Below are 57,671 nucleotides of genomic sequence, written 5' to 3'. Positions count from 1 at the left end.
TTTACGATTTGGCGATTTACAATTTACGATTTACAATATACGATTTTGCGATTTTGAAACGCAGATTTTCGCAGCTCACACTTTAAATGATTTAGAAGCTGTGCGGGATATAAAAAAAGAAGTCCTCTTTACCCTGCAATACCGGCAAATTTTCGTACCTTTGCACCGGAAACAGACTAACGCATAAACTTCAACACATATCGAATATGGCACTGGTAAACGAACATTTCCTGAAATTGCCGAACAACTACTTCTTCTCCGACCTGGAAAAGAAAGTCAACTTGTTCAAGGTGACCCATCCCAAAGCCGACCTTATCCGGCTGGGTACAGGAGATGTCACCCTGCCCCTTCCACAGGCGTGCACCGAGGCAATGCACCGCGCTGTCGACGAACTGGCACACGCCGCCACCTTCCGCGGCTACGGGCCCGAAGAAGGATACCCGTTCCTTATCGATGCCATCATCAAACACGATTATGCGCCACGCGGCGTGCATCTGGAACGCAGCGAAATCTTTGTGAACGACGGGAGCAAAAGCGACACAGGACACATCGGCGACATCCTTCGCCACGACAACAGCATCGGAGTGACCGACCCTATCTATCCTGCCTACATCGACTCGAACGTATCGTGCGGACGCGCAGGCGAGCTTTTGGCGGGAGGGAAATGGAGCAATGTAATTTATATGCCCTGCCTGCCAGAAAACAATTTCATCCCTCCCATCCCCGACCATCGTGTCGATATTATTTACTTATGCTACCCGAACAACCCTACCGGTACCGTGCTGGACAAATCCGAACTGAAAAAATGGGTGAACTACGCCCTCGAAAACGATACCCTCATCATCTTCGACGGTGCCTACGAAGCCTATATCCAACACGCCGGCATCCCTCACTCCATCTATGAGATAAAGGGAGCACGCAAAGTAGCTATCGAGATGCGCAGCTTTTCGAAAACAGCCGGTTTTACAGGTGTGAGATGTGGCTACACGGTTATCCCGAAAGAAGTGACCGGAGGCACACTGGCAGGGAAACGCATCCCCCTGGGCCCCCTGTGGAAACGGCACCAGGAAACGGTATTCAACGGCACCTCCTACATCACCCAGCGTGGAGCGGAAGCCATCTATACCCCCGAAGGAAAAGAACAGGTAAAAGCCCATATCCAATATTACATGAACAACGCCCGCATCATGAAGCATGCACTTACCAGCATCGGGCTGAAAAACACCGGAGGCGAAGACGCGCCCTACCTGTGGGTCAAAGCTCCCGACGGAATGTCATCGTGGAAGTTCTTCGAAAAACTACTGTACGAAGCGCAGGTGGTGACCACTCCGGGGGTAGGTTTCGGCCCAAGCGGGGAAGGCTACCTGAGACTGACCGCCTTCGGCGAAAAAGAACGCATCCAAGAGGCGATGCAACGCCTGTGCAGATGCCTGTAACCGGAATTTCATCAAACAGAACATAAACAAGAAACAACAGAGGTAATTATTATGTCAAAACTAAGATTCAGAGTAGTAGAAAAAGCTTTTCATAAAAAGCCGGTCGAAGTGGTCCCTCCATCGGAACGCCCCAGCGAATATTTCGGCAAATACGTGTTCAACCGTGAAAAGATGTTCAAGTACCTGCCCAGCAAGGTGTATGCCAAACTGACAGACGTCATCGACAACGGTGCGGCGCTCGACCGCAGCATCGCCGACGAGGTGGCGGCAGGAATGAAGAAATGGGCCATCGAGCTGGGTGTCACCCACTACACGCACTGGTTCCAGCCCCTGACCGAAGGTACGGCGGAAAAGCACGACGCCTTCGTGGAACACGACGGCAAAGGCGGCATGCTGGAAGAATTTTCGGGCAAACTACTGGTACAGCAGGAAGCCGACGGCTCATCGTTCCCCAACGGAGGCGTGCGTAACACGTTCGAAGCCCGCGGATATAGCGCCTGGGACCCCTCGTCGCCAGTTTTCGTGGTAGGCGACACCTTGTGCATCCCCACCGTCTTCATCGCCTATACGGGCGAGTCGCTCGACTACAAGGCACCGCTTCTGAAATCTATACAGGCGGTCAACAAATCGGCACTGGATGTCATGCACTACTTCGACCCTTCGGTGAGAAAAATCATCACCTACCTGGGCTGGGAGCAGGAATACTTCCTGGTAGACGAAGGACTGTATGCCGCACGCCCTGACTTGCTGCTGACCGGCCGCACCCTGATGGGCCACGAGGCTTCGAAGAACCAGCAGCTGGAAGACCACTATTTCGGTGCCATCCCGCCCCGCGTGGCCGCTTTCATGAAAGACCTCGAAATCCAGGCACTGGAACTGGGCATCCCCGTCAAGACCCGCCACAACGAGGTGGCTCCCAACCAGTTCGAGCTGGCTCCCATCTATGAGGAATGCAACCTCGCCGTAGACCATAACATGCTCATTATGTCGCTGATGCGCAAAGTGGCACGCAACCATGGTTTCCGCGTGCTGCTCCACGAAAAACCCTTCAAGGGCATTAACGGCTCTGGCAAGCACAACAACTGGTCGCTGGGTGCCGACAACGGCACATTGCTGATGGCTCCGGGCAAAACTCCCGAAGAAAACCTGCGCTTCATCACCTTCATCGTCAATACGCTGATGGCGGTATATCACCACAACGGCTTGCTGAAAGCCTCTATCATGAGCGCTACCAACGCGCATCGCCTGGGAGCACACGAAGCACCTCCGGCAATCATCTCCTCCTTCCTCGGCACACAACTGAGCAAGGTGCTCGACCACCTGGAAGAAAGTACCAACAGCGACCTGATAGCCCTGGGCGACAAACAGAGCATGCGCCTGGATATCCCGCAAATCCCCGAACTGCTCATCGACAATACCGACCGTAACCGCACCTCGCCGTTTGCCTTCACCGGCAACCGCTTCGAATTCCGTGCACCGGGCTCGGAAGCCAACTGTGCCAGCGCAATGATTGCCCTGAACACCGCCGTGGCAGAGCAGCTCATCCAATTCAAAAAAGACGTAGACAAACTGATAGAAGACGGCGAACCGAAAATCTCCGCCATCATCGAGGTGGTGCGCCGCTACATCAAGGAGTGCAAGCCCATCCGTTTTGACGGCAACGGCTACAGCGAAGAATGGAAAGCCGAAGCGGCACGCCGCGGACTGGATTGCGAAACCAGCTGCCCGCTCATCTTCGATAATTACCTGAAACCGGAAACCATCCGGATGTTCGAATCGACCGGCGTGATGAACCGTAAGGAGCTGGCGGCACGCAACGAAGTGAAATGGGAAATGTACACCAAGAAAATACAGATTGAGGCACGCGTGTTGGGCGATCTGGTGATGAACCACGTGGTGCCCGTCGCCATCGAATACCAGACCAAACTGATAGACAATGCCTATAAGATGAAGTCGCTCTTCGATGCCGACGAAGCCACCCGCCTCTCATCCGAAAACATCGCCATCATCAAACAGATAGCCGAACACACCGGATACATCAAGGAGCACGTGGACGCAATGGTGGAAGCCCGCAAAGTAGCAAACAAAATCACCGGCGAACGCGAAAAGGCTATCGCCTATCACGATACCATCGCCCCCATGCTGGAGCAGATACGCTACCACATCGACAAGCTGGAACTGATTGTGGACGACCAGATGTGGACGCTCCCGAAATACCGTGAACTGCTATTCGTAAGATAATCTCTTTAAGGTGACTAGGTACTAGGTGACGAGGTACTAGGTGACGAGGTACTAGATACCATTAGCAAAACTATTCAGAACCTTGTCACCTAGTCAACTTGTCACCTAGTACCTAGTCACCTAGTCAACTTGTCACCTAGTACCTAGTCGCCTAGTCACCTTGTCAACTATAAAACAGACCAAAATGGAATGGTTATACGATTTGTTTTTTGAGCAGACTGCCCTACAGGCGGTTATCATCATTTCCCTGATTATCTCCACAGGGCTTGCCTTGGGGAAAATACATGTTTGCGGCATCTCGTTAGGGGTGACATTCGTGTTTTTCATGGGTATCCTTGCCGGTCATTCAGGACTTGCCATCAATCCCCAGATGCTGAACTATGCCGAAAGTTTCGGACTGGTATTATTTGTTTATGCACTGGGGCTGCAGGTCGGACCGGGATTCTTCAGTTCCCTACGCCAGGGTGGATGCCAACTGAACCTGCTGGGACTGGGGGTCATCTTACTGGGCACGATAATGGCAATCGTGCTGACCTTGTTCACCCCCATCTCGATGTCGGACATGGTGGGAATCCTTTGCGGAGCCACCACAAACACACCGGCACTGGGAGCTGCACAACAAACATTGAAACAACTGGGCGAACCTACCAGCGGTGCCGCACTGAGCTGTGCCGTCACCTACCCGCTGGGAGTGGTAGGAGTGATTCTTGCCATCGTAGCGGTAAGGAAACTGTTCGTACGCCCTTCCGATATGGAAGAGCATCCGCACGACGACCCTAACCACACCTATATCGGTACCTATCAGGTACACAATCCTGCCATCTTCGGCAAAAGCATCCACGAACTGGTGCATATGGGTTATTCCAAGTTTGTCATCTCCCGCCTGTGGCGCGACGGACAGGTGTGCATTCCCACTTCCGACAAGGTGCTGCAAGAGAACGACCGCCTGCTGGTAGTGACCACCGAAAAAGACGTGGAAGCCCTGACCATCCTGTTCGGCGAACAAGAACAGAAGGACTGGAACAAGGAGGATATCGACTGGAATGCCATCGATAGCCAGCTTATCTCGAAACACATCGTTATTTCCCGTCCCGAAATAAACGGGAAAAAGCTGGGTTCGCTCCGCCTGCGCAACGTGTATGGCATCAATATCAGCCGTGTGCTGCGCAGCGGTGTACAACTGCTTGCCACCCCCGAACTGGTATTACAACTGGGCGACCGCCTGACCGTGGTGGGCGAAGCCGCAGCTATCAAGAATGTGGAAAAAGTATTGGGCAACACCGTAAAAACCCTGAAAGACCCCAATCTGGCTTCTATCTTCATCGGCATCGTGCTGGGACTGATAGTCGGCTCCATCCCTATCGCCATCCCGGGCATATCGACACCTGTCAAGCTGGGACTGGCAGGAGGACCAATCGTCGCCGGCATCCTCATCGGCTCGTATGGCCCACGCCTGCACATGCTGACCTACACCACCCGCAGCGCCAGCCTGATGCTACGTGGCATCGGACTTTCCCTGTATCTTGCCTGCCTTGGACTGGATGCCGGAGCACATTTTTTCGAAACCGTGATGCGTCCGGAGGGTGCTTTATGGGTTGGTATCGGATTTATTATTACCTTTGTACCCGTAGTGATTATGGCACTGGTGGCATTACGGTGTTTCCACCTCGACTTCGGAAACACCTGCGGCATGCTCTGTGGAAGTATGGCAAACCCAATGGCACTGAACTATGCCAATGACATCATCCCGAACGATAACCCTGCCGTGAGCTATGCCACGGTCTATCCGCTGGGGATGTTCACCCGTGTCATCATCGCCCAACTGATACTGATGTTGTTTTTATGAACATATATACAATTAATAATTAATAATTAACAATTAATAGTTAACAATTACGACCGCTTTACCCGTTCTCCTTTAATTGCCAATTATTAATTATTAATTGTTAATTGCTGATTATCATTTTTAACCTGAAGAAGATATGAAATCCTACAACCAAATCACAACGGAGATGATACAACAAGACCTCCGATACCTGGAACTGCTTTCGCACAACTTCCCGACCATAGCCTCTGCCAGCACCGAAATCATCAACCTGGAGGCCATTCTGAACCTTCCCAAAGGTACGGAACACTTCCTTGCCGACTTGCACGGGGAATACGAAGCGTTCCAACACGTATTGCGGAATGCTTCGGGTGCCATCAAACGAAAAGTGAACGAAATCTTCGGCAATACGTTGCGCGAAATGGAAAAAAAAGAATTGTGCACACTTATCTATTATCCCGAACAGAAACTGCAACTGGTAAAGGAAGTGGAAACCGAACTGGAAGACTGGTATGTCATCACCCTGAACCAGCTGGTAAAGGTATGCCAGAATGTATCATCGAAATACACCCGCTCGAAAGTGCGCAAGGCCTTGCCCGAAGAATTTTCCTACATCATACAAGAATTGTTGCACGAAAGCAGCATGGACCCCAACAAGCAGGCATACATCAACGTCATCATCAGTACCATCATCGACACACACCGTGCCGATGACTTCATCGTGGCATTGAGCAACCTTATCCAACGGCTGACCATCGACTCGCTTCACATCCTGGGCGATATCTTCGACCGCGGACCAGGTCCGCACATCATCATGGATACCCTGTGCGACTATCACAACTTCGACATCCAATGGGGAAACCACGACATCTTGTGGATGGGCGCCGCATCGGGAAACGATTGCAACATCGCCAATGTACTCCGGCTCGCCATGCGTTATGGCAACCTCTCGGTGCTGGAAGACGGCTATGGCATCAACCTGTTGCCTCTCGCCACATTCGCCATGGATACTTATGCCGATGACCCTTGCTCGTTCTTCGAACCAAAGATTGACGATACCCTTAATACAGACAGTGCAAAAACCATCCGCCTGATAGCACAAATGCACAAGGCTATCAGCATCATCCAGTTCAAACTGGAAGCTGAAATCATCCGCCGCCGCCCGGAATTCAGGATGGAAGACCGCATGTTGCTGCACCACATCGACTTCGAGAAACACACCATCACACTTAACGGCAAAGAATATCTGCTACGCGATAGTTTCTTCCCTACCGTAGACCCATCAGACCCCTACCGGCTGACCGACGAGGAACGTGATGTGGTAGACAAGTTGCACAAATCATTTACAAGCAGCGAAAAACTACGCAAGCACATGAAATGCCTCTTCCGCTACGGATGCATGTACAACGTATGCAACTCGAACCTGCTGTTCCACGCTTCCATGCCGCTCAATGCCGACGGTACCTTGAAAGAAATCGACATTTTAGGTGAAAGCTACAAAGGACAGGCTCTCTTAAAACGTGTGGGACAACTGATACGTACCGCCTATTTCGATGAAAGCGAAAGCGAAGAAAAGGCATTCGCCCTGGATTACATCTGGTACCTGTGGTGCGGAAAAGACTCACCCGCCTTCGACAAAGACAAAATGGCCACCTTCGAACGATACTTTATCGAAGACAAGGAAACGCACGTGGAAACAAAAGGATATTATTACCAGTTACGCGACCGCGAAGATATCTGCGACATGATCCTGGACGAGTTCGGTGTGGAAGGCGAACACCGGCATATCATCAACGGACATGTACCGGTAAAAGCCGGAAAAGGTGAAAAACCCATCAAGGCGAACGGAAAACTGATGGTAATAGACGGAGGATTCTCGAAAGCCTACCAGCCTGAAACAGGTATTGCAGGCTATACCCTGGTGTACCACTCGCGCGGATTCCAACTGGTACAGCACGAACCGTTCACCTCCACCCAGCGAGCCATCGAAGAAGGACTTGACATCAAATCGACCACTCAAATCGTAGAAATGAGTGCCAAGCGGATGATGGTGAAAGACACCGACAAAGGAAAAGAATTAAGTATTCAGATAGAAGACCTTAAAAAGCTGCTGGTGGGATACCGCACCGGTATCATCAAAGAAAAGGCAGACTGAAACAAACAAGGGGATGCCGGAATAAAATCAAACACTATTCCGGCATCCCCCTTAATTATTAATTATTAATTGTTAATTGTCAAACAAGCTTGTTCGTCACCGTATCAGGGAAAATCACTGAGGACTTGAAGTGTTTGGCTTCTTCAAAATCCATCAATGCATACGACATGATAATCACTGTATCGCCTACCTGGACTTTGCGGGCGGCTGCACCATTCAGACAAATGCACCCAGATCCGCGCTCACCTTTTATTATATAAGTCTCGAAACGCTCGCCGTTATTATTATCCACAATCTGCACCTTTTCGCCGGCTATCATATTGGCGGCATCCAGCAAATCCTCATCTACCGTAATACTGCCCATGTAATTCAGATTTGCCTCGGTAACACTTACACAGTGAATCTTCGACTTCAGTACTTGTATCATCATCACACGCTCACTCCTTATATTTAATGTTATCTATCAAACGTACATCCCCACAGAATACAGTAATACAACCTACAATGTAGCCGCTTTCGTCCCACGAACTTACAGGCTGCAAGGTATTCCCGTCTACAATTTCGAAATATTCCAGACGCAACCCTTCAGCATCTTCAATACCCTTTTCCACAAATGCTTTTGTTTCTGCCAGCGAATGCACCTTGGCATAATCTACACTGGCAAACAGGGTTTTCGATATCTGCAAAGCCTGCATACGCTGTTCTCCACTCAAACGGGCATTACGACTGCTCAATGCCAGCCCATCGGCCTCACGTACGATGGGACAACCCACAATCTGCAACGAAAAAGGATACTTACGTACCATTTCACGGATGATGGCAAGCTGCTGGAAATCTTTTTCACCAAAATAGGCACGCGTAGGCTCTACAATCAGGAAAAGCTTGCTCACAATCTGGCATACACCGTTAAAATGTCCCGGACGATATTTGCCCTCCATCACCGTATCCAGCGGAGCATAACTGAACGTACGTGTGTCCGGTTCGGGATAAATCTCTTCTACCGAAGGTGCGAATACGAACGTGACGCCACACGCTTCCAAAAGCCGGCAATCGGCATCCAGCGTACGCGGATACTTCGCCAAATCATTCTTATCATTAAACTGGGTGGGATTGACAAAATCGCTGACCACCACTACATCATTCTCGGCAACGGCGCGTTTCACCAATGAAGCGTGACCGGCATGCAAAGCTCCCATTGTGGGAACCAGACCAATGGTTTTCCCTTCGCCCCGAAGTACATCCAACTTCGCACGAAGCTCATGAATAGTTTGAATTAATTCCATTTTTCTGATAATTAAACCCAATGTTTTTCTAAAAACAGGTGCAAAGTAACCACATTTTTACCAAATAATAAAGCAGTTTTTACAAAAAAGCACCATCCACAGACAGATTAACAAACTATAAGGTAAATAACGTGCACAAATTAACAAAGTGGTCTGATTTTTTTGTACCTTTGCACAACCTTTATGAGCAATAGTAGAAACATGAGTGCAAAAAAAGTATTATTCATTACACAAGAAATTACTCCTTACGTACCCGAAAGTGAACTATCGTTAATCGGTCAGAATCTTCCCCAAGCTATTCAAGACAAAGGCTGGGAAATCCGGACATTCATGCCCAAATGGGGCAATGTCAACGAACGGCGTAACCAACTGCATGAAGTCATACGCCTGTCCGGCATGAACATTATCATCGATGATACAGACCATCCTTTAATCATCAAAGTAGCTTCTATACAAGCTGCACGCCGCCAGGTCTATTTCATCGACAATGACGACTATTTCCAACACCGGCTGATGACAACCGATGAAGAAGGAAAAGAATATGAAGACAATGGCGAACGAGCCATCTTCTATGCCCGGGGTGTATTGGAAACCGTAAAAAAATTACGCTGGTGTCCCGACATCATCCATTGTCACGGATGGATGAGTGCCGTGGTTCCGCTCTTCATCAAAAAAGCTTACTACGACGAGCCTTCCTTTAGAGATTCTAAAGTGGTATTCTCAGTGTACGGCAACGGATTCCAGTCAAACCTGAACCCGGACTTCACCAAACAAGTAATCTACAGAGAAATCACTCCCGATGATGTTAAGATGGTACAAAATCCTGTCGATTATGAAGAGTTATGCAAACTTGCTATCACTTATTCGGACGGCGTAGTGCAAAACAGCGAAAAGGTAAACCCTGCCATCATGGATTACGCACGCAGCTTGAATCTTCCTACCATAGATTACCAAGCCGATGAAAATACGTATGCAGACGCCTGCGATGCACTCTATAAAAAGGTGCTTGGCGACGCCGAATAAGACGAACTTATAACAATTAATCAGAAAACAATGAAACTTAAGTTCTGGGCGGCAATAGGACTACTGACAGCCGCTACACTCTACAGCTGTGATGATGAAACAACGGGAATCGGACAATTTGTCGCTGATGAAGACTTTATCCTTGCCAAATCCGATTCATATACAGTATCTACAGAATCGTATTTGCTGGACTCGGTCTATTCCCGTTCAAATACAGCCTATCTGGGCAAGTTTACCGATGAAGGATATGGCACATTTACGTCCGACTTCCTCGTACAGATAAACTGTCCCGAAAACTTCCAGCTTCCCGACCGCCTGCAAAGCATCGACGAAGCAACGCTGGGACTTTACTACACCAGCTATTTCGGTGATTCTCTGGCTACCTTACGTGTACAGGTCGACACCCTTACCACAGCCATTCAAGACAACGGACTGGACAAGGACCTCTATTATACCAACCTGGATCCCACACGTTTCTATAACCCGCAGAGTCTTCCGTTAGCTACGAAAGATTATACAGCATACGACAAAACCGTCAGTGACTCACTTTACAACACCAGCGACTATTACCCGCATGTGTCCATTGACTTGGGAAAAGCATTCTGTGACAATTTCAAAAGCAAATACGACTATAGCATAGAAGAAAACGGCGTTACCGTACATCCTTATTTCAAAGATGCAGAATCTTTTATCAACAACGTCTTGAAAGGATTTTATGTACACGTAACAAACGGTGAAGGTTCCGTCCTTTATATTTCAGATATTTACCTGCACCTGACGGTTTCTTATCTAGGCAGGAACTCGGCCGATACCGCCGACTCTTTATATACGGGCGTTGTGCCGATGACGGCAACAAAGGAAGTCTTCATGTCTACCCGTTTCCAAAACTCAGGACTGCAAAATCTGGTGAAAGACCCTACACGCACGTATCTGAAGACACCTGCCGGGCTATGCACCAAAGTAACACTTCCTCTGGAAACAATCTACGAAGATCACAAGAGCGATACATTGAATTCTATTTCACTCTCGTTCGAGAAAATGAGAGACCAGAGCAGCAGTCCATATAAAATGGGAACCCCGACCACCCTGCTGATGATAAGAGCAAAAGACATGAAAAGCTTCTTCGAAAACAACGAAGTGAATGACAATCGTACATCGTTCCTTTCCACATATAGCAGTACAAACAATGCTTACTCTTTCTCACAACTGAACCGGTTGATAGCGAATATCTTCAGCGAAATCAGACCGGAAATAGAAAAAGGTGAAACCGAATGGGAACAGTGGAAAGCCGATAACCCGGACTGGGACAAAGTATTACTGATACCAGTAAGTACGGAAACCGATGCCAATAGCAATGTCATTGGTGTAGACAATGACTTGAGCGTCAATTCGGCCATGCTGATAGGAGGAAAAGACCTCAACGAATCGACCGATGAAGACCAGAAAATTCAAATGAACATTATCTATACACAACCCCAACAAAAGTAATTTCCCGAAACACACAAAGACGCAAAAAACACGGAGATGCATACACAAACAAACAATAAATGACTCTCTGTGCTTTTTGCGTCTTTTGCTTTCGGCATAAAAACAACACGACTATGAAATTAGGAAAATGGATTGGCGGCATCATGGGATTCATCGCCATGGGAGGACCGCTCGGAGCTTTGGCTGGATACGTGCTGGGCTCCCTATTTGACAAGGCGACCGAGGCTCAAAACTCTTTTGACACGACAAACGGTGATACACAAACCAATACCGGACAACGGAACAGCTTCTTGTTCTCTATGCTTGTCATGGCCTCGTACATCATCCGCGCAGACGGAAGAATCATGCATAGCGAAATGGAATTCGTACGCCGCTTCCTGCGTACCAATTTCGGTGAAGAAGCTGTAAACGAAGGACAACAAATCCTACTTAACCTCTTCGAGGAGCAAAAACGGATGGACGCTACAAACCCGTATGCCTTCCGCAATACCATACACGAATGTGGCGCACAAATCGCCGCCAATCTCTCCTATGGAGAACGCCTGCAACTGCTGGACTTTCTGGTGAAGATTTCACAGAGCGACGGTAAAGTATGTGAAAAAGAAATTGAAGCCCTGAAAGAAGTGGCACAAGCCATGCAACTCTCAGAAAAGGAAGTAGAATCGATGTTAAACCTGGGAGGTGACTCGCTGGCAGATGCCTACAAGGTATTGGAAATCGACCCCTCGGCAACTGATGACGAAGTGCGTACCGCCTACCGCCGTCTTGCCTTGAAGCATCATCCCGACCGTGTAGCTACCCTTGGCGAAGACATTCGTAAAGCTGCCGAAGAAAAATTCCAGAACATCAATAATGCCAAGGAACGCATCTACAAGGCAAGAGGGATGAAATAACAATAATTAAGAAACAGTTTCTAATAAAGCCAACCAGAAGTTGGCCTATTAATTATTAACTATTACATGTGGCACGAACTCCGACAGGTTATCGGTTATCTCCATACGGTTTTCACGGATGCCGATACCTGCCGGCTCTCCACCCACAATCCACGAGCCGATTACCGGATAGCGCCCGCCATATACCGTAGGCCTTACATATCCCTGATAAACATAAGCACCCTGATTATAATCACCCTCTGTCTCGCGAAGCAAAGGACGCTCCTCCCAGTTCCGTATCTCAACCACGCTTACATTATGTCCCTCGCGCGAAAAGACCGGTTTCTTACAATACACCCCCTCCTGAGGACGTGAAAGAAAACAAGGTAATACATAAGGCGAATCGGGAAACAACTCGAATATTTTTGTCAGAATGGCTTTGTTCGACATCACCAGTTTCCATATCGGCTCCAGCCATGTCAACGAAGCCAGACACCCGTCCGGACTTTCATCTGCCATCCACTCCCATGGGTATAACTTGAAGCAATGCTCAATGCGTTCCCCACTCGAGTCATAAAAACAACCGTCCTGCAAATCCATATCATTGATATCAAGCACACGGGTAGAATAGCCAGCCTCCATAGCCGTACTTGCCAAGTATTGCAGTGTCCCCGAATCTTCATGATTGTCGAGCACACCGGCAAAATGCAAGTTGCTTCCTGATGCGAAAATATCTTTCCACGACTGTACCAGACCTTCGTGAATGCCATTGTATTGGTCGCAATCCGGAAAAACATCTTCTTTCCATTGCCACTGGATCACGGAAGCCTCCAGCAACGAAGTAGGTGTATCAGCGTTGAATTCCAATATACGTGGTGTCCCCTTTTCATCCAGCATAAAGTCGAAACGTCCATATAAGCTCAGTTCATCCGCATTCCACGACTCCCGGATACGTTGACAAATCTCCGGCGGAAGCTGCAAGAAACGCTCCATCCATTCCGGTTCTTTTTCAATGATGTATCCTGCTGCCTCACAATACATACGATAAGCTTCTGCCGTAGCTTCCTCCAGCCGGCCGATTTCGTCCGATGTAAATTGGTAATAAGCCTCCTCACGCCAATAATCGCCGTGGAAATCAAATCCCAATGCCTCTATCTTTTCACGATAATCTGTTCGGGGGGTAACATATTTCCTTTCCATATAGCCTCATCTTTATGCATGAACACCCGAAGAACGGTGTGACGAACCGAACACACGGCCACTCGATTTCGACTTGCTTCCAGCAGGAGAGCTTACTTTCACTCCCGAAGGTGCATTGACCCGCGTACCATTAGCGTCTGTCCACGAACCCGTGTTCGGATAATAATAATGTGTCGTAGTCAACCCGTTCATCGCCGAAGGCATTAATGCCCAGCGCATCAGCATCGCGTTGTATATCCAACTGTTGCCTTGGCTGTCACGATATTCTTCCTTGTCTTTCGGGTCTTCGGGCAATTCAGTCTTTTGGGTACATGCAGCAAGCGTCATCAGACACATTGCCGCCATCAGGTAATGCCGTTTGTTCATATAGCTGCTCTTATTTAATGTTATACGGTACAAATATAACACAAATTCAATTCTTCAGCAACAAATCTTCATATTTCACCAATGCCTGCTTGAAAAGTTGGACAGCATCTGCCATCGTGCCATAAAACTCACCACCGGAAGCATTCAGGTGTCCCCCTCCATTGAAAAACTCGGCCGCCACCTTATTACAAGGGAAATTCCCTACCGAACGGAGCGAAATCTTAATCATATCTTTTTCAGTATCCTCACGGAGGAAAGCCGAAAAACAAATATTCTTTATCTGTAACGGAATATTGACGAATCCTTCCGTATCCCCCTTCACATAATGAAATTTGCCCTGCTCGCCCTTGGTCAGTGTTATCAGGGCAGAACGGAACTGAGGAAACACCTGCATCTTGTCATACAGCACATAACCCATCAGCCGCAAGCGGTCTTCAGAATAAGTGTTGAACACCTTGCGGTAGATTTCATCCTTATCAATGCCTTTCGAAAGCAACTCGCTGATGATAAAATAGATTTCCTGATTATTTGAATTGTATGTGAAACCGCCCGTGTCGGTCATCATCCCCGTGTAGATACACTCGGCACATTCCTTGGTAATGTCTTCAAAACAGCCCATCCGGCAAATCAGGCGGAACACCAGTTCAGAAGTTGAAGAGATTTCGGGATGTGAAATGACAATTTGGCAAAAGGTCTCCGGATTCAAATGATGGTCTATCAGAATTTTCTTCCCTTGCGCTGCCGCCACCGGACTTGCTAATGCATCAATACGCGAAAGAGCATTGAAATCCAGACAACAAACCACATCCGCTTCGGCAACCAACTTGTCGGCAAATTCAGCATATTTATCATAACGGAGTACGTCCTTGGCTCCCGGCATCCATCTCAGAAAATCCGGAAATGCATTCGGCACAATGACCCGAACCTCCTTCCCTTGTGTCTCCAGAAAATGAAGCAATCCCAGTGAAGAACCGATAGCATCCCCATCGGGCGACACATGGGAAACAATCACTATTTTTTCAGCAGCCTCGAAACACTTGGCTACCTTATCGATATTGGCTTGAAGAATGATTTTAGATAACATACCTATATTATTTGAAATTGAGGGTACAAAGATAGGGATAAATTGAAAATATCAGGATTCCCCAAGTCAAAAATTCATTCGGTTATCTCAATCAGATTGCCTTCCGGCCCCTCAATACAACTCTCATAATAGCCGTCACCTGTAATACGCGGACCGCTTACCACCCGATAACCATTGTCATAAAGAAGTCCGGTCAACCGATCTACCTCCGATTGGCTACCCACAGCGAAAGACAAATGAATGTACCCGGTGCGGAACATATCTTTCGCCTCATCTTTCATATCGGGACGAGACATGATTTCCAGCCTTGCCCCATCACCAAACGACAAGATATACGTACGTAACCCTGTCCGCGGATTATGATACATCTCATTGGAAACCGCCCCGAAGAAGCGGACAAAAAACGCCTTCACTTCTTCCAATTCATTAACATACAAAGCAATATGGTCTATTTTCATCATACAAATTTATATAAAAAAATACTGTTTTATCAAGCTGAAAATCCCCTCAGAGTGTCTTATTTTTAGAAAAGGCTGGCTCTTCTTTATGAGTCAGCCTTTCCCAAAATAAAACATTATCAACGATGCAGAATCAACGCCGAACGTGCGCCCACACTCACCTTTCCTCCTTGCAACGTGCCCAATCCGGCATCTGGAGCAATCCGTCCGTCACGGCATACTACCTGCCAAACGCCTGCCGGCAATTCTACAGACGTAGCATGGTCGCGCGCATTCAGTATCACCGTTATATCCGTCCACGCATCTCCATTAGGCTGTCCTTTCAAGCGGAACGCAACCACATTATCTTCGGTTGCAGGTAAGAACTCCAGATATTTACGTACCGAATCGGCATCTCCCATACGGAAAGCCGGATGAGCACGCCGCATTGCGATAAGTCCGCTTACATAATCGAACAAGTCCCGGTTTTGTTTTTTAAGTTCCCAATGAATGGCATTGATTTCATCCGGACTATTGAATGAATTATGAACACCCTGCTTGTCGCGCATCACTTCATCGCCCGCAAAGATAAACGGCACGCCTTGAGAAGTCAATACAGCTGTCAATGCCAACTTATGCAAATCTTTACGCACATTTACCGAAGCCTGTGGCATAGTAGCCTTCAGCCTGTCTGCCAAGCACATATCATCGTGACAACTTACATAACTGATAAATTGTGTAGGCTGTAATGCCCAGAATTTAGGCACTTTATGAGCCCCTTCGCCATTGACTTGCGGATGCTCGATGCCGCCTGCAATACCGAAACGAATACCAGCCTCATGCCCTTTCAATCCGGCAAGGAAAGCACCTTGGGCATCATTGCCGAAAGGACCACGCAAGCTATCGCGAAACTCATCGCTAAATGCGGCGATGCGGGACAAGCGGTCAATATTGTTTTTCATCGCCAACGAATCCATCGGCAATTGAGGCGCACCTGCAGCCCAACCTTCTCCATATATATAAATAGTAGGGTCTATTTCGTCTACAGCTTTACGGATGGCACGCATGGTTTCCAAATCGTGAATGCCCATCAGGTCGAAGCGGAAACCATCGACATGATATTCGTTCACCCAGTATTTCACACTTTCCACCATATATTTACGCACCATGGCACGCTCAGACGCTGTCTCATTACCACACCCCGAAGCATTGGCAAAATTCCCTTCCGGTGTCTGACGATAAAAATAACCGGGAACGGTACGCTCGAAATTGCTCCCTTCGGTCACTGCCGTATGATTATACACCACATCCATCACCACACGGATACCTGCCTGATGCAGCGCCATCACCATTTGTTTAAATTCACGGATACGAACCTCCGGAGCATACGGGTCGGTCGAATAAGAACCATCTGGCACATTATAATTCTTCGGGTCATATCCCCAATTGTACTGAGGAGTACCCAGCTTCGTTTCGTCCACTGATGAATAATCAAACGAAGGCAAAATATGAACATGTGTTACACCCAGCTCTTTCAGATGGTCGATGCCTGTTTTCTGCCCGCGAGCCGTTTTTGTCCCATTCTCCGTCAGAGCCAAAAACTTGCCTCGGTGGTCGATTCCCGATAAAGAATCGATGGAAAAATCCCGGTGATGCATCTCATAAAGAACTATGTCGGCAAAGCTTTTCAGTTCGGGACGCACGTCTTTGTCCCAACCTTCAGGGTCAGTCGCATTCAGATCGATGACAGCGGCCCGGTTTCCATTCACGCCAACTGCCTTCGCCCATACTCCCGGCGTATCGCCCAACCATACCCCTTTTACCTTTACATCGAACGTATAAAACTGACCGTTCAAGTCTTCAGATACCTCGGCACGCCATAAACCATTTTCGGCTGCCTTCATCGCCACCGTACGCGTAGGCTGCCCTCCCTGACCTTCGGCATACAGCTTCAGGTTCACTTCTTCTGCTGTAGGCGCCCACAGTGCAAACCGAGTTTCCTGCGGTGAATAAACCATCTCTTCCCAGTCACCTTTCACGACCGGATAATCAGCAAACGATTCATAATCGTTTTTTACGGACTGGCAACCCATAGCCGCCAATACCGGCAACATCAGCAAGTGTCTTAACTTCATGGATTATTTTTATTAAGTTAGATAATGAATTTGTAGCTAAAGATACACCTTTTCATTACATGAGAAAAACCGATAGAAAAAATATAGAACTTTAACGTAGTTTTATCAAGTTGATTATTAGGCATTTCCATCATTCCGCATGAGGTATTTATAGAAGCATTCACTTTTATTTCATACCGGTTTTCTCCCGATACAAACAAAAGAAACCACTAAAACTTACCTTACTAAAACAGGAAAAGCAACTACAGCTTTTTTATATTTTTATTATCCAAAATCGCGTCTACAAATATCTGAGACCGCTATTTCCACTTAATTTAATTTATATTTTCATTATTCGAAGGGTGGTTTCCGTCCAGTCTCCCTATCTTTGTGAGATAATTCTTAAATCACTCTAATACCAAGATAACGTATGACAATTATTTTTCGAATTCAGTATCACACGAACTGGGGTGAAAACCTCCGCGTTCTTATAGACGAAAAGACCACTGTAGAACTGACCACTGTAGACGGTTATTGTTGGCAAGGACAAACCGATTACCTGCCCGATACACCCGTCCCACTCGTCACTTACCGTTATGAAGTATGGCAAGACAACTGCCGCATCCGACGTGAATGGGGTATCCTGCCACACATTTTATATATAACCGACACACAAGAACGTCATTATCTGGTGCAAGATACGTGGCGAGACCTGCCTGCCGCTTCTTATCGGTTCAGTTCTGCATTTTGTGGTGAAAATGTTTCACAACGCATCGAAACACTCCCGACACCCGGAAACGATACAGCCATCGTCATCCGTGCCTTATGCCCGTCGAATGGGAAAAGCACGCGCATATTAGGCATCACCGGTAACTGCAAGACATTAGGCAACTGGGGCGAAACAGCTCCCCTCCGCATGCACGAAGTAAAGCCTAATGAATGGCAAGTAGCAATAGATGCTACCATATTGCCCCCTGACTTCACATATAAGTATGTCACCCTCTCTCCTGAAGACGGTAGCATAACCGAATGGGAAGCACACGAAAACCGCAGTATCACACCTCCGTCGCTCCAGCCTGGTGAGACCTATGTCACTCCCGAAGAAGAAGTATTCTTCGCCAGCGAAAGCTACAAGATAGCCGGATGTGCCATTCCTGTATTCTCGCTCCGCTCTGAAGGCAGCTATGGCGTGGGCGACTTTGGTGACCTGAAAAGTTTCATCCGCTGGGCTGCACACACACACCAGCGTGCCGTACAGGTCCTCCCCATCAACGACACGACAATGACCGGTACATGGACCGACTCGTATCCATACAGTAGCATTTCCATCTATGCTTTCCATCCGATGTATGTCGATTTACGGCAACTTCCAGCCTTGAATGACCAGGCATCTGCCATCACATTCGAACAGAAGCGCAACGAACTGAACGCTTTGCCACAAGTAGACTACGAAGCTGTGAACCAGTGGAAACGAGCTTACCTAAAAGCTATTTTCCAACAGGAACAAGATACAGTACTTAACTCGAACGGATTCTGCGAATTCTATCGTGAGAACGCCGAATGGCTACGCCCGTATGCAGCATTCTGTTACCTGCGCGACAAGTTCCAGACACCTGACTTCCACCAATGGCAAGACTACAGCACTTACCATCCGGAAACAGCCGAACAACTGTGCACACCTGACAACGAAGCCTATCCCGAAACCATGTTCCACTGCTACGTGCAGTACCTGCTTCATGTCCAACTGCTGGATGCCTGCAACTACGGACGTAAACTAGGAGTCATCGTCAAAGGCGACATCCCCATCGGTATCAGCCGTACCAGCGTAGAAGCATGGGTAGAACCTTATTATTTCAACATGAACGGACAGGCCGGTGCACCGCCCGATGCGTTTTCTACCAAAGGACAAAACTGGGGCATGCCAACCTATAATTGGAAGGTAATGGAAAAAGACAATTACCAGTGGTGGCAACGCCGTTTCCGTAAAATGGCAAATTACTTCACCGCTTACCGCATCGACCATATCCTGGGGTTCTTCCGCATTTGGGAAATTCCTATCCACTCTGTTCATGGACTGCTGGGACAGTTCGTTCCATCGCTCCCGATGAGCGTGGAAGAGATAGAAAGTTACGGACTGCATTTCCAGAAAGATTTCATGACCCGTCCTTTCATCAACGACCACATGCTGGACGAAATGTTCGGAACACGCAGTCAGGAAGTGCGCGACACCTTTGTGCGCCATGAACACCACGACATCTACTCGATGCGCCCCGAATTTGACACCCAACGGAAAATAGAAGCATACTTTGCCGGACGCACAGACACCGAAAGTATCAACCTGAAAGAAGGACTGTATGCACTGGTAAGCAATGTTCTGTTCATCCCCGACCGCGACAACTCCACAATGTACCATCCACGCATTTCTGTGCAGAACGATTACATCTACCGCCAACTGACCGGACAGGAACAGGATGCTTTCAACCGATTGTATAATGATTATTATTACCGCCGCCACAATGAATTCTGGTATCACGAGGCAATGAAAAAGCTACCAATACTCACACAAGCCACTTCGATGCTGGTATGCGGCGAAGACTTGGGAATGGTGCCCGACTGCGTACCCTGGGTAATGGAACAACTGCAAATCCTTTCGCTCGAAATCCAACGCATGCCGAAAAACCCGCAAGATGAGTTCGGACACGTACACTCCTATCCGTTCCGCTCGGTATGTACCATTGGTACACATGACATGTCTACCTTCCGGGGTTGGTGGGAAGAAGACCGAAACGTAGCTGCCAGATTCTTCTATCACGAACTGGGACACTGGGGAAATTTGCCTGAACATGCTCCGGGATGGCTGTGCGAGGATGTTGTGCGCCGTCACCTATACAGCCCATCAATGCTCTGCATCCTGACATGGCAGGACTGGCTGGCAATGGATGAACAATTGCGCAACCCCGATGTAACCATCGAACGCATCAACGTACCCGCCAACCCGAAACACTACTGGCGTTGGCGTATGCATCTCACACTGGAAAATCTGATTAAACAAGATGCCTTCAATGACAAAGTACGCCGGATGATAGACGAAAGCGGAAGATAAAAATAATTACGCGACTGCACGGACGATTGTAGTTCGTCCGTGCAGTCGCGTGCTATTCGAAACAATAAGATTATAAAAACACTCATAAACCATGAAAGAAATACCTAACCTTAGTTTCTGGAAACTGTGGAACATCAGTTTCGGCTTTTTCGGCGTACAGATAGCCTACGCCCTGCAAAGCGCCAACATTAGCCGCATCTTCTCCACGCTGGGTGCCGACCCTCACAGCCTGAGTTACTTCTGGATACTACCTCCCCTAATGGGAATCATCGTACAGCCGCTCATCGGAGTGTTCAGCGACCGTACATGGTGCCGTTTCGGCAGGCGCATCCCTTATTTGTTCATCGGAGCCATCATCGCCGTATTGGTAATGTGTATGTTACCCAATGCCGGGAGCTTCGGTATGACCGTATCGGCAGCTATGGTTTTCGGTCTGTTCTCACTGATGTTGCTCGACACCTCCATCAACATCGCCATGCAACCGTTCAAAATGATGGTAGGTGACATGGTGAACGAGAAACAAAAGGGACTTGCCTATTCCATACAAAGTTTCCTCTGCAATGCCGGAAGCCTTGCAGGCTACCTCTTTCCCTTTATTTTCGCTACTCTTGGCATCAGCAATATCGCTCCCAAAGGTGTTATCCCCGACTCGGTCATCTACTCATTCTACGTAGGCGCCACCATCTTAATCCTATGTGTTATCTACACCACCGTGAAAGTGAAAGAATATCCACCGCAACTCTATGCCGAATACCATGGCATTGCCACTAGCGGAGAAGAAGAAAAAACAAATGTGTTCCGCCTGCTGGTCAAAGCACCGAAAGCTTTCTGGACGGTAGGGCTGGTACAGTTCTTCTGCTGGGCAGCATTCATGTTCATGTGGACATACACTAACGGAACGGTAGCCGCCAACGTATTCGACACACCTTCTGTCGAAATCGTGAAAGACGGAATAACCTCGCTGGTACTCGATACACAATCGAAACAATACCAAAATGCAGGCGACTGGGTGGGTATTTTATTTGCCGTACAGGCCATCGGTTCGGTTATATGGGCGGTAATCCTGCCTTCTTTCAAGAGCCGCAAGCTAGTTTATTCCTTGAGTCTGGTACTGGGAGGCATCGGCTTTGTGTCTACCTTCTTCATCCACGACCAATACCTGCTGTTTGTTGCATTCCTGCTGATAGGTTGCGCTTGGGCTGCCATGCTGGCTCTTCCGTTCACCATCCTGACCAACTCACTATCGGGCGGCCACATGGGAACATATTTGGGACTTTTCAATGGAACCATCTGCATCCCACAAATTGTAGCAGCCGCTACAGGAGGACAAATACTTCATTTATTCACCCGTGAAGGCAATGTTCCTCCCGAAGTAAATATGCTGGTACTGGCTGGCATATTGCTCTTTGCCGGTGCTTGCTGTGTGGGATTCATCAAAGAAAAGAAAGCGTGAACAAAAGATAGAATTCATAGCAAGACGCAGCCGGTTGCGGAAGCCCGCGGATATAGGTGCGTCGGCAAACGCATATAAGTCCATCCGCTGTAAGATTAATAATCTTCAGGCTGTAAGATTATTAATCTTACAAGCGGAAGATTATTAATCTTACACCAGACGAAGTTATCTTCACTTTATCAACACACCATACGAACCCTTTTCTGTCATATCCACACAAGCTATCCCTAATGATTCACATTCGTCCCTCAATCGTTTTTTATACGATTCATTCAATGCATTATCAAACACAACCTTCCTCAACTGGAAAAGAGCAGTCAAATCCTCCATATCTCCTTTAAATCCTTTACATATATAAATATAGTCAAGCGGAAGCCGTTCCGTTACTTCTTTGTCTTTCCAGCGTGCATCATTAGCCAGTGCTACCCGTAATGTTTTTATTTGACAGATACCATTCTTTGCAAATAATTGCACGACATTGTGCTCGCGCTTTGTATAGATGCCAGAACGAGAAAAATAAAGATAATCCTCTGTCGAAGCCAGACGGTCAACAAGAAATGTAACCATTAAAACATCCAAACAACACAAAACTGCAATCAGTTTCCGGGCAGACCTACGGGAAACATACAATAAAGCTGCCACTATACACAAAGCCAACAGCCACGCCTGCAACGGAGAAAAATAAACAGACGTAATTTGAGACCCAGACAACCCCTGTACCCACTCCATTATCCCATTCAATACTTGCACTGACAAAGACAATCCTTTCACCAGCCAAGATATCGCTCCGCATACCAAACAGATTAGCGTCAATGCTAAAATAACAACAGATAAAGGAGTCACAACCAGATTGGCAAGTAAAAAATAAGTAGGAAATGTACCGAAATAACACAAGATAAAAGGAAGTGTCCCCAGCTGGGCTGCAAACGATATTGCCAAAGATTGCCAAAGATAATTGAGTACCCACCAACGACTATGCAACAGCCTTTCCACCAACGGATAAATAACCAGCAAAGACAATACAGCCACAAAAGACAACTGAAAACTGACATCAAACAGATACATCGGTTGATAAAGCAACATCAAAAAAGCAGCCAACGAAACGGATGAGACACCTGCGAACCTACTTTCTGTAAATACGGCAGCCACCACACACAAAGTATACATGACCACCGCACGAATCACCGAAGGACTTAAACCTGAAAGAAAAGCAAAGCTCCATAAAAAAATTACAATCAAAATACTTAAGAGCCATTTTCCACCACGCACATATCGCAAAGGATAAAGTATCCACGACACAATGAAAGCCAATAGAACAATATGCATTCCAGACAATGCCAATATGTGACTGGTTCCTGCAGCCGTATACGAATCTTTCAGTTCTTGTGTCAACTCGCTCTTATCCCCTACCGTAAGTGCCGAAACCACAGCAAGAACTTCTCCTTCCAACCCCCACGACTGGAAAATACGAACAATCTGCTCACGATAAAGCAGAGCACGCTGCCGGAAAGAAAGACTTGTATGACTCTTCAGTTTCTGCCAGTCTCCGGCAAAGGCTACCGCAGTACCTGCGATACCTTGACGCTCCAGATACAATCCATAATCAAAACCGGAAAGTTCAACATCCGAAACCGGACGACTGATACGTGAACGAAAGACCAAACGATCACCGCATGACAATACACCTTGAATAGAATCCGGCATCCAGTATAACACAATTTTCCGGTCCACAGCCTGCCAGCACTGTGCCGAATCGACTTTCATACATTCTACTTGCACCACTGCCTGCATGGTTTTCGGCTTATGATGAGGAACATCCATGATTGTACCGATGTAAACAACCGGTTTTTTTACCCATGCATAACGAATCGCCTCCCGCTCTGATAAAAACAAGACTGCCCCTAATAAAGCGACATTCATATAAACCACTATCCCGAAAAGCATCCGCCACCGGTAAACTTTCAAAGGATAGCATGCCAAAGCAATTACAAAAGTACATCCCCATGCTATCTCCAGCTCTGACACACATGTGATTTCCGAAAAGAAAAATCCGGAAACAAAAATTCCGGTTGCCAAAGCAAGAGTCAACCGGAACAACGGGTAAGCAGTCAAACGGTCAAGCACATCAATGAGCCAATGATTTCAGTTGATGCACCATTTCTCCAAAATCGGGTGCCTTAAACACCGTACTTCCTGTCACCAACACATCTACTCCCGCTTCTACCAGCCGGGCACCTGTTTCCAAGTTTACTCCTCCATCCACTTCTATCAACACATCAGCCTGCTTTCGGTCAATCAATGAACGTAAGGCGCGTACTTTATTTATGGTATTTTCAATAAACTTCTGTCCACCAAATCCAGGATTTACACTCATCAGCAGTACCATGTCCACATCATTGATAATGTCTTCCAACATTGACACCGGGGTGGATGGATTCAGTGTCACACCAGCCTTCATACCGGCATCTTTTATCTGTTGTATTACCCGATGCAAGTGCACACAAGCCTCGTAATGCACATTCATCATCATTGTCCCCAACTCTTTCACTTCACGGAGAAACTTCTCGGGCTGCACAATCATCAGATGTACATCCAATGGCTTCTGTGAAAGTTTCGCCACATATTTCAATACGGGAAATCCAAAAGAAATGTTCGGTACAAACACACCATCCATGATATCAATATGCAACCAGTCGGCATCACTCTGATTTACCTTCTCAAGTTCTAGTTCCAGATTGCTGAAATCGGCAGCAAGCAGGGAAGGAGATATTTTCAAGTCTGTTTTCATACGTCTTAGTTATTAATGAATAACAAACATACGTAAATTTATTCAGATATCCTGCTGTTTTTAAGAAAAATTGTGCAAAACAAACTCACCCCCCATTTTAAGAAACTGTTCCTATGACACCTACTTCGTCAAGCTGAACCGCAAACCCACTTGAAGATTAAAATTAAGTGGATGTTCCTTCCGGATAGTTTCCACATCACTTCCATCATCAAAATAATATGCAATACCCGGCTCGGCATACAATCCTATCTGCGGTGTGATGTTCACTTGTACACCTGCAGCCGCCGTTACCGACCATTGCCATTCCTTAATATGCAACGAGTGATGTTCCGTCTCACGCGAAGTCATTCCGTTGACATAAACCACATCCTGACTGGCAGACACACATTTTTCCACCATTCCACCTGCCGAAGCATAAAGCGAAATCCACCGGCTGTCAAACAGTGAACGATGCAATTTCACCGGTACGCCGATATAATGCAACTTCTGCTCTTCTTCGAGATAGGTATCCGTCCCCGAACGAAGGTCGGACGAAAGGAGCGTATAAGTCAACCCTGTCTCAAGTGCCCATCGGGACGAGAAATTCCATTTAAACGATGCCCCCACTGTGACAGGCATCTTGTGATGTATCTCGGTCTTCGAAGTCTGGTCACGATTATTAAACAATAACTGATTATAAGCAGTACGTCCGGCATCTTCGGAAGCCATCACCATATCCGATACCGAAACTTGCGCAGCCTGTAAACTCAATCGACCTACCCCATTGAATGAGTTAGACGAACTGAAAGGCATATTTCCAGTATTGAGCCCTATTGACCAATGACGGTTTTCAGCATTTTCCTTTTTCCCTTCCCACACTTCACGGTTCCGCTGCATCTGTTCCTGATCAAATGCACGGTGATGCTTACGCACCTTTGATTCGGAAGCAGAGAGAAGATTTTCTCCTGTTTGTCGTGTACTCTCCTCACCTTCTGGCGTCGCAACCGTTTCCGAATCATCCACCTCCGACAAAGACTGCACCGGCGACTCACTTAGCGAATGTGTCATTCGGGCATCAGCCAGTAAAGGTGTTTCGACTGCCACCTTCGATAAAGGACGGGATACAGAAGGAAGCAAAGGTTTTTCATCAGGAGCAACTGGGAAGGTATTCTTTTCTGCCACCACAGCATCGGGCTGCTCAAGTTCTTCAGCCCAGAATCCTGCTAACCAAGCAGTAAGAACCGATACAGATACCACCAACGCCGCGGCAACAGCTACAGCAAAACGCCGCATCCGCCACATCGGCACAACCTTCGGCGAAGATGACATTTCTGCTTCCAATCTTTCCCACAACCCTTCAGGCAAAGGTTCGGAATAGTCCTCCATCTTTTTCTTAAAATGTGCAGCCCATCTGTCTTTGTCCATCATTGCAACTCCTTTTTTCTATAATTATTAATTTTTTTAATCAGCAAATTCTTTGCCCGATAGAACTGGGACGATGAAGTATGCTCCGTGATTCCCAGCATCGAAGCTATTTCCTTATGACTCTTATCCTCGAACACATAAAGATTAAACACTGTGCGGTAGCCTTCAGGTAATTCCTTGACCATCTGCATCAAAACCGAGGGAGGTATGCCATTGAAATCGTCTTCGTCAGCATCGGGCATATCGGGAATCTCATCCAGCAACACTTCCTGCTGTACTTGGGCATTCCGCTTACGCAGATAGCCAAATGCCTCATTGACCATCACCCGCGAAAGCCATGCCTTTAACGAGCCTTCGCCCTGATAGGTAAACTGTTGGCTTATAGATTCAAAAATGCGCAGGAAGCCATCGTGCAAGATATCCTCGGCAACCTCTTTGTCTCCTGTATAGCGAAGACAAATAGCCAGCAAAGCACCACCATAACGCTCGTAGAGCAAACGGCGTGCCTGCATATCTTTCTGCTTACATCGAAGCACCAGTTCTTCTTCTGATATGTCTGCTTTCTGTTGCATTTTTATTGAAAATGTAATGATTGTGCAAATACTGCATCGACTCTTCCAAAAATATGCGTTAAATTGTTTTAACAAAGGCAGATGCAGTAATTATGCCCCTCTCGCATTTATTCATAAAAATGACAAAGATACAGATTTTATGATGAAAGTAAAATACTTTTTAGTTGCCTTGACTATTGCGGGGCTTATGGGAACTCTTCCCTCTTGTACACTGACCAAGGACGATACCCTCGACAACCTGACCCAAAGCGATGCTGGCACATTCTCCACCTTGGGCACTGTAATGATGAACGGAGAACTCTTATCCATTGAATCGGACAGATACGGCACTCTGATGCCCGAAAACCCAGAAATGATCAGCCAAATAGACGCCGACTCTACCGGACAACGCGTACTGATAGGATTCGTCTACTTAAACTATGTCACTCCACGAAGCACCCACGAAAGTTACCCTGTGCGTATTGTCGACCTGCTTTATAAAGTGGAAACCCGAAGAGCCGAAATGCTAAAAGCAGACAGTGTAGACATGTTTGGAACTGACCCGCTGCAAATCACCAATGCATCGCTCAGCAAAAATCACCTCAATATCCAATATACTTACGAAGGAAGTGCACAAACTTACCATCGGTTCAATCTGATAGTGAAAGAAGGCAGCAGTCCCGATACCGAAGGCCTGCTCCCCGTAGAATTACGACACGATGCCGGAGGTGATTACGCCACCACCTCCACCGAATCGATGATTTCGTTCACACTGGAAAGCATCGACCAGTTCTACCCTTCCGGTTACAAAGGTTTCAGAATTTTCTATAACAGTGGGGCAAACAGCCGTGCCGAATGGAAAGCACTGAAAGAATAAATTCTTTCATCTGCTGGAAACTATAATTTTACCCTTACCTCACCGTTGCCGCGTCCGTATGGCGATAACCTCGCAGAAAATCGGAAACATCCATCCGTTTCTTGCCTGCCAGCTGCAACGACAGGAGATGAAGGTAACCATCTGTAGTAGCTACCTTGAGATAAGACTTTCTGTCGGTCACAATGGTACCAGGGACCAGCGAATGGCTGGCAAATTCCTTGGTTGTCTCATATATCTTCAATGTAACAGGCAATGCATCCGGTTCACACAGTTCTGTCCACGCAGCAGGATAAGGTGACAATCCACGGATAAAGTCGTATACCGCCTTCACGCCTTTCGTCCAGTCGATGCGACACGTTTCCTTGAATATCTTTGGTGCCGGATGAAGGACGGTTCCTTCTGCCAATTTTTCCTGTGGAACAGTCTTCACACTATTATTAAGGATAGCATCGACAGTCTTCAGCACCAGATTACCCCCTAGCCTCATCAGTCGGTCATAAACCATACCTACATTGTCCGTGTCGGCTATGGGAACACGGACCTGGTCGATAATTTCCCCCGTATCGATTTCGTGCTTTAGAAAGAAGGTAGTGATACCCGTTTCTGTCTCTCCATTGATGACCGCCCAATTGATAGGAGCCGCTCCCCGATATTGAGGCAATAAGGAAGCATGAAGATTAAATGTACCCAAACGGGGCATTTGCCATACCACTTCGGGCAACATCCGGAACGCTACCACGATTTGAAGGTCAGCATGCAAGGCACGAAGTTCTTCCAGAAAATGTTCGTCTTTCAGTTTTTCTGGCTGCAACACCTTTAATCCTTGTGAAACAGCATACTCTTTTACCGGACTGGGCTGGAGCACACTTCCGTGACGTCCCACCGGCTTGTCGGGCATCGTGATAACCCCTACTACATTGTATCCGCCCTCTACCAGACATTTCAGACTCTCCACTGCAAATTCGGGAGTACCCATATAGACGATACGTAAATCAGTCTTTTCCATATATCTTTTTCTTGTTTATGTTTCTCATTCTGCCGAGAGGTCTACCAACACCTGACGATAGGTATTCAGCATTTTCGACTTCGACACGAATCCCAAATAACGGTTAGCCTCATCTACTACCGGCAAGTTCCATGCACCCGTAGTATCAAATTTCTTCATCACCTCTTCCATCGAATCGGTTTTTACGATGCGTGCCTTAGGCTTTTCCATAAAGCCTTCCACCCAATACCGGTGATACAGCTCCTGGCGAAAGATAATGTTCCGTATGTCGTCCAGCTTCACGATGCCTATCAATTCATCGTTGACATCAACCACGGGAAACAGATTACGTTTCGACTGAGAGATAACTTTCACCATCTCGCCTAAATCCATGTCTGGGCGAACTTTCAGAAAATCGTTCTCCACAATACTCTCGATGTTCATCAATGTCAGCACTGCCTTGTCTTTATGATGAGTTATCAGTTCGCCCTTCTTCGCCAGACGCATCGAATAGATGCTATGAGGTTCGAACACAATAATAGTAAGGTAGGCACACACCGAAACAATCATCAGCGGCAAGAACAAGGCATAACCACCTGTCAGTTCTGCAATCAGGAAAACACCTGTCAGCGGAGCATGCATTACGCCCGACATCAGACCCGCCATTCCCATTAAAGCAAAGTTCTTTTCCGGGATATAAGTAGTGGCCAAATCACATTCATTGCATACGTACGAGAAAACGAAACCGGCAATACACCCTAGGAAAAGGCTCGGAGCAAAAATACCACCACAGCCTCCACCGCCGTTCGTAGCACTGGAAGCAAACACCTTAAACAGGATAATCAGTAACAGGTAAGGTATCAGCAAGTGCGTATCGCCATAAAAAAGCGAATTATTCATTACCGTGTCCCATTCGCTCTCCTTGGTACCGTTCAGCAGCAGTGTAATAGTATCGTAGCCTTCACCGTAAAGCGGCGGGAAAAGGAAAATCAGAACACTCAACATCGCTCCTCCTATCACAAACTTCACGTACGGGTTGGGATAACGGCGAAAGATATTCTCTATCCAGTTCATTGCACGGGTAAAATACCATGCCACCAATCCGCAGAAGATACCCAGCCCGATGGCATAAGGAATACGCTCCAGCGAAAAAGGATAATCCAGATGAAACTGGAACATCGCCTCCGTACCCGTCAACAGGTAAGACACCGAAGCAGCTGTCACGCTAGTGATAAGCAACGGAAGCAAGGATGCCATTGTCAAGTCAATCATCAGCACTTCCAGCGTAAACACCAGCCCCGCAATGGGTGCCTTGAAGATACCAGATACTGCCCCGGCTGCCCCGCATCCCACCAGGAGCATTAACGTCTTATGGTCCAGGCGAAACAGGCTTCCCAAGTTAGAACCGATGGCCGAACCAGTCAACACAATCGGTGCCTCGGCTCCCACTGAACCACCGAAGCCGATGGTTATTGCCGAAGCACACACTGACGACCACATATTATGCCGCTTGATGTGACTCTGCTTCCGCGAGATAGCATACAAGATTTTTGTCACCCCATGACTGATGTCATCACGCACTACCTTACGGATAAACAATCCTGTAATAAAAATACCGACCACCGGATATACCAAGTACAGCCAGTTGGCACCCATCGGGTCGAAACGGTCAGTCAGGAACTCTTTGATATATTCTACCAGAAACTTCAACACGTAAGCTGCCAGTGCCGTAAACACACCTACCAGCAAGCTCAGTATCAGAATGAACTGTTTGTCTTTAATGTGCTTCTCGCGCCACTTGATGAAACGCTGAAGCACATCCCATTTCTCTTCAGAAGTCCTCATTATTTTCAGTTATTTAATTCACCCGGAAGAAACACGGATACATGCAGATTTTCATGAATTATCATTCCATAAATAAAAATCGCTTCATCGTGTTAACCCCCGTTTCTTTCCTCGCATGGAGTTCATTTCATTCACGGATAATCTTCACTTCGCCCCCTTTACCCAACTTAATGATGCTGGATGGTTTGGGATGACCGGTTTCTTCCCGACGATAATCTACCACATAATCCACAGCCTGCTTGATTTCCTCACTTATTTCGCTGAATACTGCCGGTGACGGCTGCCCGCTGATATTTGCCGAAGTGGAAACGATAGCCTTGCGGAAACGAAAACAAAGTTCTTTCGAAAAAGCCTCATTGGTCACACGGATACCTACACTCCCGTCTTCGGCAAGCAGGTTAGGTGCCAAATTTCTCGCGCCATCGTAAATGATGGTCAAGGGTTTGGTGGTCATCTCTATCAGATCCCATGCTACAGGAGGAACCTCACGTACATAAAAGTCGACCTTTACCGGACTATCTACCAGCACAAGCATCGCCTTACTGTCTGCCCTCCGCTTGATTTCATACACCCGTTTCACTGCTTCCTCGTTGGTAGCATCACACCCGATGCCCCATACCGTATCAGTGGGATAGAGAATCACTCCTCCTTTATACATCACTTCACATGCTTTCCTGATTTCTTCTTTCATCATATCATACCTATTTATATAAGGAATACAGAAGCGTCGAGACACAAAAACACAAAAAAATCTTCAAGAAAACGCTTTGCGCCTCCGCGTCCTTGTGTTCCAAAAACCACAAGTCGCACAAAAGTACAAAACTTTCATTAAATTTGCACGAAGAAAGCCTTACTTTATGACAACCGAACGAAAAATCATCCATATTGACATGGATGCCTTCTATGCATCTATCGAGCAACGCGACCATCCCGAGTTGAAAGGAAAACCCGTTGCCGTAGGCCACGCCGACAAACGCGGCGTAGTGGCTGCTGCCAGCTACGAAGCCCGCAAGTACGGTGTACGTTCTGCTATGTCGTCGGTCAAAGCGCGTAAACTCTGCCCTCATCTTCATTTCATCGAAGGCAGAATGGACGTGTACAAAGAAGTATCAGCACAGATACACGAAATCTTCCACCGCTACACCGACCTCATCGAACCCATCTCGCTGGACGAAGCCTTTCTCGATGTGACCGAGAATAAGAAAGGCATGGAACTGGCGGTAGATATAGCCCGTGAAATCAAACGAAGCATCCGCGATGAACTGCACCTCATAGCTTCGGCAGGTATATCCTACAACAAATTCCTCGCCAAAGTAGCTTCCGACCTCCGCAAGCCTGACGGCTTATGCACCATCCATCCGGCACAGGCACAAGACTTTATCGATCACTTACCTATTGAGGCTTTTTGGGGTGTAGGCCCCGTCACGGCACAAAAAATGCATATTCTAGGTATCTATAACGGACGGACATTGCGCGAATGTTCGCTGGAAATGCTTGTGCGCCAATTCGGTAAAGCTGGACAGATATACTACGATTTCGCCCGCGGTATTGACAACCGGTCTGTAGAACCAACCCGTATCCGTAAATCCATCGGGTGCGAGCATACCCTGGAAAAAGACATATCTGTACGTTCTGCGGTCATCATCGAATTATACCACGTGGCCTGCGAACTGTGCGAACGCTTAGAACGGAAAAACTTCCAAGGCTCTACCCTGACCCTTAAGGTGAAATTCCATGATTTCACCCAAATCACCCGTAGCTTGAGTACAGACAAACCGCTCCGCACCCTGAAAGAAATCCTCCCTCTCGCCAAGCAATTACTGAATGGAGTAGATTACGAAACTCACCCTGTGCGCCTGCTGGGACTTTCCGTATCCAATCCCAAAGAAAATTCGTTTACCTCTCGCAACAGCGAGAAAAAAGAATGGATTCAACTCCGGCTAAACTTTGACGAATAAGTATTAACAGACAACTATAATGCAATGATACGGCTTTCCGAAGTAAATTCTAATGCAGAAAGATTGAAAGAAGTAAGCCAATAGGCACGGCAAAACAAAGAACTGACAGGCAAGCATGCCACTTCCTGATTCAGCCGATGAAAAAAAACAGAAAACGGCTCGCTACCTTTTCTTTCTATAAAAAAAGGAGACACGAAAATCATGCCAGGCAACCATTCTGTATGACTGATTTCCTCTGCCAACGGATATATCCGGACAACATTCCCAGCTTCATCCAATTCAAGCACCGGAAAAGACAGCCAATCCCCTGTATTCACTTGGTAAACACGGTGCGTAGCCACACGTCTCATTTTCTGTTCTCTATTTTCCTGACAGGTTGTATTTGACTACGGCCTACCACTCTTTCTTTCCGCTCCAGCCTTGATGTATCTCTGACTGCAACAGTATCCGGCACAGAAACGGCTTCTTTCTCTTTTACGTGATAACGGGTCAAATGGATATCATTTACCAATAACGATGTTCCCGTAGACTCTTCATCCATAAAATAAACAAAACCACTGATGCTTTGAATGGCAAAAGCCGAATCGGGACGCAGATACAAACGCTGCATCCCCGAATGTGTAACCATGCGGGTCAAGCCTTGCACACTGTCGTTATCGAAATAAAAATTAAGTGCCATAACAGCCTTGCCCGATTGTTTCGCCGAAGAAGGGATAAAGTGGAAATCAGCCTTCAGCTCCATAGCATCATAAGGCTTGAATGTCGTATCCGTCTTCAAATCAAAAACCACCTTGTTGGTCAACGGAGAAGCAGAGAGCCAATACAACGGACGGTCTTGCCATACATCTACCGTATCGCCCGACATCGAGACATCAATCTGATTGTCCCGCTTTGCCACTACTTCCTTCATCTGCTTTTCCTCTTTCTCCAACCGTTCCTGCAAGCTGCGGTAAATTGTTGCCAGTTCCTCTGCATGACGGGTATACCATACCATCGACGAGTCAAACTCGGCCTCGGTCACCTGATGCTTTTGGAAAACATAATCCAAATAAGCGTCTTTCTTGTACGATTCGGCATACGGTAACGAGGTGCTCATGGTAGAAGCCAGATGATAATCATACAGCAGGCTCTCCATGGCATCCGGCTGGATAATGTCATCGGGAATCTTCTTCCCGCAACTTGCCAGCAAGCCTAAAGCCAATACTACATACAATCCAGTCGTTGTTCTCATGATTGTTTTTCTTCCTTGGTATTCTCCATTTTCTGAAACTCTTGTCCCAATGTCCGACTATAAAACAAAAATGCTGCAATCACTCCACAACTGATTGAAGCGTCTGCAAAATTAAAAATGGGACTGAAGAAAATAAAGCGGTCACCGCCACAGAAAGGCATCCAGTCGGGCCAATAAGTATCAATAATAGGGAAATAGAACATATCCACCACCTTGCCATGCAGCCAAGAGCCATATCCTTCACCTACCGGCACCCAATGGGCCAGTGTATAAGAAGTACTCTCGCTGAAAATTTCACCATAGCACACACAATCAATGATGTTGCCTATGGCTCCAGCCAGCATACAAGCCAAACAAACGATATACCCTGTTTTCAACTTTTCTGCCCGATGCGTAGCCTTATACAAATACCACGTAATGAATATGACTGCCACAATACGGAACATCGTAAGAAGTAGCTTCGGAAGGATTTCCATTCCAAAAGCCATTCCTTTATTTTCCACAAAAACAAGATAAAACCAATCTGTAATATGAATGCTTTCGTGTAAGTACATTCCTGTCTTCACACAAATCTTGATTACCTGGTCTATTACCAATACCACGAAAACTATCAAAGCCGCCAGACGCCCTTGCGTCAGAATCTTCTTCATCTATCCACTTTATTATAGGTGACAAGCCAACGAGTTGACAAGTTGACAAGGTTCTTTCAGACATTTTATCTTTCTATCTTAAAGCCCTGTCACCTTGTCAACCGATACCTTGCCGACTCAATCATTTATTTTACTCCGTGCTGCTTTGCCTCAATGCTCAGCGTGGCATGAGGCACGGCACGCAACCTTTCTTTCGGAATCAGTTTCCCCGTCTCGCGGCAAATGCCGTACGTCTTGTTCTCAATACGTACCAATGCGGCACGCAAGTTCTGGATGAACTTCAGCTGACGGGCTGCCAGGCGGGTTGTCTCTTCTTTCGACAACGTGTTGGCACCTTCCTCCAATACTTTATAAGTAGGGGAAGTATCGTCCGTATCGTTGCCGTCCGTATTCATGATACTGCTTTTCAATTTTTCATAGTCGCGCTCGGCGAGCTGAAGTTTCTCCATGATAATAGCGCGGAATTCTTCGAGTTCTGCGTCAGAATATCTTGTCTTTTCAGCCATAAAATAATAATTTTAAAGTTAATAATTAGAGTTTCGACACTTTCACATACAACGTGAAATCATCAAAGTTCAGTTCAACACCACCCGGCACCTCATCAGACAGTTCCAATGAGTTTGCCAACACTTGGTTGCAAATATACGTATTATATTCTTTTACCGCATCATCTGTATTCGGATTTTTTGACAATACCAAATGAATCTTGTCGGTTATCTCAAAACCACTGTTCTTACGGATATTCTGAATGCGGTTCACCAGTTCACGTGCTATACCTTCCCGGCGCAAGGATTCAGTGATGGTCACCTCAAGTGCTACCGTCAGCTTGCCTTCGTTAGCAACCAGCCAACCGGGGATATCTTCGCTGTAGATTTCCACATCCGATGCTTCTATTACCGCTTCTCCATCCGCAAGCTGAAGCGCATATTTCCCGTTCCGTTCCAGTTCGGCAATGGCTTCCTGCGACAATTCTGCCACAGCTGCCGCTACGGCTTTCATCTGCTTACCGAACTTCGGTCCCAGCTTCTTGAAGTCACATTTCACCTTCTTCACCAGCACGCCGGCTTCTTCTACAAACTGAAGCTCTTTCACATTCACCTCACTTAAAATCAAATCCTTCACTGCCTCGATGTGACGTTTCTGTTCCTCATCCACTACGGGAACCATGATGCATTGAAGCGGTTGGCGCACCTTGATATTCACCTTGCGGCGCAAAGCCAGTACCATCGAAGTCACATCCTGCGCCATCTGCATACGCGCTTCCAGTTCCTTGTCTATCAGGCTTTCATCCGCTACGGGGAAGTTTGCCAAGTGTACCGATACCACATGGTCACGCTCCGTCACCTTTATCAGGTCCATATACAGGCGGTCGGCATAGAACGGAGCAATCGGAGCCATCAGTTTCGCCACCGTTTCCAGACAAGTGTATAAGGTCTGGTAAGCCGACAATTTGTCTTGCGACATCGCGCTTCCCCAGAAACGTTTCCGGTTCAGGCGCACATACCAGTTACTCAGGTTATCGTTTACGAAATCCGTTATCAAGCGTCCTGCCTTTGTAGGCTCGTAATCATTGAAGCAAGCATCTACATCTTTTATCAACGAATTGAGCAAAGACAGAATCCAGCGGTCGATTTCCGGACGTTCTGATACCGGCACTTCTTTCTCGGCATAGGTAAAGCCGTCTACATTGGCATAAAGAGCAAAGAACGAATAGGTATTATATAAGGTGCCGAAGAACTTGCGGCGCACTTCGTCCACTCCGTCCGTATCAAACTTCAGGTTATCCCACGGAGCCGAGTTCGTAATCATGTACCAGCGCAAGGGGTCGGAACCGAACTTCTCGATGGTACTGAACGGGTCTACCGCATTGCCCAAACGCTTCGACATCTTGTTTCCGTTCTTATCCAACACCAATCCGTTGGAAATGACATTCTTGTAAGCCACGCTATCGAATACCATCGTAGCTATCGCATGGAGCGTAAAGAACCATCCGCGGGTCTGGTCTACACCTTCGGCGATGAAATCCGCCGGATAATACGAACGGCTATCTACCAGTTCTTTGTTCTCGAACGGATAGTGGAGTTGAGCGTAAGGCATCGAACCCGAATCAAACCATACGTCTATCAGGTCCGCCTCGCGCTTCATCGGTTTGCCCGCAGGCGAAACCAAGATGATATCGTCCACATACGGACGGTGCAAGTCTATCTTGTCGTAATTCTCTTTCGTATATTTGCCCGGCACGAAGCCCAGTTTCTTGTACGGATTCTCCGCCATGAAACCAGCCTCAACCGCTTTCTCGATTTCATTATACAATTCTTCTACCGAACCGATGCAGATTTCGGCACCGTCTTCGTCGCGCCAGATAGGAAGCGGAGTCCCCCAATAGCGCGAACGGCTCAGGTTCCAGTCGTTCAGATTCTCCAGCCACTTGCCGAAACGTCCCGAACCGGTCGATTCCGGTTTCCAGTTGATGGTCTTGTTCAGCTCAATCATCCGTTCCTTGCAAGCCGTAGAGCGGATAAACCAGCTATCGAGCGGATAGTAAAGCACCGGCTTGTCGGTACGCCAGCAGTGCGGATAGTTGTGCACGTGCTTTTCCATTTTGAACGCCTGGTTCGCCTGCTTCATCTTCATGCAGATATATACATCGAGCGATTCAGCCGCTTGCGCCGCCTTCTCATCATACTTGCCATCAACGGTGAACTGTGGGTCGTAAGCGTTCTTCACCCATCTGCCCTGATACTCTTTATAGGTATCCACGTCTACACATTCGGCTACGAACTTCTCGTCCAGCTCGTCCAGCAGGTAGAACTTACCGGTCAGGTCCACCATGGGGCGTGTCTCGCCTTTCTTGTTAATCATAAAGAGCGAAGGGATGCCTGCGGCTTTTGCCACGAAAGCATCATCGGCACCAAACGTAGGAGCAATATGTACGATACCCGTACCGTCTTCTACGGTCACATAGTCACCCGCAATGACACGGAAAGCTTTTGCAGAAGCGTCACGCCAGTTTCCGTCTTCGTCCAGCTCTACCGGCTTCACCCACGGGAAGAGCTGCTCGTATTCCATGTCTACCAAGTCGGGACCCTTGTATTCGCCCACTACCTTAAACGGCACCAGCTTGTCGCCCGGCTTGTAGTCTTCCAGCGCCATGCCTTCCGCCTTCTTGTTGAAGTGTGTGTAAAGCAAAGCCTTTGCCAGGACCACCGTTATCTTCTCGCCGGTATAAGGATTGTAAGTCTGCACGGCTACATAGTCTATCTTCGGACCAACGCAGAGCGCGGTATTCGAAGGCAATGTCCACGGTGTAGTGGTCCATGCCAGGAAATAAGGAGTTCCCCACTCCGCCATTTCTGGTTTCGGGCTCTTTATCTTGAACTGGCCTACTACAGTAAGGTCTTTTACGTCCCGGTAACATCCCGGCTGGTTCAGTTCGTGCGAGCTAAGTCCCGTGCCTGCCGCGGGAGAATAAGGCTGGATGGTATATCCTTTGTAGAGCAAGCCTTTCTTATAAAGTTGTTGCAAAAGCCACCACAAGGTTTCGATGTAGCGGTTGTCATACGTAATATACGGATTATCCAAGTCTACCCAATAGCCCATCTTGTGGGTCAGGTCGGTCCATTCCTTGGTGAACTTCATCACGTCCGTACGGCAATGCTGATTGTATTCAGCCACTGATATGGTCTTGCCTATGTCTTCCTTCGTAATGCCCAACGCTTTCTCTACACCCAGTTCCACCGGAAGCCCGTGCGTATCCCAGCCTGCTTTGCGCTTCACCTGAAAGCCTTTCATCGTCTTGTAACGGCAGAAAGTATCCTTAATGGTACGCGCCATCACGTGGTGGATGCCCGGCATACCGTTTGCCGAAGGAGGCCCTTCATAGAATACAAAAGAAGGATGCCCTTCACGTTCTGTCATACTGCGGGAGAACACGTCGTTCTCGTCCCATTTCTTCAGCACTTCCTTATTGATGTCAGAAAGGTTCAGTTGTGAATATTCGGTAAATTTCTTACTCATATATAGAATGCATTTAGCTTTTTCGTCTTTTCCTATCGGGAATACTCTCCCCGAATTTAGGCTGCAAATTTATAAGAAAAAAGAATAAGCAAAAAACTTTTCAGCTAATATTCACATAAACAAGCGTTAATTTGTTTCGGAAGGCAATGGCGTTTTCAATGCAAATCACTATCTTTGCAGTAAATTTAAAACAGATGTTTATGCCCACTCATTCATTCAAAGCAGCCTACAATACGGGAGAATCATGTATTAATTTGGTTTTAGGTGTATATATTTTCACTGAAGAGGGAATCTATATTGCTTATTGCCCTGCACTCGACATTTCCGGTTATGGCGAAAACGAGCAGGAAGCCAAACAATCTTTCGGGGAAGTAGTGCGCCAATACTTAGATTATTGCATCCACGAACACACATTAACGGAAGATTTACAAAAGCACGGATGGAAAGTAGAAAGCATAAAACAACACAAATTCAAATCTCCTGATACAGTTTCAATGATGAAAAAGAATCCGGACTTCAAAAATCTGATAGAGAATAAAGAATATTCAAAATATATGGAAAATCTGTCCATCCCTTCTTTTGCATGAATACACAAAAATTAAGCAATATCCCGTTAAACGAGTTCCGCGAATTTCTTAAGAAATCCGGATGCAAGAAAATCTCAACAGAGGGAGGGCATGAAAAGTGGGTGCGAAAAGATTTAACCCGACCGATCATCTTACAAACCCACATCAGCCCTGTTCCTGAATTCATCGTCAAGAACACATTAAGGAATTTAGGTCTTACGAAAAAAGATTTCTTTGAAATTCTTTTTGATTGCGGACAATAAAACTAATATTTGCTTTTGATATCAATATACTTTTATTGTAAATTCCATTTGATTTTTGGCTTAAATCCAAAACATAATTTGTGTGTCAAAAGGATAGTTGATTTTCATTTATGAATCACCCCACGTGGAATTTCCGCGTGGGGTGATTCTTCAGTTTTATTCTTCATTAGTAGTTTTGTGTGAGCGAAGGATTATAGAGTACGGCATTTTGCGGAAAAGGGAATACCCATAGAGGTGAATCGGGTGAAATAGAATATGTTCCGCCATATTCAGGTCCCAAATCACGTGTGATAGTTTCGGCATATTCCGGTTCTGAGTTCCAACGCTTACGGTCACAGAAATTCTCAATCGTATTGATGAACTCTACACGTTTGGCGTCCTGCAAGAGTTTCATAGCTTGTTTTTCGGTCAGTCCGGATGCTTGATTGGCAAAAGGTGTATAGTTATCTATACGCATGGCACGTACGCGGTCTACCTGTGCCAATCCGCCCTGGATATTGCCCTGCCGAATCATACATTCGGCAGCAAGATAATACATTGTTTCTGTACGGATGCCCCACACGTTCCAGCGGATATCGCTTATCTGACATTGCAGGGAACCATCGGGTAGTACTTGGTAAGGTTCGCCCCAAGGCATTCCCATATAGTTATAATATTTCATGATGTAATCATTGGGATCGATGAGGGCCGCCACATCAGGCGAAATGGTAAGTCCATAGAAATCACCCAAATTGGAGTTGTTGCTCCACAACAGAAAATAGTTGTTGGAGGCTGTTTCGTTAAGTGTCCATGTTCCGGTCTCTTTGATAGACGACCGGTCTTCCAGACGATTGTTTACACCCAATGCCAGATTGGCGTAACGGAGTGCTTCATCGTAACGCTTCATTTGGAAAAGCACACGGGCACGCACCCCATAGCCGAAATCAAGTCCGAAACGGCAAGGGATATCTACATGGCTTTGGATAAGGTCCGCCAGAACCTCGTCGCTGCAATCTTCCAATATCCGTTCGTATACTTCCGCAATAGTACGTTTTGTTTTTTCTTCGCTTACGTCCGTGTTGTCCACGTAGGGAATGCCTCCCAGCTCGGATGCCGTTGCCTCATCGTATTGCTTAGCGAAAGTATTGACCAGAATAAAGTGGTACCATGCGCGGAGGATGTGTGCTTCGGCGATGATTTGCCGGCGCTTAGCATCGTCTCCAGTAGCTTCGGGTGCCTTGGAGATGATAACGTTCATGTAGTTTATACTACGATACAGGTATTCATACACATAGCTGGAAGTAGTGAGACTGGCACGGTCTACGTTTTCATCGTATGTGACGAGGGCATAAATCAGACTGTTGGGATTGGCAAGGTATTCGGGTAGCCCTTCCCAATAGTCGTACATGTTATTGCACAATATTTCGTATTCGTTGTTCGAGATAGTGATTTGCGGGTCTTGATTGAGCAAGGTCTCCAAATCATCTACGGTATTAAGGGTGGTCATTCCTTTCGGTACAATGTCAAGTTTGCTTTCGCAGGCTGCCATACAGAGAAAGACGACCATAGCCAGTATAGTAAATGCTTTTTGTTTCATCGCTTATCGTTATTAAAGGTTAAAGTAAACGCTCATGGTATAGCTGCGTGGAACGGTGTTGTAATTACTTCCGTTAACGGGATTTACTGCCTCTGGGTCAAGTCCCAGGCTGTTGCGTGCCCACGTACATACGTTGTTCATCTGGAAACGGATGCGGAGGTCGTTCAGTCCGATAGCACGGCAGATGCGCTTGTCGAAATTGTATCCCAGCACAATGTTGCGCAATTTCACGTATCCGGCATGTTCCACATTGGTGTTTCGGTAAATGCCATATTGGGTATTGGTATAATGTATGGACATGTATCCGTTAGCAGGTACATCGGTGTTTCCTTCCCAATATTGCAACAGGTCTTTCGAAAGCTCCCCTTGTCCGAATGTATTCTTATAGCCCGAACCGCTTCCGGCAGAAGAACTCCATGCATCATTTCGAGTACGCATATAGTGTCCTCCATAGAAGTTGAACATAGCCGACAAGGTAAATCCTTGCCATGTAATTTCGGGGGTGATGGCACCACTTATCGTAGGGGTGTAGGTACCAGAGAACACGGCATCTTCTTCGGTAAATGTCCCACTTGCAACGGATTCCGTATGGACTTCACCATTTTTATCGCGCCAACCTAAGAAATAAGTGCCGTCTTGTTCTACCATGCCGGCATAGTCGATAGAGAAGAGCGAATTGAGTGGATAACCTTCGTGAAGTGACATTGTGAGGTATTCGTAGCCTGATTCGGGATAATGGGATACTTTAGTCACTTTGTTTTTATTGTATGCGAAATTGAAGCCTAAGTCGATGCCCAACTGGCTGCGCTTGCGGGCACGTAAGATGTTGCCGTTCAATTGCAGTTCGACACCCTTGTTGGTCATTTCTCCGCTGTTGATGGTCAACGATGTCCAGCCGGTAGTAGGATCAAGGTCGGTATTGGTCAGCAGGTCGCTTCCGCTCTTGGCATATAAATCTACAGAACCGTTTAATCTATGGTCCAATAAGCCGAAATCTATTCCCACATTCCAAGTCTTGGTCTTTTCCCAGCGCAACTGGTCGTTTGGCGGTGTCTGAAGCGAGCCTTGGTTTTCTCCGTTATAGCGGTTTGTCCCGATGCTGGCGGTGAGATAGGATGATACCGATGAGTCGATATTTCCTGTCAGACCGAAGCTGGCACGGAGCTTGAGGGCGTTTATCCAGGTAATGGGTTTCATGAACGACTCGTTGTTCAAGTTCCAGCTGACACCTGCTGACCATAACGGACGTCCGCGGAATTTCGGATCGGCACCAAATAAGTCGGTACGGTCTACACGATATGAACCGAAAAGGCTATAGCGTTGGTCGTATACGTAGTTGGCGGTGAAGTAATACGAGTAATAGCGGTGCAGTATATCGCTCGTATCAAAGCTGCTGGGAGCACCGAACACCGGATAATTGGTTCCCAACACGCCTGTTGTTGGATTATTGATGAAAGCCCAATCAGTGAGTAGGTTCAGGTTGGTCTGTGTCTGGTCATTGTATCCGTAACGCAAGTCATTGTCGGTCGTCGTATGGGTCTGACGATATTCGAAACCAGCCAGGGCATCTACTGCATGGAGACCGAATTCCCGGGTGTATTGTGTCTGGGCACGGAATGTATAAAACTGGCTTGACACGTTACCGGTAGAGAGCAAGTCGCCATCGGGGACAGCATGATTCACCTGTGTGTTTATCACCTGCATCATGCCCAGGTACGGGTCGCTCCAGTCTGTATTGGGGTCCATCAGGGCAGAGTCCCAGTCAAAGTTTGGATCGGCCACCCATTCGCTTACTTGTGAAGCGGTGGTATAAAGGTCGTACAGGCTGCGCATGAAGTGTGAGGCGTTGTCGTAACGGGTCTGCGTACGCGAGGTAATATCTTCATATTGGAATTGTGCCTGTGCGGTCCAGCCTTCCACAGGAAGGTGAAAAAGAGTCTTCACATTAGTACGCACATTCGTATAGCGGTATTTCGTAAAGTTATAGTTCATTTCTTCCGCAAAGTTATAGGTCGGGTCTTTTAGCCCATAGAGCGAATTGCCGAGAACTTCTTCGCCGGGATAGATGTCCGCCTCCATCCGTTTCAATGAACCGTCATCATTGTACATGCTTTCGTATGCCATGAACGAATTCATGGCATTGTAGCTGGTACTGGCATGTGTCTTTGAGCGGTTGTTGAGCACGTTGACTCCAAAGGAAAGATTCCACCAAGGGGTCACTTTCAGGTCGCCGTTATAAGAAAAGGTGAGTGAACTTTCGTTTTCGCGCTTGGCTCCCATGTTGCCTCCCATGTAGTTTACCACAATGCTCGAACTCAGGTTCTTGCCTTTGACACGGATGCCAAGGTTATATTGGTGGTTTATTTTGGTACGGTCGTGCATGTCCTGCCATTCCTTACGGTAATCGTTCCGGCTCCATTTGTCGAGGGTAGCGTTGAGGTCGGCATCACTCAGCAGTCCTTGATAATTCTGCAACAGCAGACGCATTACTTGCGACTGGTTGGAAATCATGCCGTTGTTGGCATAGTCGATTTGTTGTTGAATCAAGTTCGGGTCTTCATTCAGCATGGCATTGAAATTGTATTTTTCCAGCTGGATAATATCGGCCGCCGAAGCCCAATTGTAGTTGTCATAGTTCTGACGTTCACTGATGACAAGGTCGGCATTGAAGTCGATGGACATGCGGTCTTCCTTGGCACGCTTGGTAGTGATGACGATGACACCGTTCGAAGCACGTGCACCATAGATGGCTGACGCTGCGGCGTCTTTCAATACCGTAATGTTGTCGATGTCATACGGATTTACGGTATTGAGTCCACCTTCGATAGGCAATCCGTCCACGACTATCAAAGGACTAGTACGTGCTTCAAAAGTTCCTATACCGCGTATGCTCAGTGCGTCCTCTCCCGTGGCATAAGGGTCAGGAGTTACGGCAACCAGTCCCGGAACCCGTCCTTCCAGATTCGAGGCAATGTCTCCCGTATAACGGGTGTCCATTTCTTTTCCGCCGATGAGCTGATACGAACCAGTAGCGTTCTCGCGCTTGATATTCTGGTATCCGGTGACAATCACTTCGTCCATTAATGTAACATCGGGTTCCATCTGGATACGGACGTATTTGGTCTCTTTCGGCAGATGGAGCGTTTGTATCTTCATGCCGATGTAAGAGATAATCAGAGTGGATGCCTGGGAATTTGTCTGTATCGAGAAATTCCCTTCTATATCAGTAACGGTTCCTATCTGGGTGCCTTTTACGCGGACGGTAGCTCCGGGAAGCGGTTCGCTATTTTCATCGAGGATAGTTCCGACAATGGTTTTCTCCTCAATGTCTTTTATCTCTTTGACGAGCGATTTTTCCGTTTTCGTCTGTGCCCATATTCCGGACGGGGACACGATGCTCCACATCCCGATTAAGAAATAAGCTAAATGTTTCATTTCATTTGAGTTTTTAGTTAATGGAGGGGTTATTTCCCTAAGGCTTCATTGAGTATTTTTTCAATATTCCTGTTGGAAGGACGGGCAGCATCGACCGAGATGATTTTCCCGTCACGCCCCACGATAATAAAGCGGGGAATGGCGTTGATGTCCATTGCATCAAGAAATTCGCGCCCCGTCTTCACATCAAAGATGAAATTAGGCCACTGGGGGTTGTCGCGGTCTACTTTCTTCTCCCACGCTTTCCGGTTATCATCTTGCGAGATGCTGACGAACACAATATCTTTGTTGTCTTTGAACTTTTCGTAGACTTTTTCCATAAAAGGAATTTCCTTGCAACACGGTACGCACCAAGTGGCCCAGAAGTCAATGTACGCCACTTTGCCCTTAATGACTTCTGAAAGGCAGGTCTTTGTCCCGTCGCGGCTTATCAACACAGGGTCGGAAGGGAATACTTCTCCGTCATTGATGTGTTTGTTGCGTTTGGCTATGGTCTCTTTTATCTTTGCCGCGAGAAGGGAATCCTTGACAAGTTGGGACTGAATTCCGTTGACGAAAACGGTGATGTCGCTATCCGAAGGTTGATAAAGAAAAAACATCGAGCTGAGTGTAGCATACAAGTATTTTTTGTTGCTTTCGTTGGTAAGTGCGCTATCTATGTCCGCGAATTGCTTTATAAAATAAGGAGTAAGCTGGAGTGTTCCGTTGTTGTTTCCTAAGTTAGCCCTATTATACCAATGATTAATAAGTCCGCTCAGACGGCTTTCATCGGCATTGGGGTCGATAGTGGCAACAAGTGAGTCTATCTGTGCCCGGTGGTCGATGCTGTCCATGCTTAAGATTTGTATGGTATAATATTTTTTGCTTGCATCAGCCAGTCGTGCATAACGCTCGCGCACCGTGGCATCTTTTATGCCTTTCAATGCGTTTTGTGCAGCTTCATAACCGGCATCCAGGTTAGCATTCCATTCTGCGGTACTGAACGGGTGGTCTGGGGTAGGCTTGAAGGTCCAAGGGGAAAATCCTTGCTGGTAAGCGTTATAGAATGTACTACGGTCGGTGTTGTCTCCTTGGAATGTCACATTTTTCCCGTCGATGTCCATCTTGACCGACTTTCCTTTTTCGAGAAAAGCTCCGTAGCTGTCGCTTCCGACATACAGGGCGACATCGGCTTCGTTTCCGGCAAGTTGGGGATTAAATACGAACAAGCCTGTCGAATCGGTTGACACATTTTCTACAAAGGTATTACCGTTGTAATCATAATAGAAAGTAATTTCGGTAGGTTCGGATACATTGATTTTTCCTTCCAAAAGAGGGGCATTATCAGATGAACTGCATCCGTAAGACACAAGGAAACCTGGTGCCACGAAAAGAAGAATTGATTTCAAATTAGCCATAAGCGTTTACATTTAGTTTTTAGTTTGTTACAATCATCGTACAAAGGAAAGTAAAAAACACCAAAACACAATCAGTCATCTTTTCGTAAAACGTAAAATTGATGGATTCGTAAGAAGAATGCTTCAGGAATGCTTCAGATTTCTTTCAATTTCAGACGGTAACGTGCGGGCGTCATTCCAGTTGAAGATTGAAAGGTAGCATAGAAAGTGGACAAGGAACTGAATCCTACTTCTGCTGCGATTTGTTTTAAAGGCTTGTTGGCTTCGAAATCGGACATTTGGGCAATAGCTTCCCTAATCCGGTAATCATTGATGAGTTGCGTGAATGTCTTTCCGGTCGATTCATTGATGGTTTTTGAAAGATAGGTGCGGTTGGTTCCCAACCGGTCGGCTACGGAAGCCACGGTAAGCGAAGGGTCGGTAAACAGCTTCTGTTCTATCATCAGTGCCGTAAACCGGCTCAACAGGTTGCTCAGCTTATCCGAAGGAAGGGTGGCGGATGCTGCCTGTATCGTTTCGTCGGAGTGCAGGTTTTCCATTTGCTTCATCAGCAGTTGTTCGCGTTGCATATATTCCCGGTTTTGAGATACGATGGCACGGTACAGCCGGTTTTTCTTTTTGTAGAAATAAAAAGTCATGCCCAGTGCCAGAAGCAGCAAAACCAGTACTACCGTGAACAAGGTTATCTTGAAGCGATTGTCAAGGATTTCCAGATGTTGGGCGTTGATTTGCTGTTCGCGCGAATAAATATCGTGCTTGATGCGGGCTTCCTGTGTGGCACGTTCGCGGATTTCATCGAAGCGGCGGTCTTGATATTGCTGACATTCGAAAGCGTATGCCAGTGCCTGGGAATCGTTTCCTGCTTCGTGATAACTGAGGGAAAGCTCTTTGAGCAGTTGTGCCTTGTGGATAAGAATGCCCGTACTGTCCATCCGGGCAAGACCCTGTTCCAGTATTTCGATGGCTTGCCGGATATGTTGATCGTTCCGCAGAAGCCGGGCGTATTCGATATAGACTTTGGTAATGGTAGAAGGCGATGCGCTTGTGAAATGCCTGATGGCGGAAGCATAATGCCGATAAGCCTTCTCCTTCTTTCCTTCCTTTTCGCAAAGCAACGCCTGCAGGAGATCCAAATCAGCTTCTTCGCCTTCGAACGGAGTTTTCTCGTACATTCTCTCTATCTCTTCGATGGCATTCCGAGCTTGTGGCAGGCTGTCCGCAATCAGGTAATAAAAGGCTGCATTCATTGTTCCGTAAAACAGCGGTATGATTTTATTCCCTTTCCGGGCTATATCTATAGCTTCTTTGGCGAATTTCAATCCCGAAATGTCGTTCCGCATCGAATAGGCTCCCGATATATTGGAAAGAAGAGTGGCGTGCATCCGTACGTCTTGACAAATCCGGACTTCGTCCAGTGCCTGAAAATAATAGGAGAGAGCAGAATATGTGTCGTCATGGACAAACAACGCATAATGGCCGAATCCGTTCAAGATATAGGTTAACGCCTCGTGGTTCTGCATGCGCTCTGCCAGGTTCCGTGCCATTTCCAGGTGCTCATAACTTTTGGTGCTGTTGCGGGATTCGATGTCGGCAAGTCCGAGAATGAGGTGACCGTATAGCTCAGCATACGGACAGTCTTTTTCTCCTACCTCCAGCAAACGCCTCCCGTATTTTCTGGCTTCGGCATTGTTTCCCAGTCCGAGATAATGGAAACCGACGGCCCACAAGGCTTCTTGGTCGTTGGGATTCCTGTCGAGAACCTTCAGATAGGGAGCGACAGTGCTTGAGTCTGCATTTTCTGCCCATGCTGCTCCTCCTGACATAAAGAGCAGGAAGCACAAGGGCACTATGTAAACAAACAATTTGAGCATGTCTTGAATAAATTTGCCAACAAAATAACGAAAACAAATCGAATTTGGCAAGACTTTTGTCAATAAGGAGTTAAAAAGAGTTATTTCTGGAGGTAAAAAAGCGCAGGATTCAATACATTTCAGTTCCCGCTTGGGTTATGTTATCAACGCAAGCGGCTTTCTTTTATAGTTTCCGTTCCAAAACCGTACGTTCTTGGGACGGAAACCGTACGGTCTTGGTTCGGAAACCATACGGTTTTGGGACGGAGAACGTAAAAGTGAAACGGCTTGAAACAGATTCTAAGCCGTTCAATCACACGTTGGTTCATACCCTGCCAAACAAACTTATCAGAGAATTACAGAACAGCTATCCGCAAGGTTTATTTCAGCCATTCGTCTTATAAACTTCCATTCGAAAATAAGGTGAAGAGTTTCACACTATCAAAACTCTTTTCTATCTTTGCAGCGACAATAAACAAAGACTTATGAACGCTATTGTGACGCAGATGATTATTTTGTTCATTATCGTAATCATCGGCTACTTTCTGAGCAAGAAGAAAATGATGGACGCGGATTTCGACCGCAAACTATCTGTTTTAGTGATTAACGTAACCTGCCCCAGCCTGATTCTGTCTTCCGTAATGGGCGACACGCTTCCCGATAAAGGTTTTATCCTGCCTCTGCTCGTCGTGGGATTCGCTACCTATATCGTTCTTATCGGCGGAGCTTTCCTGCTTCCACGGATCCTGCCCGTAAAGGCTGCCGACCGGGGTATCTATAGTTTCATGCTGGCTTTCGGCAATGTAGGCTTTATCGGCTACCCTATCGTAGCTTCTATCTTCGGAGCCAATGCAGTGTTTTATGCCTGCATCCTCAATTTCCCCAGTACCTTGCTGATATTCGTGTTCGGCACCCTCTTCGTTTCGGGAGGAGAAGGCAAGGTACGCTTCGATTGGCGCACGCTCTATTGTCCGGCGATGATTGCGTCTTACCTTTCCATCCTGATTGTAGTGACCGGCTGGATACCTCCCAAAGTGCTCAGCACGCCTTTCGTCCTCTTGGGAAACATCACCGTACCCGCCGCCCTGCTCATCGTAGGCTCTGCCATTGCCCAAGTTCCTATCTGGCGCATGTTCAGCAATACGGCTATCTACCTCATGTCTGCCCTCCGCCTGATGCTGGTTCCCCTCCTGATATTATACCTCTCGCGCCTGTGCCGGGTAGAGGAAACCATCGCCAACATCAACGTGGTATTGGCAGCAATGCCCGTAGCTTCCTACGGCACTCTGTTCTGCATCCAGTATGGGAAAGGGGAAGTCATCATGGCGGAAGGCACGTTTATCACCACCTTGCTTTCGGTGATTAGCATTCCTTTGCTAACGATGTTTTTATAAAATGAATATCCACAAACATCCCATGTAGAGGCGTATCGCATACGCCCGAATGCATCAACTTATCCACGTGGATGTCTTCGGGGCGTATGCGATACGCCCCTACAAGCAAATTGGGTAAAATGCGGATATTCATTAACTATTTTTATTAACCCATTTTTTGTCTTGATTATTGCAACCATTTTAGGTGGATGCAATAACCATCCGGCAAGCCCTACTTTATTAAATAAGGTAGAAAACCTGATGCCAGCACAACCGGACAGTGCATACGCTTTATTGGCTTCCATCGATACGGATACGCTAAATGCCGAAAGCTTTGCGCATTGGTGTATGCTGAAAGCCGAACTTTCGCACCGTACTTCCCACGTATCCGTACCTTCTATTGAATATATGGAAAAAACTTTCGATTGGTACAAGAAAAAAGGTACGGAAAAAGAATGCCTGAAAGCCGGATTCTATTTAGGCATGGCACATGCCCATGAAGGTGAAAGCGATAAAGCTATGAATATATACGCACGCATATATACTATCGCAGAGAAAAGGCACGATTTCCAGCTAATGGGATATACCTGTTCATATATGGCAGACCTGTATGCAAGACAAGACTACCCATCTCTATCACTAAGAAAGACAAAAGAAGCAGCCGTTTGGTTTCAAAAAGCCAATAACAAAAGAAGTTATGTCTGTGCACTAAGGGATATTTGCCGAAGGTATGCTTACATGGATTCTTTATCGTTAGCATTAACCTATCTACAAAGGGCTGACTCCCTCTGCCAAACATTTAACGACATAAATGTTTACCATTCCATTCTAAATGCGTATGGCAATATCTACCAAATGCAAGGTGAATACGAATTAGCTGAAAAGTATTTTTATCAAACTCTAAATAATAGCGCAAATCCTATTCCTGATTACTTTGCTTTATCTCATTTGTACATAGAAACCAACCAGCTACAGAAAGCCAAAGAAATGCTGCAAAAAATCCCTATGAAAGAAAGCATAAACCGCTATGCCGTATATTCTGATTTATACGAAATAGCCAAGTTGGAAGGAAAATTTGAGCAAGCCCTCAACTATTTAGAACAATATACAGAAATCAATGATTCCTTATCTATTGCTTCCAACGAATCGAAAATACTCGAAATAGAAAACCGCTACAAGCACCAGAAGCTGATGACTGAAAACGCTGAGCTTCGGCTCAAGCAAACGGGCTATCTGCTGGCTTTCGCCGTATGCCTGATAGTAGTCTTAATCGTGCTTTGGATTTACTTCGGCTACCGCAAGCGGACGGAAAAGAAACTCCTGCTGCAACAAGCCGACCTGCGCGATACACGCAACCGCCTGCTGGAACTGTCCATCGAGATGGAGCGGAAAAACGCCCTGCTGAAACATTCGGAAGAAGAGGAAAAATCACTGGAGCGGATGCGCAAAGAAATGGAAACACTGACCGTACGCTACCGTACCCTGCGGAAAAACATGCTGGAAAGCTCGCCTGTATATAAGAAACTGCACCAGCTGGCAAAGCAGAAGAAGCCGCAAAACACCCGGACGCTCATTAGCGAAGAGCTATGGGAGCAAATCAAGCAACAAGCGCAAAAGGTATATCCCGGCCTGCGCCGTTACGTCATCGACCGCTGCCCCGACCTGAGCGAATCGGAGTGGGCATACTGCTGCCTCTACCTGTTCGGATTCGACACCAACGACGAGGCTTCGCTGCTGGGCATCAACCCGACATCAGTCCGCACCAAAACCTTGCGCCTGCGCTCGCGGCTGAACATCGACCTGCCCGCACAAATGTCACTTTATGAATATATTACCATGCAAATATAATCCCATACACACATGCCGGAGCGGCAACCGCCAACCTTTCCCATAAAACTGCCCTTGCATTATCTTTACAGCCTGTTTATACTGTGTGCGGCATTTACATTTGTACATTTTGTAGATGCTACATAGTAGAGACGATGTGCACATCGTCTCTACAGAAACGGTGCGAAATGCCCGTATGCAAAATGTTCGAAAGAATACACAAATCCATACCGCGCATAGTATACGTTATCATTCCAGCCTATTAGGTTTTATGTTCCACGGGCTGGAACGTATATTCCACGCCGTGGAACGTATATTCCAGCCCATGGAATGTACATTCCAGCCCGTGGAATATAAAACCCAGGCTGCCGCGAACAGATTATCAGCCTTGATTTATTGCATTAGCAACGAACTGCAGGAACATAGAGCAATGAATAACCTCTATGAAGAGGCATAAAAGATATGATTTTACGACTCATGTTTTACCGCTTCTTAAGATTTATCATTACCTTTGTGAATACTCATACTATATGTGAATTGAATGCGAAACGGTATAGAAATGGTGAGGAAACAGTAGAGACGATGTGCACATCGTCTCTACAACCGCAATAATCAAGAAAATAAAGTTATGAATAGATTTAAAGACAAATATCGAATTCAGTCAGCCCGTGCATCTTGGCACGACTATAACAGTGGTGCATATTTCGTGACGATATGTACAGCTGAACAAGTCTGTTACTTTGGTACGATATCTGACGGTAAGATGCTGTTATCGGATATGGGAAAAGCTGCAAAGGAAAATCTGGCAAACATTTCCTCGCATTATCCACATGCAGAGATTCCACTGTTTGTAGTCATGCCTAACCATATTCATGCGGTGGTAATAATTAATGCCGATAAATGCAATTCTTCCATTGTTCCCAATATTTCTAATGCAATTAACGTAGAGACGATGTGCACATCGTCTCTACAACCACGACCATCACAACAAGCACGTTGGAAAACAGAAACTGTTGACAATAGAATGCGAGAAATATCACATAAGCGTGGGGCATTATCTGTTGTTATCGGAGGATTTAAACGTGCCATGACCTGCCATTCCCGCCAAAACAACATCCCTTTTGCATGGCAATCCCGTTTTCATGAGCGCATCATCAGAAACACCAATGAGATGAACCATATTGCCGAATACATTGAAAACAATGTAGCGAAATGGGATTTGGACAAATTAAATAAAACCAATAATGATGTCCGCATTTAGCTATACCATGCATGGTATAGATTTGTATATTCCCTCTACTATTGCAAACACAAAAAGAAAGCGTCGCAAAACATGCTTCCGCATGCCTGCGACGCCTCTCGCTTTATACACCTTTAAACAAAATGAACTTTCGTTCCTTTATTTGCGCGCTTCGGCAATATAGCCTAACGCTTCCTTACACTTATCAGTAATGTAAGCCCAGTCTTCTGCCGCTACCTTATCTTTCGGGAAGAGCTTCGAGCCCATACCTACGCAGAACACACCAGCCTTGATCCATGAAGTCAGGTTTTCCTGAGTAGGCTCTACACCGCCCGTCACCATCAGTTTCGACCACGGCATCGGTGCCAACATGCCTTTTACCAACTTCGGACCCAATACATCGCCGGGGAATACCTTGCACAGGTCGCAGCCTACTTCTTGTGCAAAGCCTACTTCGGACACGCTTCCGCATCCCGGAGTGTAAGCTACCAAACGGCGGTTGCATACCTTAGCGATTTCGGGATTGAACAACGGACCTACCACGAAGTTGGCTCCCAACTGGATATAAAGCGCAGCCGTAGCAGGGTCTACTACAGAGCCTACGCCCAACGCCATTTCAGGACATTCCTTAGCGGCGAACTTCACTACTTCGGCAAATACCTCGTGAGCGAAGTCACCACGGTTTGTAAACTCGAAAGCACGCACGCCGCCATCATAGCAAGCCTTAACCACTTTCTTTGCCACTTCTGCGTCTTTATGGTAGAACACAGGCACCATGCCGGTTGAACCGATTTTGTTCAACACAGCTATCTTATCAAATTTTGCCACAATTTAAAGTTTTAAGTTTATGAAATTTCTCACCACAGATTACACAGATTATTTTAAAATCAAATGAACCTATCTGTGTAATCTGTGGTGAATAAAAAGATTTAGCGTTGTACGCGACCGCTTGCATCACCGCCAGCCAGTGCTTCTACCTCTTCTACCGAAACAAGGTTGAAGTCACCGTTGATGGTATGTTTCAATGCAGAAGCAGCTACGGCAAATTCCAATGCTTCGCCTTGATTCGGCTTCGTCAGCAGACCGTGGATGATACCGCCTGAGAACGAGTCGCCGCCACCTACACGGTCGATAATGGGGTTGATGTCGTAACGCTTCGATGTATAGAACTCTTCGCCGTTATAAATCATTGCTTTCCAGCCATTGTGAGTAGCCGAGAACGATTCACGCAAGGTAGAGATAACATACTTGAATCCGAATTCTTTCGCCATGGCAGTAAAAATGCCTTTGTAACCTTCCGCATCGGTCTTTCCGCCTTCCACATCAGCATCCGGCTTGAATCCCAGGCAGAGTTCCGCATCTTCTTCGTTTCCGATGCAAACATCCACGTATTGCATCAACGGGCGCATGATAGACTGGGCTTTTTCCTTGGTCCACAATTTCTTACGGAAGTTCAAGTCTACAGATACCGTTACTCCGTGACGCTTGGCAGCCTCGCAAGCCAATTTGGTCAGTTCTGCAGCTTTATCGGAAATAGCCGGCGTGATGCCCGACCAGTGGAACCAGTCAGCACCTTCCATGATAGCATCAAAGTCGAAGTCAGAAGGATCAGCTTCAGCGATAGCTGAGTGTGCACGGTCGTAAATCACTTTACTCGGGCGCATAGAAGCACCTGTTTCAAGATAATAAATACCCAGACGGTCACCGCCACGGGCAATATAATCGGTCTTGACACCATATTTGCGCAAAGCGTTGAGGGCACATTGTCCGATTTCATGCTTCGGCAATTTGGTTACAAAATAAGCATCATGTCCATAATTGGCACAGCTGACAGCTACATTCGCTTCGCCGCCACCATACACTACATCGAAACTATCCGACTGTACGAACCGCGTATTGCCCGGCGTAGACAGCCGCAACATAATCTCGCCTAAAGTAACAATTTTTCCCATTGCTAATAATTTTTATATCGTTTATACTTCTTGTTTGATTAAATTCCATACTTTCCACATAAAGGAAAACATTTATCCGCTCTGTGTACGCACACAAAGGTACGATTTATTTTTTAAATACCAAAAAAAGTAATATATTTGTATCGATATTTTTTCAACACACACATTAAACCATCTTTTAAAACACATTTTATTAAGGTATAGAGACATGGACAAACAAGCAGAACGAATCCGAATCAAAGACATAGCCCATCTGGCAGGGGTATCAGTAGGCACGGTCGACCGTGTGCTTCACGGACGCAGCGGAGTATCTGAAGCCAGCCGGAAAAAAGTAGAAAATATCCTGAAACAACTAGACTACCAGCCGAATATGTATGCCAGCGCACTGGCATCGAACAAGAAATACGTCTTTGCCTGCCTGCTGCCCCAACATACAGCAGGAGAATACTGGACGTATGTAGAAAACGGGATGAAACGTGCTATCAAGGCATTCTCGGATTTCAATATATCACTGGTAAGCGGATACTACGACCAATACATGCCAGGCGACTTCAGGCGGGCAGGAGAAAAACTGCTGGAAGAGGCTCCCGACGGACTGGTCATCTCTCCTACCATCGAATCGGAAACTACCGGATTTGCCGGCGAGCTGCAGGTACGTTCTATACCTTATATATTTATAGACTCGAACATCCCAAGCCTCAAACCGCTTGCCTTTTACGGGCAACATGCCAAACAAAGCGGATACTTTGCCGCACGCATCATGAAAATGCTGATGCAAGACCAAACCGAACTGGTAATATTCCGCCAGATAAACGAAGGCAGGCTGGGTTCGAACCAGCAGCTGCATCGCGAAGAAGGATTTTACAGCTATATGAAAGAACATCATCCCAACCTGACAATGCTGGAACTGAACCTGTATGCCAAACGACCGGGCGAGGATGAAACGTTGCTGAATGATTTCTTCCGGGAACATCCTGAACTGTCCTATGGCATTACATTCAACTCGAAAGCATATATCATTGGCGAATACATGGAAAAGCAGCACCGGAAAAACTTTCACTTGATGGGATATGACCTGTTGGAGCGTAATGTCAACTGCCTGAGAAAAGGCAGTATCGACTTTATTATCGCCCAGCAACCCTCACTTCAAGGCTATAACAGCATTGCAAGCCTGTGCGACCATTTAATCCTGAAGAAAACTATCAAAGAATGCAACTATATGCCCATCAATTTCCTTTCGATAGAAAACATCGACTTCTATCTGGACATGCACCGGAACAATCATAACTAACCTTTAGTTCTTGAGCCTGTGACTTCTTACGTTCTTCATAACAGAAACCCACAAACTCAAAAACCCAAAAAACTTAAAAACTCAAAAAAACAAAAACCCAATTATTTATGGAAACAACTTATTTGAAAATCAACCCTGCCGACAATGTAGCCGTTGCAATCACCCCGTTGAAATCAGGCGAAACCATTACCGTAGACGGTCAGGACATCGTGCTGAAAACAGACATTCCCGCCGGACACAAGGTGACACTGACGGACTTTAATGAAGGCGACAACATCATCAAATACGGATATCCCATCGGACACGCCACAAAGCACGTACCGCAAGGAAGCTGGATTTCGGAAAAGGAAATCAAGACTAACCTTGCCGGATTGCTGGAATACACGTACCAGCCGGCCGAAGTAGCGCTAGACATCCCCTACGAAAACCGTACATTCAAAGGTTACCGGCGTAAAAACGGTGACGTGGGCATCCGCAACGAGATATGGATTATTCCGACCGTGGGCTGCGTGAACGGCATCGTAAACCAACTTGCCGAAACCTTGCGCCGGGAAACAAACGAGGAAGGCATTGATGCCATCGTAGCTTTCCCCCACAACTATGGCTGCTCGCAACTGGGAGATGACCACGAAAACACCAAGAAAATCTTGCGCGACATGGTGCTTCACCCCAATGCCGGAGCCGTACTGGTAGTAGGACTGGGATGTGAAAACAACCAGCCGGACATCTTCCGTGAATTTATCGGTACGTATGATGAAGAGCGCATCAAATTTATGGTAGCACAGAAAGTGGACGACGAACTGGAAGAAGGCATGAAGATTCTGCGGGACCTGTATGCCAAATGCAAGCAGGATGTCCGCACCGATGTCCCACTCTCGGAACTGCGCGTAGGACTAAAATGTGGAGGCTCGGACGGATTCTCGGGCATTACAGCCAATCCGCTGCTGGGCATGTTCTCTGACTACCTCATCGCACAAGGCGGCACTTCTGTCCTGACCGAAGTACCGGAAATGTTCGGCGCCGAAACCATCCTGATGAACCGCTGTAAAACTCCGGAACTGTTCGAACAGACCGTACACCTGATAAATGACTTCAAAGAATACTTTTTGTCACACGGCGAACCTGTAGGCGAAAATCCATCTCCAGGAAACAAGGCTGGAGGCATTTCCACTCTGGAAGAAAAAGCTTTGGGATGCACACAAAAGTGCGGAAAGAGTTATGTGTCGGGGGTATTGCCTTACGGCGAACGCTTGCAGACGAAAGGCTTAAGCCTACTGTCGGCACCAGGCAACGACTTAGTAGCAGCTACAGCTCTGGCTTCATGCGGCTGCCACCTCGTACTCTTTACTACTGGACGCGGTACACCTTTCGGCACTTACGTCCCCACAATGAAAATATCCACCAATTCCCGCCTTGCTGCCCACAAGCCCGGATGGATTGACTTTAATGCTGGAGTAATCGTAGAAAACGAACCGATGGAAGTAACTTGCCGCCGTTTTACCGACTATGTCATCCAAGTGGCAAGCGGAGAATGGGTAAACAATGAAAAGAAAAACTACCGCGAAATAGCCATCTTCAAAACTGGAGTTACGCTATAAGGAATGAAAAATAAAGCAATGAAACAAATAACGGAGGGTGCAGAAGCATTGCTCCGTTATTTGTTTTGAATATCCGCAAACATCCCAATGGATGAAAAGGAGTTATGCCCGCTTCGCTCACAGGAGTTAAATGCCAATAGCCCTGCTATGGTTTCCATTAGTAAAAGTATTGGCTTCTAACTCCCTTTAACTCCCTGAAATAACTCCTTATTGGTGAAATGCGGACATTCATATAAAAATATTATCTTTGCACCAGCTTTCATTTTACAGATTTTTCGACTCATGGACTATAACAAACTGACTCCCATTGTAAACAAGCCGAACGGATGGGCACTGATGCCGCTCGTCGTTTTTCTGTGCCTGTACCTGATAACCTCCATCATCGTCAACGACTTTTACAAAGTTCCCATAACCGTGGCGTTCCTGGTAGCTTCGGTTTATGCCGTCGCCACAACCAAAGGGCTTTCGCTGAACGACCGCATCCTGCAATACTCTTCGGGAGCCGCCAATACCAACATCATGCTGATGATTTGGATATTTATCCTTGCCGGAGCCTTTGCCCAGTCGGCAAAAGCCATGGGGGCCATTGATGCTACCGTCAATCTTACCCTCTGGCTCCTTCCGGAAAACCTGTTGCTTGCCGGCGTATTTCTCGCCTCGTGCTTTATCTCGCTCTCCATCGGCACCTCGGTAGGCACCATTGTCGCCCTTGCTCCGGTAGCTGCAGGCATTGCCGCCAAGACCGACATCAGCATGGCGTTTATGACGGCCATCGTCGTTGGAGGGGCTTTCTTTGGTGACAATCTTTCTTTTATTTCCGATACCACCATTGCCGCGACACGCACCCAAGGCTGCGTGATGCGCGACAAGTTCCGTGTCAATTTTCTGATTGCTCTCCCGGCAGCCCTGCTGGTATT

The 57,671-nt window shown here is 46.8% G+C and carries 44 protein-coding genes (1 of these 44 running past the window's edge); 19 read left to right on the top strand and 25 right to left on the bottom strand.

What is annotated here, in order from left to right; all coding sequences use genetic code 11:
• Positions 1 to 206: 206 nt before the first annotated feature.
• The 4 genes from B5G04_RS11920 (at position 207) to B5G04_RS11905 (ending at position 7,657) form a co-directional block, all read left to right on the top strand.
• On the top strand, positions 207 to 1,436 hold the full coding sequence (locus B5G04_RS11920) for an LL-diaminopimelate aminotransferase (RefSeq protein WP_087397319.1): 1,230 nt from the start codon (positions 207 to 209) through the stop codon (positions 1,434 to 1,436).
• A 51-nt stretch (positions 1,437 to 1,487) separates the two neighbouring features.
• Positions 1,488 to 3,677, top strand: coding sequence for a glutamine synthetase III (locus B5G04_RS11915; protein WP_022038936.1), 2,190 nt, complete (start codon positions 1,488 to 1,490; stop codon positions 3,675 to 3,677).
• Between the two features lie 184 nt (positions 3,678 to 3,861).
• Complete coding sequence (locus B5G04_RS11910; protein ID WP_022038937.1) at positions 3,862 to 5,523, top strand: putative transporter; 1,662 nt, start codon at positions 3,862 to 3,864, stop codon at positions 5,521 to 5,523.
• A gap of 136 nt (positions 5,524 to 5,659) precedes the next feature.
• On the top strand, positions 5,660 to 7,657 hold the full coding sequence (locus B5G04_RS11905; protein WP_087211328.1) for a fructose-1,6-bisphosphatase: 1,998 nt from the start codon (positions 5,660 to 5,662) through the stop codon (positions 7,655 to 7,657).
• Positions 7,658 to 7,736: 79 nt separating this feature from the next.
• Here the strand turns inward: B5G04_RS11905 and panD are convergent, their stop codons facing one another.
• On the bottom strand, positions 7,737 to 8,087 hold the full coding sequence (panD, locus tag B5G04_RS11900) for an aspartate 1-decarboxylase (RefSeq protein ID WP_087397317.1): 351 nt from the start codon (positions 8,085 to 8,087) through the stop codon (positions 7,737 to 7,739).
• Positions 8,088 to 8,094: 7 nt separating this feature from the next.
• Positions 8,095 to 8,940, bottom strand: coding sequence for a pantoate--beta-alanine ligase (gene panC / locus B5G04_RS11895; protein WP_022038940.1), 846 nt, complete (start codon positions 8,938 to 8,940; stop codon positions 8,095 to 8,097).
• 201 nt (positions 8,941 to 9,141) lie between these two features.
• Here panC and B5G04_RS11890 point away from each other — a divergent pair, with 201 nt between their 5' ends.
• From B5G04_RS11890 to B5G04_RS11880, 3 genes are all read left to right on the top strand, one after another.
• Positions 9,142 to 9,963, top strand: coding sequence for a glycogen/starch synthase (locus B5G04_RS11890; protein ID WP_022038941.1), 822 nt, complete (start codon positions 9,142 to 9,144; stop codon positions 9,961 to 9,963).
• A 30-nt stretch (positions 9,964 to 9,993) separates the two neighbouring features.
• Positions 9,994 to 11,451 (top strand): DUF4270 domain-containing protein, encoded by a 1,458-nt coding sequence (locus B5G04_RS11885; protein ID WP_087397315.1) that lies wholly within the window; start codon positions 9,994 to 9,996, stop codon positions 11,449 to 11,451.
• Positions 11,452 to 11,564: 113 nt separating this feature from the next.
• Positions 11,565 to 12,344, top strand: a complete 780-nt coding sequence (locus B5G04_RS11880; protein ID WP_087211322.1) for a DnaJ domain-containing protein — start codon at positions 11,565 to 11,567, stop codon at positions 12,342 to 12,344.
• A gap of 48 nt (positions 12,345 to 12,392) precedes the next feature.
• On the opposite strand, the gene B5G04_RS11875 is transcribed toward B5G04_RS11880, so the two are convergent.
• The 5 genes from B5G04_RS11875 to pulA all read right to left on the bottom strand — a co-directional run bounded on the left by B5G04_RS11875 (position 12,393) and on the right by pulA (position 17,545).
• Positions 12,393 to 13,523 carry a glutathionylspermidine synthase family protein gene (locus B5G04_RS11875; RefSeq protein WP_087397313.1) on the bottom strand — a complete coding sequence of 377 codons (1,131 nt, stop codon included), beginning with the start codon at positions 13,521 to 13,523 and terminating at the stop codon, positions 12,393 to 12,395.
• A 12-nt stretch (positions 13,524 to 13,535) separates the two neighbouring features.
• The gene (locus tag B5G04_RS11870) at positions 13,536 to 13,889 is read right to left on the bottom strand and encodes a hypothetical protein (RefSeq protein ID WP_022038945.1); all 354 of its coding nucleotides are present in this window, start codon (positions 13,887 to 13,889) and stop codon (positions 13,536 to 13,538) included.
• Between the two features lie 46 nt (positions 13,890 to 13,935).
• Complete coding sequence (locus tag B5G04_RS11865) at positions 13,936 to 14,973, bottom strand: bifunctional oligoribonuclease/PAP phosphatase NrnA (RefSeq protein WP_022038946.1); 1,038 nt, start codon at positions 14,971 to 14,973, stop codon at positions 13,936 to 13,938.
• 74 nt (positions 14,974 to 15,047) lie between these two features.
• Entirely contained in the window at positions 15,048 to 15,431 is a 384-nt protein-coding gene (locus tag B5G04_RS11860; RefSeq protein WP_022038947.1) for a VOC family protein, read from the bottom strand.
• Positions 15,432 to 15,550: 119 nt separating this feature from the next.
• A complete protein-coding gene (pulA, locus tag B5G04_RS11855) occupies positions 15,551 to 17,545 on the bottom strand; it encodes a type I pullulanase (protein WP_087397311.1) in 1,995 nt (664 codons plus the stop codon).
• A gap of 409 nt (positions 17,546 to 17,954) precedes the next feature.
• Here pulA and B5G04_RS11850 point away from each other — a divergent pair, with 409 nt between their 5' ends.
• Positions 17,955 to 20,627 carry a 4-alpha-glucanotransferase gene (locus tag B5G04_RS11850; protein WP_087397309.1) on the top strand — a complete coding sequence of 891 codons (2,673 nt, stop codon included), beginning with the start codon at positions 17,955 to 17,957 and terminating at the stop codon, positions 20,625 to 20,627.
• A 91-nt stretch (positions 20,628 to 20,718) separates the two neighbouring features.
• Complete coding sequence (locus tag B5G04_RS11845; RefSeq protein WP_087211308.1) at positions 20,719 to 22,080, top strand: MFS transporter; 1,362 nt, start codon at positions 20,719 to 20,721, stop codon at positions 22,078 to 22,080.
• A gap of 171 nt (positions 22,081 to 22,251) precedes the next feature.
• On the opposite strand, the gene B5G04_RS11840 is transcribed toward B5G04_RS11845, so the two are convergent.
• From B5G04_RS11840 to B5G04_RS11825, 4 genes are all read right to left on the bottom strand, one after another.
• Positions 22,252 to 24,204, bottom strand: a complete 1,953-nt coding sequence (locus B5G04_RS11840) for a ComEC/Rec2 family competence protein (RefSeq protein WP_087247428.1) — start codon at positions 24,202 to 24,204, stop codon at positions 22,252 to 22,254.
• Between the two features lies 1 nt (position 24,205).
• Positions 24,206 to 24,868, bottom strand: a complete 663-nt coding sequence (rpe, locus tag B5G04_RS11835; protein WP_087211302.1) for a ribulose-phosphate 3-epimerase — start codon at positions 24,866 to 24,868, stop codon at positions 24,206 to 24,208.
• 120 nt (positions 24,869 to 24,988) lie between these two features.
• The gene (locus B5G04_RS11830) at positions 24,989 to 26,275 is read right to left on the bottom strand and encodes an outer membrane beta-barrel protein (protein WP_087397307.1); all 1,287 of its coding nucleotides are present in this window, start codon (positions 26,273 to 26,275) and stop codon (positions 24,989 to 24,991) included.
• Positions 26,272 to 26,826 (bottom strand): sigma-70 family RNA polymerase sigma factor, encoded by a 555-nt coding sequence (locus B5G04_RS11825; protein WP_087397371.1) that lies wholly within the window; start codon positions 26,824 to 26,826, stop codon positions 26,272 to 26,274. The genes B5G04_RS11830 and B5G04_RS11825 overlap by 4 nt, the downstream gene beginning before the upstream one ends.
• Positions 26,827 to 26,983: 157 nt before the next feature.
• On the opposite strand from B5G04_RS11825, the gene B5G04_RS11820 reads away from it, so the two are divergent.
• Entirely contained in the window at positions 26,984 to 27,700 is a 717-nt protein-coding gene (locus tag B5G04_RS11820) for a NigD-like C-terminal domain-containing protein (protein WP_158100100.1), read from the top strand.
• A gap of 34 nt (positions 27,701 to 27,734) precedes the next feature.
• On the opposite strand, the gene fmt is transcribed toward B5G04_RS11820, so the two are convergent.
• The 3 genes from fmt to B5G04_RS11805 all read right to left on the bottom strand — a co-directional run bounded on the left by fmt (position 27,735) and on the right by B5G04_RS11805 (position 31,221).
• Positions 27,735 to 28,706: a methionyl-tRNA formyltransferase gene (fmt, locus tag B5G04_RS11815; protein WP_087397303.1), complete on the bottom strand. Its 972-nt coding sequence runs from the start codon at positions 28,704 to 28,706 to the stop codon at positions 27,735 to 27,737.
• A 24-nt stretch (positions 28,707 to 28,730) separates the two neighbouring features.
• Positions 28,731 to 30,530, bottom strand: coding sequence for a chloride channel protein (locus B5G04_RS11810; protein ID WP_022038957.1), 1,800 nt, complete (start codon positions 30,528 to 30,530; stop codon positions 28,731 to 28,733).
• Positions 30,531 to 30,657: 127 nt separating this feature from the next.
• A complete protein-coding gene (locus tag B5G04_RS11805; protein ID WP_164470539.1) occupies positions 30,658 to 31,221 on the bottom strand; it encodes an L-threonylcarbamoyladenylate synthase in 564 nt (187 codons plus the stop codon).
• 166 nt (positions 31,222 to 31,387) lie between these two features.
• Here B5G04_RS11805 and dinB point away from each other — a divergent pair, with 166 nt between their 5' ends.
• A complete protein-coding gene (gene dinB, locus B5G04_RS11800) occupies positions 31,388 to 32,488 on the top strand; it encodes a DNA polymerase IV (RefSeq protein ID WP_087397302.1) in 1,101 nt (366 codons plus the stop codon).
• Between the two features lie 14 nt (positions 32,489 to 32,502).
• On the opposite strand, the gene B5G04_RS11795 is transcribed toward dinB, so the two are convergent.
• From B5G04_RS11795 to ileS, 5 genes are all read right to left on the bottom strand, one after another.
• Positions 32,503 to 32,838, bottom strand: a complete 336-nt coding sequence (locus B5G04_RS11795; RefSeq protein WP_087397300.1) for a hypothetical protein — start codon at positions 32,836 to 32,838, stop codon at positions 32,503 to 32,505.
• Positions 32,835 to 33,719, bottom strand: a complete 885-nt coding sequence (locus B5G04_RS11790) for a DUF4296 domain-containing protein (protein WP_022038961.1) — start codon at positions 33,717 to 33,719, stop codon at positions 32,835 to 32,837. The genes B5G04_RS11795 and B5G04_RS11790 overlap by 4 nt, the downstream gene beginning before the upstream one ends.
• A complete protein-coding gene (locus tag B5G04_RS11785) occupies positions 33,716 to 34,369 on the bottom strand; it encodes a lipoprotein signal peptidase (protein ID WP_022038962.1) in 654 nt (217 codons plus the stop codon). The genes B5G04_RS11790 and B5G04_RS11785 overlap by 4 nt, the downstream gene beginning before the upstream one ends.
• Positions 34,370 to 34,494: 125 nt before the next feature.
• Positions 34,495 to 34,875, bottom strand: a complete 381-nt coding sequence (locus tag B5G04_RS11780) for a TraR/DksA C4-type zinc finger protein (RefSeq protein WP_013619469.1) — start codon at positions 34,873 to 34,875, stop codon at positions 34,495 to 34,497.
• Positions 34,876 to 34,900: 25 nt separating this feature from the next.
• Entirely contained in the window at positions 34,901 to 38,386 is a 3,486-nt protein-coding gene (gene ileS, locus B5G04_RS11775) for an isoleucine--tRNA ligase (protein WP_087397297.1), read from the bottom strand.
• Positions 38,387 to 38,586: 200 nt separating this feature from the next.
• On the opposite strand from ileS, the gene B5G04_RS11770 reads away from it, so the two are divergent.
• Positions 38,587 to 38,973, top strand: coding sequence for a hypothetical protein (locus tag B5G04_RS11770; RefSeq protein WP_143269956.1), 387 nt, complete (start codon positions 38,587 to 38,589; stop codon positions 38,971 to 38,973).
• A gap of 408 nt (positions 38,974 to 39,381) precedes the next feature.
• On the opposite strand, the gene B5G04_RS11760 is transcribed toward B5G04_RS11770, so the two are convergent.
• The 4 genes from B5G04_RS11760 to B5G04_RS11745 form a co-directional block, all read right to left on the bottom strand.
• Positions 39,382 to 40,791 carry a RagB/SusD family nutrient uptake outer membrane protein gene (locus B5G04_RS11760; RefSeq protein WP_087397293.1) on the bottom strand — a complete coding sequence of 470 codons (1,410 nt, stop codon included), beginning with the start codon at positions 40,789 to 40,791 and terminating at the stop codon, positions 39,382 to 39,384.
• Positions 40,792 to 40,803: 12 nt separating this feature from the next.
• Positions 40,804 to 44,226 (bottom strand): SusC/RagA family TonB-linked outer membrane protein, encoded by a 3,423-nt coding sequence (locus B5G04_RS11755; protein ID WP_087397291.1) that lies wholly within the window; start codon positions 44,224 to 44,226, stop codon positions 40,804 to 40,806.
• A gap of 29 nt (positions 44,227 to 44,255) precedes the next feature.
• The gene (locus B5G04_RS11750) at positions 44,256 to 45,623 is read right to left on the bottom strand and encodes a TlpA disulfide reductase family protein (protein ID WP_087397289.1); all 1,368 of its coding nucleotides are present in this window, start codon (positions 45,621 to 45,623) and stop codon (positions 44,256 to 44,258) included.
• A gap of 134 nt (positions 45,624 to 45,757) precedes the next feature.
• Positions 45,758 to 47,494 (bottom strand): response regulator transcription factor, encoded by a 1,737-nt coding sequence (locus B5G04_RS11745; protein WP_087397287.1) that lies wholly within the window; start codon positions 47,492 to 47,494, stop codon positions 45,758 to 45,760.
• 464 nt (positions 47,495 to 47,958) lie between these two features.
• Here B5G04_RS11745 and B5G04_RS11740 point away from each other — a divergent pair, with 464 nt between their 5' ends.
• The 4 genes from B5G04_RS11740 to B5G04_RS11725 all read left to right on the top strand — a co-directional run bounded on the left by B5G04_RS11740 (position 47,959) and on the right by B5G04_RS11725 (position 51,934).
• Positions 47,959 to 48,867: an AEC family transporter gene (locus B5G04_RS11740; protein ID WP_087397285.1), complete on the top strand. Its 909-nt coding sequence runs from the start codon at positions 47,959 to 47,961 to the stop codon at positions 48,865 to 48,867.
• 162 nt (positions 48,868 to 49,029) lie between these two features.
• The gene (locus B5G04_RS11735; protein WP_143270465.1) at positions 49,030 to 50,694 is read left to right on the top strand and encodes a hypothetical protein; all 1,665 of its coding nucleotides are present in this window, start codon (positions 49,030 to 49,032) and stop codon (positions 50,692 to 50,694) included.
• Positions 50,695 to 50,869: 175 nt separating this feature from the next.
• Entirely contained in the window at positions 50,870 to 51,130 is a 261-nt protein-coding gene (locus B5G04_RS20215) for a hypothetical protein (RefSeq protein ID WP_204247015.1), read from the top strand.
• Positions 51,131 to 51,301: 171 nt separating this feature from the next.
• A complete protein-coding gene (locus B5G04_RS11725) occupies positions 51,302 to 51,934 on the top strand; it encodes a transposase (protein ID WP_087397279.1) in 633 nt (210 codons plus the stop codon).
• Between the two features lie 138 nt (positions 51,935 to 52,072).
• Here the strand turns inward: B5G04_RS11725 and B5G04_RS11720 are convergent, their stop codons facing one another.
• Together B5G04_RS11720 and B5G04_RS11715 are read right to left on the bottom strand one after the other, a co-directional pair.
• Entirely contained in the window at positions 52,073 to 52,741 is a 669-nt protein-coding gene (locus B5G04_RS11720; protein ID WP_022038971.1) for a bifunctional 4-hydroxy-2-oxoglutarate aldolase/2-dehydro-3-deoxy-phosphogluconate aldolase, read from the bottom strand.
• Between the two features lie 101 nt (positions 52,742 to 52,842).
• On the bottom strand, positions 52,843 to 53,865 hold the full coding sequence (locus B5G04_RS11715) for a sugar kinase (RefSeq protein ID WP_022038972.1): 1,023 nt from the start codon (positions 53,863 to 53,865) through the stop codon (positions 52,843 to 52,845).
• A 208-nt stretch (positions 53,866 to 54,073) separates the two neighbouring features.
• Here B5G04_RS11715 and B5G04_RS11710 point away from each other — a divergent pair, with 208 nt between their 5' ends.
• The 3 genes from B5G04_RS11710 to B5G04_RS11700 form a co-directional block, all read left to right on the top strand.
• A complete protein-coding gene (locus tag B5G04_RS11710) occupies positions 54,074 to 55,156 on the top strand; it encodes a LacI family DNA-binding transcriptional regulator (protein ID WP_087397277.1) in 1,083 nt (360 codons plus the stop codon).
• A gap of 107 nt (positions 55,157 to 55,263) precedes the next feature.
• On the top strand, positions 55,264 to 56,754 hold the full coding sequence (locus B5G04_RS11705) for an altronate dehydratase family protein (RefSeq protein ID WP_022038974.1): 1,491 nt from the start codon (positions 55,264 to 55,266) through the stop codon (positions 56,752 to 56,754).
• A 282-nt stretch (positions 56,755 to 57,036) separates the two neighbouring features.
• Positions 57,037 to 57,671, top strand: the 5' end (the start) of a protein-coding gene (locus tag B5G04_RS11700; RefSeq protein WP_087397274.1) for a Na+/H+ antiporter NhaC family protein. It continues 670 nt past the right edge of the window; the window shows 635 of its 1,305 coding nt (coding positions 1-635); the start codon lies at positions 57,037 to 57,039; its stop codon lies off the right edge, out of view.

Origin of the sequence: Bacteroides sp. An51A (assembly GCF_002161565.1) — a bacterium.
GTDB classification, from domain to species: domain Bacteria; phylum Bacteroidota; class Bacteroidia; order Bacteroidales; family Bacteroidaceae; genus Phocaeicola; species Phocaeicola intestinalis.
Note: the sequence above shows the minus strand (reverse complement) of the source record. Positions and strands in the feature narration are given on the sequence as shown.

Coding starts and splice junctions, on each gene's coding strand:
- B5G04_RS11920 (WP_087397319.1), top strand. CDS start 207: ATGGCACTGGTAAACGAACATTTCCTGAAATTGCCGAACAACTACTTC.
- B5G04_RS11915 (WP_022038936.1), top strand. CDS start 1,488: ATGTCAAAACTAAGATTCAGAGTAGTAGAAAAAGCTTTTCATAAAAAG.
- B5G04_RS11910 (WP_022038937.1), top strand. CDS start 3,862: ATGGAATGGTTATACGATTTGTTTTTTGAGCAGACTGCCCTACAGGCG.
- B5G04_RS11905 (WP_087211328.1), top strand. CDS start 5,660: ATGAAATCCTACAACCAAATCACAACGGAGATGATACAACAAGACCTC.
- panD (WP_087397317.1), bottom strand. CDS start 8,087: ATGATGATACAAGTACTGAAGTCGAAGATTCACTGTGTAAGTGTTACC.
- panC (WP_022038940.1), bottom strand. CDS start 8,940: ATGGAATTAATTCAAACTATTCATGAGCTTCGTGCGAAGTTGGATGTA.
- B5G04_RS11890 (WP_022038941.1), top strand. CDS start 9,142: ATGAGTGCAAAAAAAGTATTATTCATTACACAAGAAATTACTCCTTAC.
- B5G04_RS11885 (WP_087397315.1), top strand. CDS start 9,994: ATGAAACTTAAGTTCTGGGCGGCAATAGGACTACTGACAGCCGCTACA.
- B5G04_RS11880 (WP_087211322.1), top strand. CDS start 11,565: ATGAAATTAGGAAAATGGATTGGCGGCATCATGGGATTCATCGCCATG.
- B5G04_RS11875 (WP_087397313.1), bottom strand. CDS start 13,523: ATGGAAAGGAAATATGTTACCCCCCGAACAGATTATCGTGAAAAGATA.
- B5G04_RS11870 (WP_022038945.1), bottom strand. CDS start 13,889: ATGAACAAACGGCATTACCTGATGGCGGCAATGTGTCTGATGACGCTT.
- B5G04_RS11865 (WP_022038946.1), bottom strand. CDS start 14,973: ATGTTATCTAAAATCATTCTTCAAGCCAATATCGATAAGGTAGCCAAG.
- B5G04_RS11860 (WP_022038947.1), bottom strand. CDS start 15,431: ATGAAAATAGACCATATTGCTTTGTATGTTAATGAATTGGAAGAAGTG.
- pulA (WP_087397311.1), bottom strand. CDS start 17,545: ATGAAGTTAAGACACTTGCTGATGTTGCCGGTATTGGCGGCTATGGGT.
- B5G04_RS11850 (WP_087397309.1), top strand. CDS start 17,955: ATGACAATTATTTTTCGAATTCAGTATCACACGAACTGGGGTGAAAAC.
- B5G04_RS11845 (WP_087211308.1), top strand. CDS start 20,719: ATGAAAGAAATACCTAACCTTAGTTTCTGGAAACTGTGGAACATCAGT.
- rpe (WP_087211302.1), bottom strand. CDS start 24,868: ATGAAAACAGACTTGAAAATATCTCCTTCCCTGCTTGCTGCCGATTTC.
- B5G04_RS11830 (WP_087397307.1), bottom strand. CDS start 26,275: ATGATGGACAAAGACAGATGGGCTGCACATTTTAAGAAAAAGATGGAG.
- B5G04_RS11820 (WP_158100100.1), top strand. CDS start 26,984: ATGATGAAAGTAAAATACTTTTTAGTTGCCTTGACTATTGCGGGGCTT.
- fmt (WP_087397303.1), bottom strand. CDS start 28,706: ATGGAAAAGACTGATTTACGTATCGTCTATATGGGTACTCCCGAATTT.
- B5G04_RS11810 (WP_022038957.1), bottom strand. CDS start 30,530: ATGAGGACTTCTGAAGAGAAATGGGATGTGCTTCAGCGTTTCATCAAG.
- B5G04_RS11805 (WP_164470539.1), bottom strand. CDS start 31,221: ATGAAAGAAGAAATCAGGAAAGCATGTGAAGTGATGTATAAAGGAGGA.
- dinB (WP_087397302.1), top strand. CDS start 31,388: ATGACAACCGAACGAAAAATCATCCATATTGACATGGATGCCTTCTAT.
- B5G04_RS11795 (WP_087397300.1), bottom strand. CDS start 32,838: ATGAGACGTGTGGCTACGCACCGTGTTTACCAAGTGAATACAGGGGAT.
- B5G04_RS11790 (WP_022038961.1), bottom strand. CDS start 33,719: ATGAGAACAACGACTGGATTGTATGTAGTATTGGCTTTAGGCTTGCTG.
- B5G04_RS11785 (WP_022038962.1), bottom strand. CDS start 34,369: ATGAAGAAGATTCTGACGCAAGGGCGTCTGGCGGCTTTGATAGTTTTC.
- B5G04_RS11780 (WP_013619469.1), bottom strand. CDS start 34,875: ATGGCTGAAAAGACAAGATATTCTGACGCAGAACTCGAAGAATTCCGC.
- ileS (WP_087397297.1), bottom strand. CDS start 38,386: ATGAGTAAGAAATTTACCGAATATTCACAACTGAACCTTTCTGACATC.
- B5G04_RS11770 (WP_143269956.1), top strand. CDS start 38,587: ATGCCCACTCATTCATTCAAAGCAGCCTACAATACGGGAGAATCATGT.
- B5G04_RS11760 (WP_087397293.1), bottom strand. CDS start 40,791: ATGAAACAAAAAGCATTTACTATACTGGCTATGGTCGTCTTTCTCTGT.
- B5G04_RS11755 (WP_087397291.1), bottom strand. CDS start 44,226: ATGAAACATTTAGCTTATTTCTTAATCGGGATGTGGAGCATCGTGTCC.
- B5G04_RS11750 (WP_087397289.1), bottom strand. CDS start 45,623: ATGGCTAATTTGAAATCAATTCTTCTTTTCGTGGCACCAGGTTTCCTT.
- B5G04_RS11745 (WP_087397287.1), bottom strand. CDS start 47,494: ATGCTCAAATTGTTTGTTTACATAGTGCCCTTGTGCTTCCTGCTCTTT.
- B5G04_RS11740 (WP_087397285.1), top strand. CDS start 47,959: ATGAACGCTATTGTGACGCAGATGATTATTTTGTTCATTATCGTAATC.
- B5G04_RS20215 (WP_204247015.1), top strand. CDS start 50,870: ATGCAAAATGTTCGAAAGAATACACAAATCCATACCGCGCATAGTATA.
- B5G04_RS11725 (WP_087397279.1), top strand. CDS start 51,302: ATGAATAGATTTAAAGACAAATATCGAATTCAGTCAGCCCGTGCATCT.
- B5G04_RS11715 (WP_022038972.1), bottom strand. CDS start 53,865: ATGGGAAAAATTGTTACTTTAGGCGAGATTATGTTGCGGCTGTCTACG.
- B5G04_RS11710 (WP_087397277.1), top strand. CDS start 54,074: ATGGACAAACAAGCAGAACGAATCCGAATCAAAGACATAGCCCATCTG.
- B5G04_RS11705 (WP_022038974.1), top strand. CDS start 55,264: ATGGAAACAACTTATTTGAAAATCAACCCTGCCGACAATGTAGCCGTT.